Source organism: Kitasatospora sp. NPDC127035, from assembly GCF_042726075.1.
GTDB lineage: Bacteria > Actinomycetota > Actinomycetes > Streptomycetales > Streptomycetaceae > Kitasatospora.
Window position 1 is genome coordinate 1 of sequence record NZ_JBHXDN010000067.1, and the last position, 52,590, is coordinate 52,590.

52 protein-coding genes, 2 tRNA genes and 1 other RNA gene are annotated in these 52,590 nt (G+C 73.5%); 31 read left to right on the forward strand and 24 right to left on the reverse strand.

Annotated features, from left to right (window positions below; genetic code table 11):
• Nucleotides 1–173: 173 nt before the first annotated feature.
• Complete coding sequence (locus ACFWIC_RS32795) at nt 174–629, reverse strand: GatB/YqeY domain-containing protein (protein ID WP_329874570.1); 456 nt, start codon at nt 627–629, stop codon at nt 174–176.
• Nucleotides 630–821: 192 nt separating this feature from the next.
• Here ACFWIC_RS32795 and ACFWIC_RS32800 point away from each other — a divergent pair, with 192 nt between their 5' ends.
• The 3 genes from ACFWIC_RS32800 to ACFWIC_RS32810 all read left to right on the forward strand — a co-directional run bounded on the left by ACFWIC_RS32800 (nt 822) and on the right by ACFWIC_RS32810 (nt 2,784).
• On the forward strand, nt 822–1,469 hold the full coding sequence (locus ACFWIC_RS32800) for a CGNR zinc finger domain-containing protein (protein ID WP_329948059.1): 648 nt from the start codon (nt 822–824) through the stop codon (nt 1,467–1,469).
• A 197-nt stretch (nt 1,470–1,666) separates the two neighbouring features.
• A complete protein-coding gene (locus ACFWIC_RS32805) occupies nt 1,667–2,611 on the forward strand; it encodes a metallophosphoesterase (RefSeq protein ID WP_329874573.1) in 945 nt (314 codons plus the stop codon).
• A gap of 99 nt (nt 2,612–2,710) precedes the next feature.
• Nucleotides 2,711–2,784, forward strand: a tRNA-Pro gene (locus ACFWIC_RS32810).
• Nucleotides 2,785–2,953: 169 nt separating this feature from the next.
• Here ACFWIC_RS32810 and ACFWIC_RS32815 read toward each other — a convergent pair.
• A complete protein-coding gene (locus ACFWIC_RS32815; protein WP_380520693.1) occupies nt 2,954–3,955 on the reverse strand; it encodes a nuclease-related domain-containing protein in 1,002 nt (333 codons plus the stop codon).
• A gap of 395 nt (nt 3,956–4,350) precedes the next feature.
• On the opposite strand from ACFWIC_RS32815, the gene ACFWIC_RS32820 reads away from it, so the two are divergent.
• On the forward strand, nt 4,351–4,929 hold the full coding sequence (locus ACFWIC_RS32820; RefSeq protein ID WP_329948061.1) for a DUF5994 family protein: 579 nt from the start codon (nt 4,351–4,353) through the stop codon (nt 4,927–4,929).
• A gap of 34 nt (nt 4,930–4,963) precedes the next feature.
• On the opposite strand, the gene ACFWIC_RS32825 is transcribed toward ACFWIC_RS32820, so the two are convergent.
• From ACFWIC_RS32825 to ACFWIC_RS32840, 4 genes are all read right to left on the reverse strand, one after another.
• Nucleotides 4,964–5,245: a hypothetical protein gene (locus ACFWIC_RS32825; RefSeq protein WP_380360563.1), complete on the reverse strand. Its 282-nt coding sequence runs from the start codon at nt 5,243–5,245 to the stop codon at nt 4,964–4,966.
• A gap of 94 nt (nt 5,246–5,339) precedes the next feature.
• Nucleotides 5,340–5,831: a DUF5994 family protein gene (locus ACFWIC_RS32830; protein WP_329883868.1), complete on the reverse strand. Its 492-nt coding sequence runs from the start codon at nt 5,829–5,831 to the stop codon at nt 5,340–5,342.
• 129 nt (nt 5,832–5,960) lie between these two features.
• The gene (locus ACFWIC_RS32835; protein ID WP_329948063.1) at nt 5,961–7,166 is read right to left on the reverse strand and encodes a PP2C family protein-serine/threonine phosphatase; all 1,206 of its coding nucleotides are present in this window, start codon (nt 7,164–7,166) and stop codon (nt 5,961–5,963) included.
• Nucleotides 7,167–7,595: 429 nt separating this feature from the next.
• Complete coding sequence (locus ACFWIC_RS32840) at nt 7,596–8,636, reverse strand: AfsA-related hotdog domain-containing protein (RefSeq protein WP_380520694.1); 1,041 nt, start codon at nt 8,634–8,636, stop codon at nt 7,596–7,598.
• A 150-nt stretch (nt 8,637–8,786) separates the two neighbouring features.
• Between ACFWIC_RS32840 and ACFWIC_RS32845 the strand changes: the two genes are divergently transcribed.
• The 10 genes from ACFWIC_RS32845 to ACFWIC_RS32890 all read left to right on the forward strand — a co-directional run bounded on the left by ACFWIC_RS32845 (nt 8,787) and on the right by ACFWIC_RS32890 (nt 19,828).
• Entirely contained in the window at nt 8,787–9,413 is a 627-nt protein-coding gene (locus ACFWIC_RS32845; protein WP_329883865.1) for a ScbR family autoregulator-binding transcription factor, read from the forward strand.
• Entirely contained in the window at nt 9,410–10,537 is a 1,128-nt protein-coding gene (locus ACFWIC_RS32850) for an NAD-dependent epimerase/dehydratase family protein (protein ID WP_380520695.1), read from the forward strand. Before ACFWIC_RS32845 ends, ACFWIC_RS32850 begins: the two co-directional genes overlap by 4 nt.
• A gap of 193 nt (nt 10,538–10,730) precedes the next feature.
• A complete protein-coding gene (locus ACFWIC_RS32855) occupies nt 10,731–11,441 on the forward strand; it encodes a TetR family transcriptional regulator (RefSeq protein ID WP_380520696.1) in 711 nt (236 codons plus the stop codon).
• Between the two features lie 249 nt (nt 11,442–11,690).
• On the forward strand, nt 11,691–13,046 hold the full coding sequence (locus tag ACFWIC_RS32860) for a transposase (protein WP_380520697.1): 1,356 nt from the start codon (nt 11,691–11,693) through the stop codon (nt 13,044–13,046).
• A 152-nt stretch (nt 13,047–13,198) separates the two neighbouring features.
• Entirely contained in the window at nt 13,199–14,311 is a 1,113-nt protein-coding gene (locus ACFWIC_RS32865; RefSeq protein ID WP_380360575.1) for a transposase, read from the forward strand.
• 118 nt (nt 14,312–14,429) lie between these two features.
• Entirely contained in the window at nt 14,430–15,629 is a 1,200-nt protein-coding gene (locus ACFWIC_RS32870) for a sedoheptulose 7-phosphate cyclase (protein WP_329948069.1), read from the forward strand.
• Nucleotides 15,622–16,524, forward strand: a complete 903-nt coding sequence (locus tag ACFWIC_RS32875; protein ID WP_380520698.1) for a cupin domain-containing protein — start codon at nt 15,622–15,624, stop codon at nt 16,522–16,524. The genes ACFWIC_RS32870 and ACFWIC_RS32875 overlap by 8 nt, the downstream gene beginning before the upstream one ends.
• Complete coding sequence (locus ACFWIC_RS32880; protein ID WP_329948071.1) at nt 16,521–16,907, forward strand: hypothetical protein; 387 nt, start codon at nt 16,521–16,523, stop codon at nt 16,905–16,907. Before ACFWIC_RS32875 ends, ACFWIC_RS32880 begins: the two co-directional genes overlap by 4 nt.
• A 36-nt stretch (nt 16,908–16,943) precedes the next feature.
• Complete coding sequence (locus tag ACFWIC_RS32885) at nt 16,944–18,590, forward strand: FAD-binding oxidoreductase (RefSeq protein WP_329948072.1); 1,647 nt, start codon at nt 16,944–16,946, stop codon at nt 18,588–18,590.
• Nucleotides 18,587–19,828 carry an acyltransferase family protein gene (locus ACFWIC_RS32890; protein WP_380520699.1) on the forward strand — a complete coding sequence of 414 codons (1,242 nt, stop codon included), beginning with the start codon at nt 18,587–18,589 and terminating at the stop codon, nt 19,826–19,828. The genes ACFWIC_RS32885 and ACFWIC_RS32890 overlap by 4 nt, the downstream gene beginning before the upstream one ends.
• 19 nt (nt 19,829–19,847) lie before the next feature.
• On the opposite strand, the gene ACFWIC_RS32895 is transcribed toward ACFWIC_RS32890, so the two are convergent.
• A complete protein-coding gene (locus ACFWIC_RS32895) occupies nt 19,848–20,213 on the reverse strand; it encodes a MerR family transcriptional regulator (RefSeq protein ID WP_329883855.1) in 366 nt (121 codons plus the stop codon).
• Between the two features lie 50 nt (nt 20,214–20,263).
• Between ACFWIC_RS32895 and ACFWIC_RS32900 the strand changes: the two genes are divergently transcribed.
• Entirely contained in the window at nt 20,264–21,223 is a 960-nt protein-coding gene (locus ACFWIC_RS32900; RefSeq protein WP_380360584.1) for an aldo/keto reductase, read from the forward strand.
• Nucleotides 21,224–21,522: 299 nt separating this feature from the next.
• Here ACFWIC_RS32900 and ACFWIC_RS32905 read toward each other — a convergent pair whose 3' ends face one another.
• Nucleotides 21,523–22,731 (reverse strand): serine hydrolase domain-containing protein, encoded by a 1,209-nt coding sequence (locus ACFWIC_RS32905; protein WP_355401065.1) that lies wholly within the window; start codon nt 22,729–22,731, stop codon nt 21,523–21,525.
• Between the two features lie 247 nt (nt 22,732–22,978).
• On the opposite strand from ACFWIC_RS32905, the gene ACFWIC_RS32910 reads away from it, so the two are divergent.
• From ACFWIC_RS32910 to ACFWIC_RS32925, 4 genes are all read left to right on the forward strand, one after another.
• Nucleotides 22,979–23,518, forward strand: coding sequence for a VOC family protein (locus ACFWIC_RS32910; RefSeq protein WP_329883852.1), 540 nt, complete (start codon nt 22,979–22,981; stop codon nt 23,516–23,518).
• Nucleotides 23,519–23,646: 128 nt separating this feature from the next.
• The gene (locus ACFWIC_RS32915; RefSeq protein WP_380520700.1) at nt 23,647–24,903 is read left to right on the forward strand and encodes an MFS transporter; all 1,257 of its coding nucleotides are present in this window, start codon (nt 23,647–23,649) and stop codon (nt 24,901–24,903) included.
• Entirely contained in the window at nt 24,900–25,877 is a 978-nt protein-coding gene (locus ACFWIC_RS32920) for a transaldolase family protein (protein ID WP_380360588.1), read from the forward strand. The genes ACFWIC_RS32915 and ACFWIC_RS32920 overlap by 4 nt, the downstream gene beginning before the upstream one ends.
• 77 nt (nt 25,878–25,954) lie before the next feature.
• Nucleotides 25,955–27,259, forward strand: coding sequence for an MFS transporter (locus tag ACFWIC_RS32925; protein ID WP_380520701.1), 1,305 nt, complete (start codon nt 25,955–25,957; stop codon nt 27,257–27,259).
• Between the two features lie 156 nt (nt 27,260–27,415).
• Here the strand turns inward: ACFWIC_RS32925 and ACFWIC_RS32930 are convergent, their stop codons facing one another.
• The 3 genes from ACFWIC_RS32930 to ACFWIC_RS32940 form a co-directional block, all read right to left on the reverse strand.
• Complete coding sequence (locus ACFWIC_RS32930) at nt 27,416–27,625, reverse strand: DUF397 domain-containing protein (RefSeq protein ID WP_380520702.1); 210 nt, start codon at nt 27,623–27,625, stop codon at nt 27,416–27,418.
• Between the two features lie 139 nt (nt 27,626–27,764).
• Nucleotides 27,765–27,974, reverse strand: a complete 210-nt coding sequence (locus tag ACFWIC_RS32935; RefSeq protein WP_380360594.1) for a DUF397 domain-containing protein — start codon at nt 27,972–27,974, stop codon at nt 27,765–27,767.
• On the reverse strand, nt 27,938–28,804 hold the full coding sequence (locus tag ACFWIC_RS32940; protein WP_380520703.1) for a helix-turn-helix domain-containing protein: 867 nt from the start codon (nt 28,802–28,804) through the stop codon (nt 27,938–27,940). Before ACFWIC_RS32940 ends, ACFWIC_RS32935 begins: the two co-directional genes overlap by 37 nt.
• A 123-nt stretch (nt 28,805–28,927) precedes the next feature.
• On the opposite strand from ACFWIC_RS32940, the gene ACFWIC_RS32945 reads away from it, so the two are divergent.
• The 3 genes from ACFWIC_RS32945 to ACFWIC_RS32955 all read left to right on the forward strand — a co-directional run bounded on the left by ACFWIC_RS32945 (nt 28,928) and on the right by ACFWIC_RS32955 (nt 30,021).
• A complete protein-coding gene (locus ACFWIC_RS32945; RefSeq protein WP_355399921.1) occupies nt 28,928–29,182 on the forward strand; it encodes a hypothetical protein in 255 nt (84 codons plus the stop codon).
• Nucleotides 29,179–29,415 (forward strand): hypothetical protein, encoded by a 237-nt coding sequence (locus tag ACFWIC_RS32950; protein ID WP_380520704.1) that lies wholly within the window; start codon nt 29,179–29,181, stop codon nt 29,413–29,415. Before ACFWIC_RS32945 ends, ACFWIC_RS32950 begins: the two co-directional genes overlap by 4 nt.
• A 117-nt stretch (nt 29,416–29,532) precedes the next feature.
• Complete coding sequence (locus ACFWIC_RS32955; protein WP_380520705.1) at nt 29,533–30,021, forward strand: NUDIX domain-containing protein; 489 nt, start codon at nt 29,533–29,535, stop codon at nt 30,019–30,021.
• Between the two features lie 84 nt (nt 30,022–30,105).
• Here the strand turns inward: ACFWIC_RS32955 and ACFWIC_RS32960 are convergent, their stop codons facing one another.
• Complete coding sequence (locus ACFWIC_RS32960; protein ID WP_380520706.1) at nt 30,106–31,281, reverse strand: serine hydrolase domain-containing protein; 1,176 nt, start codon at nt 31,279–31,281, stop codon at nt 30,106–30,108.
• Between the two features lie 214 nt (nt 31,282–31,495).
• Here ACFWIC_RS32960 and ACFWIC_RS32965 point away from each other — a divergent pair, with 214 nt between their 5' ends.
• Nucleotides 31,496–31,663, forward strand: coding sequence for a hypothetical protein (locus tag ACFWIC_RS32965; protein WP_329949061.1), 168 nt, complete (start codon nt 31,496–31,498; stop codon nt 31,661–31,663).
• On the opposite strand, the gene ACFWIC_RS32970 is transcribed toward ACFWIC_RS32965, so the two are convergent.
• Nucleotides 31,612–34,338: an AAA family ATPase gene (locus ACFWIC_RS32970; protein ID WP_380520707.1), complete on the reverse strand. Its 2,727-nt coding sequence runs from the start codon at nt 34,336–34,338 to the stop codon at nt 31,612–31,614. The genes ACFWIC_RS32965 and ACFWIC_RS32970 overlap by 52 nt on opposite strands.
• Before the next feature lie 146 nt (nt 34,339–34,484).
• On the opposite strand from ACFWIC_RS32970, the gene ACFWIC_RS32975 reads away from it, so the two are divergent.
• The 4 genes from ACFWIC_RS32975 (at nt 34,485) to ACFWIC_RS32990 (ending at nt 39,296) form a co-directional block, all read left to right on the forward strand.
• Nucleotides 34,485–34,862: a nuclear transport factor 2 family protein gene (locus ACFWIC_RS32975; RefSeq protein ID WP_380520708.1), complete on the forward strand. Its 378-nt coding sequence runs from the start codon at nt 34,485–34,487 to the stop codon at nt 34,860–34,862.
• 176 nt (nt 34,863–35,038) lie between these two features.
• Nucleotides 35,039–36,487 (forward strand): MFS transporter, encoded by a 1,449-nt coding sequence (locus ACFWIC_RS32980; RefSeq protein ID WP_380520709.1) that lies wholly within the window; start codon nt 35,039–35,041, stop codon nt 36,485–36,487.
• A gap of 179 nt (nt 36,488–36,666) precedes the next feature.
• Nucleotides 36,667–38,562, forward strand: coding sequence for a S9 family peptidase (locus ACFWIC_RS32985; protein ID WP_380520710.1), 1,896 nt, complete (start codon nt 36,667–36,669; stop codon nt 38,560–38,562).
• Between the two features lie 29 nt (nt 38,563–38,591).
• Entirely contained in the window at nt 38,592–39,296 is a 705-nt protein-coding gene (locus ACFWIC_RS32990; RefSeq protein WP_380520711.1) for a hypothetical protein, read from the forward strand.
• A gap of 13 nt (nt 39,297–39,309) precedes the next feature.
• Here ACFWIC_RS32990 and ACFWIC_RS32995 read toward each other — a convergent pair whose 3' ends face one another.
• From ACFWIC_RS32995 to ffs, 10 genes are all read right to left on the reverse strand, one after another.
• Nucleotides 39,310–40,158, reverse strand: coding sequence for an SURF1 family protein (locus ACFWIC_RS32995; protein ID WP_380520712.1), 849 nt, complete (start codon nt 40,156–40,158; stop codon nt 39,310–39,312).
• Nucleotides 40,159–40,411: 253 nt separating this feature from the next.
• The gene (locus ACFWIC_RS33000; protein WP_380520713.1) at nt 40,412–41,734 is read right to left on the reverse strand and encodes a hypothetical protein; all 1,323 of its coding nucleotides are present in this window, start codon (nt 41,732–41,734) and stop codon (nt 40,412–40,414) included.
• 331 nt (nt 41,735–42,065) lie between these two features.
• Entirely contained in the window at nt 42,066–42,611 is a 546-nt protein-coding gene (locus tag ACFWIC_RS33005) for a SigE family RNA polymerase sigma factor (protein WP_329883836.1), read from the reverse strand.
• A 346-nt stretch (nt 42,612–42,957) separates the two neighbouring features.
• Nucleotides 42,958–44,010, reverse strand: coding sequence for an aspartate-semialdehyde dehydrogenase (locus ACFWIC_RS33010; RefSeq protein ID WP_355401100.1), 1,053 nt, complete (start codon nt 44,008–44,010; stop codon nt 42,958–42,960).
• Entirely contained in the window at nt 44,007–45,287 is a 1,281-nt protein-coding gene (locus ACFWIC_RS33015; protein ID WP_329883834.1) for an aspartate kinase, read from the reverse strand. The genes ACFWIC_RS33010 and ACFWIC_RS33015 overlap by 4 nt, the downstream gene beginning before the upstream one ends.
• Before the next feature lie 412 nt (nt 45,288–45,699).
• Nucleotides 45,700–46,410, reverse strand: a complete 711-nt coding sequence (locus tag ACFWIC_RS33020; protein WP_329883832.1) for a DUF5063 domain-containing protein — start codon at nt 46,408–46,410, stop codon at nt 45,700–45,702.
• Entirely contained in the window at nt 46,403–47,002 is a 600-nt protein-coding gene (gene recR / locus ACFWIC_RS33025; RefSeq protein WP_329883870.1) for a recombination mediator RecR, read from the reverse strand. Before recR ends, ACFWIC_RS33020 begins: the two co-directional genes overlap by 8 nt.
• A 388-nt stretch (nt 47,003–47,390) precedes the next feature.
• A complete protein-coding gene (locus tag ACFWIC_RS33030) occupies nt 47,391–47,732 on the reverse strand; it encodes a YbaB/EbfC family nucleoid-associated protein (protein ID WP_329883831.1) in 342 nt (113 codons plus the stop codon).
• Between the two features lie 72 nt (nt 47,733–47,804).
• Nucleotides 47,805–50,057 (reverse strand): DNA polymerase III subunit gamma and tau, encoded by a 2,253-nt coding sequence (locus tag ACFWIC_RS33035; protein ID WP_380520714.1) that lies wholly within the window; start codon nt 50,055–50,057, stop codon nt 47,805–47,807.
• Nucleotides 50,058–50,145: 88 nt separating this feature from the next.
• Nucleotides 50,146–50,242, reverse strand: an RNA gene (gene ffs, locus ACFWIC_RS33040) — signal recognition particle sRNA small type.
• Between the two features lie 130 nt (nt 50,243–50,372).
• On the opposite strand from ffs, the gene ACFWIC_RS33045 reads away from it, so the two are divergent.
• From ACFWIC_RS33045 to ACFWIC_RS33060, 4 genes are all read left to right on the forward strand, one after another.
• Nucleotides 50,373–50,457, forward strand: a tRNA-Ser gene (locus ACFWIC_RS33045).
• Nucleotides 50,458–50,601: 144 nt separating this feature from the next.
• Nucleotides 50,602–50,724, forward strand: coding sequence for a hypothetical protein (locus ACFWIC_RS33050; protein ID WP_329949072.1), 123 nt, complete (start codon nt 50,602–50,604; stop codon nt 50,722–50,724).
• Between the two features lie 237 nt (nt 50,725–50,961).
• The gene (locus tag ACFWIC_RS33055) at nt 50,962–51,423 is read left to right on the forward strand and encodes a prevent-host-death family protein (RefSeq protein WP_329883828.1); all 462 of its coding nucleotides are present in this window, start codon (nt 50,962–50,964) and stop codon (nt 51,421–51,423) included.
• Nucleotides 51,424–51,584: 161 nt separating this feature from the next.
• Nucleotides 51,585–51,776: a hypothetical protein gene (locus tag ACFWIC_RS33060; RefSeq protein WP_329883827.1), complete on the forward strand. Its 192-nt coding sequence runs from the start codon at nt 51,585–51,587 to the stop codon at nt 51,774–51,776.
• Between the two features lie 287 nt (nt 51,777–52,063).
• On the opposite strand, the gene ACFWIC_RS33065 is transcribed toward ACFWIC_RS33060, so the two are convergent.
• Nucleotides 52,064–52,590: IS30 family transposase (locus ACFWIC_RS33065; RefSeq protein WP_380520715.1), on the reverse strand; the 527-nt coding region annotated here is incomplete at its 5' end.

Genomic DNA, 52,590 nt, shown 5'->3' on the forward strand with positions numbered 1-52,590 from the left:
GTAACGCCAACCGGCGGGGCCCCGTTTTTCCCCACCGGCTTCCCGTTCCCCGTTCCTGGGCCCCCCCCCGAGCCAGTGGCTCGGGGGGCGCCCCCGTCTTCTCCCGCTGCGCGGCCGGCCTGCCGTCCTACTGCCCCGCCGACCCTCTGCGCTGTTGCCCTGCCGACCTGTCGTCAGCCGGTCAGCGCGGCCTTCACCGCGGCGGCGACCCGGCCGCCCTCGGCCAGACCGTCGACCTTCGGCTTCACCAGCTTCATCACGGCGCCCATGCCCTGCGGCCCGGTCGCACCGCTCTCGGCGACGGCGGCGGTCACGATCGCCGCCAGCTCGTCGTCGGAGAGCTGCTTGGGCAGGTAGTCGGCCAGCACCTCGCCCTCGGCCCGCTCCCGGGTGGCCTGCTCGGTCCGGCCCGCGGTGTCGAACGCCTCGGCGGCCTCCCGGCGCTTCTTCGCCTCCCGACCGATCACCTTCAGCACCTCGGCGTCCGAGAGCTCCCGCTTCGTCTTACCCGCCACCTCCTCGCTGGTGACCGCGGAAAGCGTGAGCCGGATGGTGGACGAGCGGAGCTCGTCCCGGACCCTGATGGCAGCCGTGAGGTCCTCCTGCAGCTGCGCCTTGAGCGTCGTCATGGCCCGAGTCTTTCACCTGCGGCGTTCAGCTGCCCGGCATTAAGCCGTGGGCCTCCGAACGAAGCCGACCCCCTCGGCCCGCCCGCCCGCCGTCCTTCCGGTCCCCTTCCCCTCGGCCCCCATCCGCTCCCTTCCTCTCCGTCCCCCTCCGCTCCCTTCCCATCGCGCAGAGTAACCCTTTAAGGTGGTTACATGACCGATGAGCGAGCCCCGGGGCTGGTCCTGCACCCTCCTGGTGGAGGAACCGCCTTCCACTTCGACCCCGGCGCGCTCTGCCTGGAACTGCTCGCCACCGGCGCGCCGGCGCCGTACACGCGCTACGAGACGCTGCACCGCCCGGCGGACCTCGCCGGGTGGCTCCCGCAGTCCCGGCTGGGCCTGCCGTACGAGGCCGTCCGGATCAGCGACGAGCAGCTCGCGGGCATCCGCACCCTGCGGGACGCCCTCTGGAGGCTCGCCGCGACCCGTGCGGGCGGCGGCGCACCCGGGCTGCTCGACAGCGGCAGGAGCGCCGGGGCCGGCGGGACGGCCGACGACTACGCCGTGCTCAACCGGGCCGCCGCGCTGCCGCCGCTCGCCCCCCAGATCGCCCCGGACGGCACGCCCGCCCCGCCCCTGCCCGGCGACGGCGCCCAACTCGCCTCGACCGTCGCCCGCGACGCGATCGCACTGTTCACCGGCCCGTACGCGGAACGGGTCCGCGAGTGCGGCGCCCACAACTGCCACCTGCTCTTCGTCGACACCTCGCGGCCCGGGCGGCGGCGCTGGTGCTCGATGGAACGGTGCGGCAACCGGCACAAGGTCCGGGCACTGCGGGCCCGGCGCGAACAGGCCGAGTAGCCCCAGGAACGCCGGCCACCCGCGAACCCCGTCGGCGCTCCCGGCGCGTCCGGCACGTCCGAGTCCACCGGTGACACACCCGGTCGGCCCAGCCGTCGCACCGGCCGACGACTGGGCCGACCGAACGCACCACCGGTCGGCCCCCGCACGCCCACCGGCAGTTCACCCGCTGATCCGCCGTCTGAGACCATGGACCGATGCGACCGCTGTACTCCGTCCCCCTCGGAATCGCCGCCACCGGCGCCGCCTGCCTCGCCTACTCCGTTGGGTACGAGGTCCGTTCCTTCCGCCTCCGCCGGGTCGAGATTCCGGTCCTCCCCCGAGGCGCCCGCCCCATCCGGGTACTGCAGGTCTCCGACATCCACATGGTGAGCGGGCAGGGCAGGAAGCAGCGCTGGCTGCAGAGCCTCGCCGGACTCCGGCCCGACCTGGTGGTGAACACCGGCGACAACCTCTCCGACCCGCTCGGCGTCCCCGCCACCCTGGACGCGCTCGGGCCGCTGATGGAGTTCCCGGGCGTCTACGTCTTCGGGTCCAACGACTACTACGGCCCGGCCCGCAAGAACCCGGCCCGCTACCTCCAGGCCCTGCGCAGCGGCGTCCACGGCATGAACAACCCCGACGGCACGGCCGGGCGCGGCGTCAACGGCGCCGTCCACAACCCCTGGGAGAAGCTGCGCGACGGCTTCGACGCCGCCGGCTGGCTCGACCTCACCAACGCCCGGGGCCGGCTCACCGTCGGCGGACTCGACCTGGAGTTCACCGGCCTCGACGACCCGCACATCCGGCGCGACCGCTACAGCGCGGTCACCGGCGGCCCGTCGCCCGACGCCGACCTCTCGCTCGCCGTCGTCCACGCCCCCTACCTGCGTGTCCTCGACGCCTTCACCGCCGACCGCTACCCGCTGATCCTGGCCGGCCACACCCACGGCGGCCAGCTCTGCATCCCCTTCTACGGCGCCCTGGTCACCAACTGCGACCTCGACGCCAAGCGGGTCAAGGGCCTCTCCACCCACCAGGCCGGCGGCCGCCGCTCCTATCTGCACGTCTCGGCCGGCTGCGGCACCAACCGCTACACCCCCGTCCGCTTCGCCTGCCCCCCCGAAGCCACCCTCCTCACCCTCACCCCGGCCGCCCGCTGACCCGCCCGGACGCTCGCCGAGAATCGGATTTCGTCTCTCGGCAAGCGTCCGGTAGAGTTCTACTCGTCGCGAAGGAGACGGAGCGACAAACAGCAGGACCGGGGTGTGGCGCAGCTTGGTAGCGCGCTTCGTTCGGGACGAAGAGGCCGTGGGTTCAAATCCCGCCACCCCGACCCAGCAGTACCAGTCAGGCCCCATCGGAGAGATCCGACGGGGCCTGACTGGTTTCTGTGTGACTGGGCCTCAGGGGCCTGCTGGAACAGGTCGTGCATGACCGTCACGCCCGACCGGGCCGGACTTGCGGCTCCTGGCGTCGCACCGGGCCGCCCCGTGCGTGACGGCTCAACCGTGCCAGGTACGACTGTCGCGGGCCACGGCGAAGATCCGGTCCACCTGGTCGCTCCGAAGCCGGGGCGACCACCTGGACAGTTGCCGGTCCACGTGCGCTCCGTCCAACAGCAGAACCGGGGACTGCGCTGATCCGATCGTGATCGAGGCCGCCCCCACCACGGCGACCACCGGCTGGACCGGCACCGGGAACCCCGAGCGCGCCGAGAGCACTCGCGCGACCTTCGCCGATTCGCTCTGGCTCGCGGGCGCGTAGCGTGTGGCCGCACGGTTGACGGTGATCGCCCGGTCCCCCTGCCAGACGGTGGCGCCCCGGTGGTGCTTCGTGTTGATCGTGAAGACGCCCGGCGGGCCGATGACCAGATGGTCGATGTCGGTTCCGCTGGAGAACTGCACCGAGTGGAGCACCTTCCACCCGTCGGGAAGCCGGTCCAGCCGGCGGCCGACCAGACGCTCACCCCGCAGGCCGACTGCCCACGGGTGAGCCTGCGTCTGCTCCGAACTGAGCCAGTAGGCAAGGCGTCGTTTGATCCAGCTCGGCTCGACCTCGTCGATCTTTCGGCGGATGGAGTCACCAGGAGCGTTCAGCGACAGGTCGAAGCCGGGTGCCGCGGGAGGCGCGACCGGAGGTGCGGACGGCACGGACGGCGGCGGGGGCGGCGGCACGGACGGCGGCACGGGCACGGACGGCGGCGGGGGCGGCGGCACGGACGGCGGCACGGGCACGGACGGCGGCGGGGGCGGCGGCACGGACGGCGGCACGGGCGGGGGCGGCGGCGGGGGCGGCTGAACCGGCGTCGGTTCGGGCCCGCCGGGTGCCGTCGCCAGGTGAGCAGCCAACACGGTCTCGACAACGGCCCGTTGGCGCTCGTCCCGCACCACGGTCTCGCCGGTCTTGAAGTCGTACCAGCCGAGGGCCTTCTCGGCACCGCGCCGGTTCACGTACAACCTGTCGTGGCCGTGACGGCGCCAGCGTCCGACGGTGAACTCGTCCATCCCCACCCCCGAGACAGCGATCGTTCGACGATCCACCTCAGCACGGGGAAGGACGGCTGCCAAGAGGGCGTCGGGGACTGCCGGGTCGGTATTGCGCGGGCGGGGAGCCCCGCCCGGTACGGTCCTCGCCGAGCGTCGGCTCAGGCTCGCTGCGGCGGGCCGGACCTGACAGAAAGTCGGGCCGGCGGCCGACGGGTGGCGGAACCGCAGGCTGACGTTCTCCTACGGCACGGCAGATCGGTTGTCGCGACCGTGCCAGGATCGGGCCGGACGGGGAGTAGCCTGGGCATCACCGAAGGCACTTCGCATGCCGGCACCGGATACTGGCGTCGTCTCCGGCGAACGGCCATGCCGGACTCGGCCTCCGGGTCGAGCCCGGAGACGGGTCCTTGATCATGACTGCGACCCTCGATCGCGCGACGACGTCCGCCGCCCCGGAACCCACCGCCCGGATCTCCCTCGCGCCCGTCGGCGCGCGGGCCGGCCGGTTGGACGGTGCCTGGTGGCCCCGCTCGCGTGATCTTCTTCGCGAACTCCCCTCCCTGGCCGCCGAGATCGACGAACGGTGGGGCCGGGTCACCCGGATCACCGTGAACCCGGCGCAGTGGCCCGTCGTCCCCCGGCGCATCCCGGTCGTCGGGCACACCGTGCACGCGGGTTGGTTCGGGCCCGAGCAGGACGAACACACGATCGCGGTGTGCTCGTACGCCCCACGTCGGCTGAACCTGCTGGTCGTCCCGCCGTCGACGGATGCCGCCGTCGCCGCGCGGCTGATGTCCGAGGCGGCCGGCCCCGCCCGTATGCGGACCGCGAGCGAGCTGCTCGCCGCCGAGGCGGACGGCGCTGCGGACGGGCCGGACGTCCGTTCCGACTTCCTGCCGTCGGCCGCCGCGCCGGGCGACGGCCCCGGCGAGGCCGGACGGCGTGCGGGCGTCGCCCGGAGCCGTGCCGCAGCCTGGCCGGCGACCGCCTAGCCCGCGGTCCCCCGACCGGCCGGGGCCGGGTGCGTCACTCGCGTGACCACTCGGTCTCGGCCCGGGGTTCGGCGGCGGGAACGGACCCGGGCTCGGCGTCGAGGTCGGGATCGAGCGCGTCCCAGAGGCGGACCCTGATCGCCCGGGGGCCGGGAGCGGGCCGGGAGAGCGTACGCACCAGCACGTCGCGCAGGTGGTTGGCGGCCCGCTGCGGCGGTCCGTCGTACTCCAGGGGGTTCGGCAGGGGGGCCTCGTCGTGCCGGGCCCAGCGGCCTTCGTCGTCCTGGGTGTCGAGCACCCACCGGTAGCGCGGCATCCTGGCCTCCTGTGACGACCGACCTGTTCCAGGACAGACCGTAAGCGCCGGACCGGGTGTCGGCGACCGGTGGGCCCTGCGGGGGGATGTCCGCTCAGAGGACTTCGCCCGGAGGGACGGACCCGATGCCGGCGGCGATCAGGATCTGCTGCGCCGAGTCGGTACCGCCCGCCAGGACGGCTTGTGCCATCGCGGCGTGGGCCGCCTCCAGGCTCGCCTGCGGGGGAACGACGAGCAGGCTGAAGTGATCGCGGTCGCCCCGGGTGATGATCACCGTGTCGTCGCCCACCGGGTGGCGGTCGATGTGCACCGACCGGCCGTCGACGACCAGCCGGGCCGGGACGTCGTCCCACGCGTCCGTGTCGAGACCGACGCTCGCCACGGGCCCGAGGTGCTCGGTCAGCGCGGCGACCAGTCCGGGCAGCTCGGCGCCGATGTCCCGCGAGCGGGGCCACCACGCGCCGTCGAGAGCCCCCTCGCGCGACCGGGTGGTCTCCAGCCGGAGCAGAACCGTCCCCGGCCTCGCCGACCGGTGGAACCCGTCCGGCAGCAGACCCGCGTACGGGGCACCGGGTTCGTCCGACATGGCTCGCCACCGATCTGCAGGGACAGGGCCCCTGGTGCTGTGGAGGGCGGTCCTTCGGTTGTGGCGGTTCGGACCGTCCCGCTGCTCCCACGGTACTCCGCGTCCCGTCGGGTGCCCGGCGGTCAGACCTCAGCGCCACTCGATCAGGAACAGGGTGGCGTCGTCGCTGGTCCGCCCGCCCCGCTTCTCCTTCAGGACGTGGGAAAGGGCGCGCACGACCGCGCGCACGCCGCCCGCCGACCGCTCCACCCGCTCGACCCAGTCGATGAGCTGCTCCTCCCCGAACTGCTCACCGCCCACCTCGCGCTCCTCGACCAGGCCGTCGGTGAAGCACAGGACCCGGTCACCGTGCCGGAGCACCCGCTCGCTGATCACCGGCTCCTCGCCGCCGAACCCGACCGGCAGCGTGGTCGCGCTCTCCAGCCGCTCCACGACGACGTGGCCGCGGATCAGCAGCGGGGCGGGGTGGCCCGCGTTGACCCACTGCAGCTGGCCGGTCGCGGTGTTCAGGCGCATCATCTGCGCGGTGACGAAGTGGTCGGGCCCGAACTGCTCGGCGATGGCCCGGTCCATGAACGCGTAGATCTCGGCCAGCCCGATGTCGGCGCGTCGGGCGTGCCGGTACGCGCCGATGGCGACGGTCGCCATCGTGGCGGCGTCCAGTCCGTGGCCCATCGCGTCGATCGTGGCCACGTGCAGGATGTCGTCGTTGAGCGCGTAGTCGAAGCTGTCGCCGGCCACCTGGTAGGCGGGTTCGAGGATGCCGGCCACGGCGACCTGCGGAACGGTCATCGCCAACGGGGGCAGCAGGGACCACTGGATCTCGGCGGCCACGCTCATCGGTTCGAGGCGCCGGGCCTGGAAGATCCGGTCGGTGTAGCCGCTCTTGGCGATCAGCAGGTCCGCGGCCAGGCCGGCGAACCGGCGCAGGAGCCGCCGGTCGTCGTCGTCGACGGTGTCCAGGGTGAGGGCGAGGACCCCGACCTCGTCACCGCCGTCCAGCAGCGGCAGGTAGATCCTCACGCCGTCGGCCTGCGGCACCTCGACCGGCGCACCGCGCACGAAGGCCGTCCCCGCGTCGGACCCGACGATCGGCTCGCGCTCCCCGGTGACCAGGCCCCGGCCCGGCAGCGGCACGAGCACGAGCTGGCCGTAGTCCTGGAGGAGGACCGCCACGTCCCGGCCCCCGAAGCCGTGCAGTTCGTCGGCGATCAGCGGAGCGATCAGCCCGGGCGGCAGCTCACGGGCCAGGTCGAGCAGCCTTCCGAGCAAGCGCTCGCCGAACCCCTCCGACCGGTCCGGTCCCGCCGCGCCGGACTGCCGCTCACCGCTCATCTCCGATCATCTCCGCTCACCGCCGCTTCCCTCCCGGTCGCGTGGGCACCCGGCCGCGTCGCATCCGGCACGGTGCTTCGGCCGGCCCCGGCAGGGTGTGGTCATCGGACCGGTCCCTCCATTACGCCTGACGGCGGCGTCCTGCGCTCCCGGTCGCTCCCGGTCGTGTCCGGTCGCGTCCGGTCGCGTCCGGTCGTCTGCTCGTCTCCCGCCGGGCCGGAACGCGGGCCTCCGGGGTGGCGGAGGCGGGCGTCCCGCGGCACGGGGCGGTGCGGCGTGCCGGGACCGGGGCGCCGGGGCGCCGGGGCGGGATTCGAGGGCCCGTCGGCCGGAGCCGGCGGGCCCTCGAAGGCGCGCGGCGGGTGCCGGAGCCGATGCGCTGCGGGGCGGGGGGGCGACGGGGTCGGCCGGGACGGGACGGGACGTCGGTCAGTCGGTCGGGAGCGGGGCCACCGTGACGATGACCGAGCACGACGGCGTGCCGGTGCCCTGCTGCAGGATCACGCCCACGCGGTCCCGGCGGGCCGGGTCGCGCGGCAGCTGGGTCACCTCCACCATGCACGGCTCGTCCAGCTCGACGTAGCGCGTGAAGTCGCACTCCATCGCGACGGCCACCACCGGCGCCGGGTGGCTGAGCGCCTGGGCGGCCTGGCGGGCGGCGTCCAGCAGCAGGGAGCCGGGCGCGTGGTCGACCGGGTGGTCGAAGTGGACCGGGTGGTTGGTGTCGACCCGCAGCTGCCAGCGCCGGGCGCGGTCGGTCGCGGAGAGGGCCACCTCGCGCGGGAGGGCGCGGCCGGCCCGGGCGACCGGGATCGGCGGGGCCAGCCGGACGGCACGCGCCATCATCTCCCCGGCGTCGCCCCGACCGGCCCGCAGGCGCCGGTAGATCGCCGGGGTCTGGACGGTGAAGCGGGTCTGCGCGGTCGCGATCGGCTCGCCGTCCCGGGTGACCACGTAGGCCAGGGTGAGGGCGACGACCCGGTTGCCGCGGCGGACGAGGTCCTGGCAGACGGCGTCCACCTGGACCTCGTCGTATCCGCGGCCCTGGCGGGCGGCGCGCTCGCTGCCGCGCTGCGCCGGTACCGCGTCGCGCGCGCCGGTCCGCAGGCCGCCGGGGATCAGCGCGTAGCTGAAGTGGTCCCAGATCAGGTGGTGTCCCAACGGGACCTCGAAGGCCGCGTGCGAGAGCAGCGGGAAGGTCTGCCGGACCGTCTCCACCAGGAGCATCGGGTCGTGGTGGCCGTGGCGGGCGGCGTAGGCCCGGTGGTCGCGCGGCCACCGGGCGGAGAGGCGGTAGGAGTCCTCCGCGACCCGCTCCCACCCGGTCAGCAGCACCTCGTCGGCGGCCCGCTTGTGGACGTGCTCCTTGGGGACGTGCTCGTTGCGGACGGCGGTCGGGCCGGACCCGGGTGCGACGGGCTCCGCCGCGGGCGCGCCGCCGGTGACGGCGGCGGCTTCGGTGCTGGTCATGGTGGTGCTGTGGTCTGTGCGAAACATGGATGCACTCCCCCAGAGTGGCCACAGGCAGGTGAAAGTGGGCGCTCCGGTGTGTACGCCGAGCCCCCTGGCGAATAACATAGAGGTCGTTCTTTTTGTTTGTCGAGGAGTTTGGAGTTACTCGTGGCAAGAGCCAAGCAGGACCGAGCCGTACGCACCCGGGACACGATCCTGCGCGCCGCTGCCCAGATCTTCGACGAGTACGGCTTCAGCGGGTCCAGCGTCAGCAAGATCATCAACCAGGCGGGCACCACCCAGGGCGCGATGTACTTCCACTTCAAGTCCAAGGAGGACCTGGCCAAGGCGGTCATCGACGAGCAGGCGTCCGACCTCGACCTGCCCGGCCGGCCGGCCGGCCTGCGCCAGCTCATCGGACTCAACCTCTACCTCGCCGACGAGTTGCAGGAGAACGTGCTGCTGCGCGCCGGCGTCACCCTCGCCGTCGAGCAGGGGCAGCTCGGGCTGCGCGACTTCAGCCCGTACGAGATGTGGGCCGAGCAGTTCCGCGCCGAGCTGGAGGCCGCCCGGCGGACCGGCGAGCTGCTCGACGAGGTCGACGTCGAGGAGCTCGCCCAGGTGCTGGTCGCGGCGTACACCGGGTCGCAGGTCATGTCGCACCTGCGCACCGGCCGCGCCGACCTGCCGGAGCGGATCGTCCAGCTCTGGTGGTACCTGCTGCCGGGCATGGCGCCCGCGCCGGTGGTCGCGGAGCTGCGGGCGTACCTCACGGAGCACGGGCAGCGGGCATGAGACGGGCGTCGGGCCCGGGCACAGAAGCCGACAGCGACACTGACACCGGCACCGGCACCGGCACCGGGCCGACCGTCCTGCTGACCGGGGCCGGCGGGTTCATCGGCTCCGCCGTGCTCGCGGCGCTGCGCGCGCTGCCGGGCCTCGGTGGGATCCGAGCGCTGACCCGGTCCGCCGCACCGGCCGGGACGGTCCGGGTCGCGGGGGACCTCGCCGACCCGGCGACGCTGCGCGGCGCGGCCGACGGCGCCGACGTCCTGGTCCACCTCGCCTCGCTGGTCGGCGGCTCCGAGGACGCCTGCACCGCCGTCAACGTGCACGGCACCCGGGCGCTGCTCGCGGAGGCCGGGCGGGCGGGCGTCGGCCGGATCGTCCACCTCTCCACCTCGGCGGTGTACGGCACCGGACCGCACCGGGGCATCGGCGTGGACGAAGTGGCGCCCGCCCCCGTCTCGGCCGCCAGCCGGACCAGGCTGACCGGGGAGCGGGCCGCGCTGGACGCGGGGGCCGTGGTGCTGCGCGCGCCCCTGGTCCTGGGCGCCGGCGACCGCTGGGTGGTGCCCTGCCTCGCCGACCTGCTGCGGCGGGTGCCCGCGCGCTGGGACGGCGGCGGGGCGCTGCTCTCGCTGGTCGCGGTGACCGACCTGGCCCGGCTGGTGGCCGCGCTGGCGCTCGCGCCGGAGCCGCTCCCGGTCCGGGCGCCCGGGGTCCACCACGCCGGACATCCCCGACCGGTCGGCATCGGGACGCTGTTGGCGGCGCTCGCCGACCACGGGGTGCTCCCGCCGGTACCCGCCGACGACTGGCCGTGGGACCGCTGCACGGCCGAACTCGGTCGGGTGCCGGGGGCGTTCGGTGAGCGCCAGTTCGAGCTGATGGCCCGCCACCACTGGTACCGCAGCGAGGACGTCTGGCGGCTGGCCGCCGTCGATCCCGGGCCGGGACCGCTGGAACGGCTCGCCGCCGCCGCTCCCTGGTACCGCGCACACCTCGCGGCGCAGCCGCCCGCGGCTCCCGCCCCGGCTCGGCCGTCGACGGCTCCAACCGGTCCGGTACCGCAGGGATTTGCGAAGGAGATGCCAAAGCTGCGGGGGGATGCGGCGGAATCCGCGCGTATGCGGTGATCCGGGGCGTAGCGTCGAAACGTCAGCGGACCGGCACACACCGGTCACCCCGGTAACCCCGGCCGCCCCCGACCGCCCCGAAGGAGCCACGCCCACCCATGTGGTTCGTCAACCCTCACCCTCAGGCCGCTACCGCGGCGCCGGCCGGACCGGACACACGCCTCGGCCCCATCACCCGGGCGGGCGGTGGGCGATGAAGCAGGAACGGGCCCATCAGACCCACCGGGCACTGCTCCGGGCCGCCGCCGCGGAGTTCGACGAACACGGTTACGCGGGCACGTCGTTGGCCCGGGTCAGTCAGGCCGCCGGCGTCACCATGGGGGCGCTGACCTTCCACTTCCCGTCCAAGGCCGCCCTGGCGGACGCGGTCCGGGCCGACGCCGCCGCGCTCACCCGGGCCGCGGTGGACCCCGACCCGGGGCGGACCCCGCCGCGCGAGGAGGGCGTGGCGGAGCTGACCGACACGCTGACCCGGCTGCTCCAGGAGGAGCCGAGCGTCCGTGCCGCGGCCCGGTTGACCTGGGAGCAGCCCGAGTCGGCGGGCAACTGGCACGCTGGCTGGAGCCCCGACCTGCGCGACCGGCTGGCCCGGGAGCGGGCCGGCGCCGCTCGGCCGGCCGCGACGCAACCGACCACGACGCAACCGACCGCAGCGCAACCGGCCACGACGCAACCGGCCGCAACACAACCGGCCGCAGCGGAGAGCGGAGACCTCGACGCGCTCGACTCCCTCGACCTGGAGACGCTGGCGCACTGTCTGGTCGTCGGCTCGGAGGCGCTGCGCCGCGGCGTCATCACCCTGGGCGGCGGGGCACCGGTCTCCGAGGAGGAGACCCGCCGACGGCTGCGACGGCTGTGGCGGCGTGCGCTGGCCGGGCCGCCGGCACCCGGCGGTCCCGCCTGACGCGTTTTCGACGGTGCACCCGGCGACGGCCGCGTGCCCGACCGTGCCCGACCCCCCGCCCGTACCGGCTTCCTGACGCCGGTACGGGCGGTTCTGCGTGGGCGGGCACAACCGAGTCCGGGGGCCCGGGAGGGGCGCGGACTTGCCAAAACCGGACCACGGCCCGCCCGGGACTCAAAAACAAAGAGATCGTTCGCTATTCTTTTGGGGACGGCACCTCACGGCACCTCACGATCACGGGGAGCTCACATGGACGCGCAACCCCTCTCACCAGCCGGCGAAGCCGCGGTCTCCCGGTTCGCCGAGCAGGTCTTCGCCCACCTCGCCCGGATAGACCAGCGCCGCTGGGCCCGGGCCTACCTGCACGGACTGCTGGCCGCACCCGGCCGCAAGACGCTGTCGAACATGGCCGCGAGCCTGTCGACCGGGTCCACGGCGGCCACCGCCTCGCTCTCGCTCCAGCAGTTCATCAACGGCAGCCCCTGGGACTGGCGGCCGGCACGGCGCGTACTCGCCGGCCTCGCCACCGGGGACCGGCCGGTCCGCGCCTGGACCGCCACCCTGGCGGTCATCCCCAAGCGCGGCGACCAGGCGGTGGGCGTCCACCGCCGGTTCGTCCCCGAGGCCGGACGCACCATCAAGTGCCAGGCCGCACCCGGACTCTTCGTCGCCACCGACCGGGACGCCGTCCCGGTGGACTGGTCACTGCTGCTCGACTCGAACTGGACGGCCGACCCCGAGCGGCGCACCCGCGCCCGGATCCCGGAGACCGCCGCCCCGCGCCCCACCGGCGAACTGCTGGTCGAGATGGTCGACCGGCTCACCGCCCGACGGCCGCCGGCCCCGCTCGTCGCCGACCTCACCGTGGTCGACGACCCCGTCCGGCTGGCCGCCGCGCTCGCCCACCGCTCCGTCCCGTACGTGCTGGAGGTCCGGCCCAACCAGGCCGTCCGACCGGTCCTCCAGGCCACCACCGGGCACCACGGGCGGGTGCAGCAGAGCACCATGCCGGCCGAGGCGCTGTTCCCCCGCAGGCGGGCACGGACGCCGGGAGCCCCGCAGCCGGTGCTGCGCGGTGCCCCCGTCCTGCTGCCCGGGCTGCCCCCCGGCCTGCCGGGCGGGCGCGGCGGACCGGTGCACCGGCTCTGGGCGCACGGCGGCGGATCCGGCGGGCCACGGCGGTACTGGCTCACCGACCTGGCCGAGGACGCCCCGGCGGTGCTCGCCCTGCTCGACACCGTGACGGTCACCCGGACCACCGTGGACCGGCTCGGGGCCGACTTCGGCCTGCTGGACTTCTCCGGCCGCTCCTACAGCGGCTGGCACCACCACATGACGCTGGTCTCGGCCGCGTACTCGCTCGGCCGCGACCTGGCGGCGTCGGCCGGGGAGACCGACGACCGCACCGACGACCGCACCGACGACCGCACCGGTGACGCGACCCTCGACCTGGTCGGCGCCCCCGTCGGCCGGCGGACGGGCGAGCGGCCCGGCACCCGGCTCGGCGAGCGGTCCGGCGGTCGGCCCGGCACCCGGATCGGCGAGCGGCTCGGCGCCCGGACCGGCGGCCCGGCCGTCGACGAGAACCTGCGGAATTCCGCGTAGCGGACCGCCCGGCACGACTTGCCGAACACGTTCGAACAGGATTGACCGGAATCGGCGGCACCGCCGAGAATTCAGTGACCGGCCGCCGGGAAATCACCCGGGAAACACCGGGGCCCATCGGCCGGAATTACGAAGGAAGGAGGTGAGACACCATGGGTGCAGCAGCGACCGGAACCCCGCTCGAAGGAGTTCCGAATATCCTGGGCGACCACATCTTCTCGTCGTTCGACCGCGCCGACTACCGGATCAAGGCCGAGGAATACCTCCACGGCCTCCTCGGAACGGCCGGCCGGAAATCCATCAGCAACATCGCCCGGACGCTCGGCGACCCGGGGGCGGTCCAGCGGCTGCACCACTTCATCCGCAACTCCCCCTGGGCCTGGGCCCCCGTCCGGGAAGCGCTGGCGGCCCGGCTGGTCGAGGCGTGCGCCCCCCGCGCCTGGCTGGTCCGGTCGATGTTCATCCCGAAGTCCGGTACCCGCTCGGTCGGTGTCGGCCGGCGCTTCGTCCCCGAGCTGGGTCAGCTCGCCGGCGTCCAGCAGGCCGTCGGCCTCTGGTACCTGGCCCCGCGGCTCAACGCGCCGGTCGACTGGCAGCTCCAGCTGACGGACCCGCCCCACCGGGCCGTCACGCCGGGCGCCGAAACCCCGGCCGGGGACTCGCTGGAGCGGCAGGCCGCCCTGCTGGGGCCGCTCGCGGACCGCCTGCCGGCCACCGCCTCGGCCACCCTGATCTGGGACGGCTGCCCGGCCGAGCCGGGCGGGCTGTTCGCGACCGGCCGGGCGCTCGGCCTGCGGGTGGCCGTCCGGGTCGACCCGACGACCCGGCTCACCCCGGTCACGGCCCCCACCCGTGACCGCGGCCGGCCGCTCCCCGCGTACCAGCTGTTCGCCTCCGCCGGAGCCCGCAGGCTGGCCGGCACCTCGGGCCCGCCCGGGGTCGAGGCGCACGTCGTCCGGGTGGCCCTGCCGCCCACGGGGCCGGAGCTGCTGCTCTACGCGGAGTCCGGGGCGCGTCCCACCGCGTTCTCCGGATTCTGGCTGACCGATTCCGAACCGGACCGGGCTGCCGAATTCCCCCGCCTCTTCCGGCTCGCCGGCGACGTCGAGGAGGACCGCACGACCATCGGCGAACGCGTCGGCCTCCGCGATTTCGAAGGGCGCTCCTTCGAGGGCTGGCACCGGCACATGACGCTCGCCTCGGCGGCCTATGCCGCCGTCGCGCTCGGCCGCCGGCCCGAACACGCGGACCGTTCCTCCGAATAACCGGCCGTCCGGCCGCACAGGCCCCCGCACGTTCCGCCGGACGAATTCCGCAACCTCCCTCCCCTGCACCCGCACCGCAGCTCGTGAATTCACCCACGCCTTCACAAGGGAAAAGGACATGCTTGTCTTCGACAATTACCCGAGCGGCCTCACCTACAGCCAGTCCTCGAAGTCCTGGCGCGTTCGGGCGGTCAAGCCGGTCGAGTACGAGGTGCGCGTCTGCGACGACGTCTTCGACCCGGCGAGCACCGCCCTGGTCGAGAAGTCCGCCGGAGCCACGGGCGGCAACCGCCGGTTCGTGGTGATCGACGCGGAGGTCGACCGCCTGCACGGCGACCGCGTCCGCAGCTACTTCGAGCACCACGGCGTCGACTACTTCATGCAGGTGGTCCGCGCCGACGAGACCCTCAAGGAGTTCGAGACCGCCTCGGACATCGTGGTCGCGCTGGACTCCTTCGGCCTGGACCGCCGGCGCGAGCCGATCATCGTGATCGGCGGCGGCGTCCTGATGGACATCGTCTGCCTGGTGGCCAACCTCTACCGCCGGGGCACCCCGGTGGTGCGTGTCCCCACCACGCTGATCGGCCTGGTCGACGCGGGTGTCGGGGTCAAGACCGGGGTCAACTTCAACGGCCACAAGAACCGCCTCGGCACCTACTTCGCCCCCGTGCTCACCCTGCTCGACCGCTCCTTCCTCGCCACCGTCGACCGCCGCCACATCGCCAACGGCATGGGCGAGATCCTCAAGATGGCGCTGATCAAGGACGCCCGGCTGTTCGAGCTGCTGGAGCAGCACGGCCCGTGGCTGGTCGAGCAGAAGTTCCAGGACGACGCCCGCCCCGGCGACCCGGCCGGTCAGGTGATCCGCCGCGCCATCCACGGCATGCTGGAGGAGCTCCAGCCCAACCTGTGGGAAGCCGAGCTGGAGCGGATCGTCGACTACGGCCACACCTTCTCCCCCACCCTGGAGATGCGGGCCCTGCCGGCCCTGCTGCACGGCGAGGCGGTCTCCGTCGACATGGCGCTCACCACCGTGCTCGCCTGGCGCCGCGGCCTGGTCGACCTGGAGCAGCGCGACCGGATCCTCGACGTCATGCGCTCGGTGGGGCTGCCCAGCTGGAACGACCTGCTCGACGCCGAGCTGCTCGACGTCGCGCTCCAGGACACCGTCCGGCACCGCGACGGCCAGCAGCGGCTCCCGCTGCCGGTCGGCATCGGTGACGCGATCTTCGTCAACGACGTGACCCGTGAGGAGCTCGCCACCGCGGTCGAGGACCTGCGCGAGCTCAACGCCCTCCGGGAGCTCAGCCGTGTCTGACGCAGCGGCGGCGGGATCGGCGGCGGGATCGGCCACGGCCACGGCGACCAGGGCTAGGGCTAGGGCTACGGCCACGGCCACGGCCACGGCCACGGCCACGGCAGCAACGCCCGCGCCCGGCCTGATCGTCGCGGACACCCGGGACGCCTCCGAGATCTACGGCGTGCACGGCGCCCCCGGCCTCACCTACTGGAAGGCCCTCGCCGGCCCGCAGCACCTGGAGGCCGAGGTCGAGGCGATCGAGGTCGCCCGGATCCCGCCCGGCGGGCTGAGCGGCGAACACCGCCACACCCGCACCGAGGAGATCTACTTCATCCTCCGCGGCCACGGCGAGTTCCTGGTCGACGGCGAACCGCGGCCGGCCCGCCCCGGGTCCCTGCTGCTCACCGGGATCGGCACCGTGCACGGCCTGCGCAACACCGGCGCCCCCGCGGGCGTCACCGACCCCGGCTACGGCAGCGCCCCCGAGGGGCACCTGGAGTGGCTGGTCATCGAGATGCCGTCCCCGGCCACGTCCGCGGTCCTGCACGGGCCTGCGCCCGACCCCACGACCACCCGTCCGAGCGAAAGGAAGACCGAGACCATGCGGCTGCACGACCTGCGGGAGGAGCGCGCGGTCGACCCGGCCGGCGTCTTCACCGGCCCGCTGCGCCTGGTGGAGATCCGGGAGCTGGCGGCCGGCGACTCCGCCGCGTACAGCTCGCACGCCGGCGAGCACACCGTCTTCGTGCTGACCGGCTCCGGCACCGCCACGGCCGGCTCCACGGAGGTGGAGATCGCGGCGGGCACGGCGGTGACCCTGCCGTTCGGGGTGGACGCGGTGATCACGGCCCACGAGGGAGGCCTGGAGTTCTTCCACGCCGAGCTCGCGGTACCGGGGCGGGCCGCGCGATGATCGTCAGCCGCGCGCTGCGCCCGGTGGACTGCGCTCCGGCCGCGACCGGGTCGCGGGAACGGACCTGGTCCTGCCTGGCCCGCCGGGGCATGCTGCACAGCGAGACCGAGACGGTCGACCTGTGGCGGCTGCCGCCCGGCGACACCCTGCTCCACGAGCCGCACGACGGGGTCGAGGAAGCCCTGTTCGTCGTCGCCGGCACCGGCACCGCCACCCACGGCCTCGACGAACTCCCCGTCACCGAAGGCACGTTGCTGCTCGCCCGGCACGAATCCGAGATCACCGTGACGGCCGGCCCGGACGGACTGCGGCTGCTGAGCACCCGCGTCCTGCCGCAGCGGCTCAGCGCCGCGCTGCCGCCCCGGATCCCCCAACTCGACTGAACCGCGCCATCACTGACAGGAAGTGGGAAGAGTTCCATGCGAAATCTCAGTCGCCGCACGTTCGTGGCCGGTGCCGGGGCGACCGTCGGCACCGCCACGGCCGGCGGGCTGCTCGTCCCGGCCGCCGGGGCGGCCGCGGAGGACACCGGTCGGGCGTCCAGAGCGGTACGGAACGGGGACCTGATCAGCGTCACCCCCGAGAACCCGCGCTACGTCGACCTGATATCCGGCTTCAACCCGCGCTGGGAGGCCAAGCCGAAGGGCGTCCGGCTGCCGCGCACCACCGCCCAGGTGGTGCAGGCGGTGCAGGACGCGGCCGACAAGCGGCAGCGGCTCACCGTCCGGGGCGGCGGGCACTGCTACGAGGACTTCGTCTACAACCCCGAGGTCGAGATCGTCGTCGACATGAACCTCATGGACGCGGTCGGCTACGACCCCGGCCGCCGGGCGTTCGAGGTCGAGGCGGGCGCCACCCTGCTGAAGGTCTACCAGACCCTGTACGAGGGCTGGGGGGTCACCGTTCCGGGCGGCGTCTGCTACGCGGTCGGTGTCGGCGGGCACGTCCAGGGCGGCGGCTACGGCAACCTGTCCCGCAAGCACGGCCTGGTGGTCGACCACCTGTACGCGATCGAGGTCGTCACCCTCGACGCCAACGGCCGGGCCCGGGCGGTCGTCGCGACCCGCGAGCCGAACGACCCGCACCGCGACCTCTGGTGGGCCCACACCGGCGGTGGCGGCGGCAACTTCGGCGTGGTCACCCGGTACTGGTTCCGCTCGCCGGGTGCCACCGGCACCAACCCGTCGGACCTGCTGCCCAAGCCGCCGGCCGAGGTGCTGATCGCCATCCCGAGCTGGTCCTGGGAGAACATCACCCAGCGCGGCTTCACCGAGATGGTGCGCCACTACGGCACCTGGTTCGAGCAGAACAGCGCCCCCGACTCGGTGTACAACGGCCTGACCAGCTGGCTCTTCCTCAACCACAAGGTCTCCGGCAGCCTGGTCCTGCTGCTCCAGGTCAACGGCGACGTGCCGCAGGCCGAGCAGCGCGCCGACGACTTCGTCCAGGGCCTGAGCACCGCCCTCGGTGTGCCCCACCAGGGCGACGTGGTCCGGCTGCCGTGGCTGAAGGCGGTCAAGTACATCGGCACCATGGACGCGACCCAGACCAACCCGCAGCTGCGGGCCGGCCACAAGTCGGCGTACATGCGGCGCGGCTTCCCCGAGAACCAGATCGCGGCCGTCTGGAAGCACCTGACCCGCACCGACTACACCAACCCGCGCGGCGGCGTCGCCGTGATCTCCTTCGGCGGCCGGATCAACAGCGTCGCCTCCGGCGCCACCGCGCTGCCGCAGCGGGACGCGATCTTCAAGCTGCTGTACCAGACCTACTGGACGGCGCCGGCCGACGACGCCCCCAACATGGCCTGGCTGCAGGAGTTCTACCGCGAGGTGTACGGCGACACCGGCGGCGTCCCGGTCTCCAACCGGGTCACCGACGGCTGCTACGTCAACTACGCGGACCGCGACCTGAGCGACCCGGAGCAGAACACCTCGAACGTCCCGTGGAGCGCGCTCTACTACAAGGACAACTACCCGAGGCTGCAGCGGATCAAGCAGCAGTACGACCCGAAGGACTTCTTCCGCCACCGCCAGTCGATCCGGCTCCCCGGGAGCACCCGGTGAGCGCGCCCACCAGGGAGGCACTCTCCCGCCTGCCGTCGCTGACCGGCATGCGGTGGATCGCCGCACTGCTGGTCTTCCTGACCCACGTGTCGGTCGCCAAGCCGTTCGACCGGCCCGGCCTGAACGACTTCATGTCGACGTACCTCAGCCGGGCGGGCTTCCTCGGCGTCGGGTTCTTCTTCGTCCTGAGCGGCTTCGTGCTCACCTGGTCGGCCCGGGACGGCGACCGCCCCGCCGCCTTCTACCGCCGCCGGCTCTTCAAGCTGTACCCCAACCACGCCGTCACCTGGCTGGTCGGGCTGCTGCTGATGGCCCGGGCCGGCGCCGAGCTGACCACCGCCGGGACGGTCCCCTCGCTGCTGCTGCTGCAGAGCTGGATCCCCTCCCTGGAGGTGATCGGCGGGACGAACGGCCCGAGCTGGTCGCTCGCCTGCGAGGTGCTGTTCTACCTGAGCTTCCCGGTGATCCTGCCGCTGGTGAAGCGCATCCGGCCGGAGCGGCTCTGGCTCTGGGTGGGCCTGGTGACGGCGGCGCTGTTCGCCCTGCCGCTGCTCGCCCAGCTGCTCCCGGGGAGCCCGAACTCGCCCTGGCAGCCGCTCTCCTTCTGGCGGTACTGGTTCGTCTACTTCCTCCCGGCCTCCCGGCTGCCGGAGTTCGTGCTCGGCATCCTGCTGGCACGGATCGTCCGGACCGGGCGGTGGGTGGCGATCGGCTGGCCGGTGACGGTCCTGCTCGTCGCCGCCGGCTACGCACTGATGATCACGCTGCCGGACGCCTGGGGCATGGCCGCCCCGACCGCCCTGCCGGTCGCGCTGCTGATCGCCGCGGTCGCCGTCAAGGACGCCGCGGGGCTCGGGACACCGTTCGCCGGCCGGACCATGGTCTGGCTCGGCGAGGTCTCCTTCGCCTTCTACATGGTCCACTTCCTGGTCATCCAGTACGGACCGCTGGGCCTCGCTGCGACCGGATCGGCCGGCGCGAACACCTGGGACACCCCCGGTGCCCTGGGGGTCATGGGGATCACCCTGGCGCTGAGCATCGTCTTCGGCTGGGCGCTGTACCGCCTGGTCGAGGTGCCGGTGATGCGTCGATGGGGTCGGTCCGGGCCCGCTACCCGGCCCGATACCCGGCCGGTTCCTCCGTCGGCTCCCCGGGCGGCGGCCACTGCGGCCACCGCGCCCGCCGTACCCGCCGGAACCGCCGGAACCGCACCGGCCGCCACCGCGGCGGCCGAGTAACGGGCACCGGGGCGGGGCGCTACACCGGTACCGGTTCCGCCGCCTCCCGCCGGGCCGCCGCGACGATCCCCGCCAACGCGGCCCGGCTCGCCCCGAGCGACAGCATCTGCCGGTCCAGCAGGTCCAGCCGGTGCTCCAGCACCTCCAGCATGCAGGGCGCCACCGAGCCGTCGCCGCTCACGCAGGGCAGCACGTCCCGGATGGCCCCGGTGGAGAGCCCCGCCCCCAGCAGGGCCCGGATGTTCCGGACCACCGCCGGCGCCTCCTCCCCGTACCGGCGGTGGCCGCCCTCGCGGCGGTGGGTCTCCAGCAGGCCCTGCTCCTCGTAGTACCGCAACAGGCGGACGCTGACCCCGGTCAGCGCCGCCAGCTCACCGATCCGCATGTGACACCCCTCACAACCACTTGAATCTCACACGAATGGGAGATTGTACCGTGACCAGCGTGACGAACACCGAGATCACCACCCAGATCGACCGCCAGTCCTTCGCCGTCGGAGGCGACCTGACGGTCCGCCGGATCGGCTACGGCACCATGCGCCTCGCCGACACCCCGGACATCAAGCCGACCGAGGCGATCGTCTGGCACGGCCCGACCCCGCGCGCCGCCGCCCTCGGTGTGCTGCGCGCCGCCGTCGAGCACGGCGTCCAGCTGATCGACACCGCCGACTCCTACGCCCTCGGCGCCGGCGAGGAGCTGGTCGCCGAGGCCCTGCACCCGTACGCCCAGGACGTCGTGGTCGCCACCAAGGTCGGCATGACCCGCCCGAGCCCCTCCGAGTGGGTCCCGGTCGGCCACCCGGCCTACCTCCGCCAGCAGGCCGAGCTGAGCCTGCGCCGGCTCCAGGTCGAGCGGATCGACCTGCTCCAGCTGCACCGGATCGACCCCGAGGTGCCGCTGGCCGACCAGATCGGCGCGCTCAAGCAGCTCCAGGACGAGGGCAAGGTCCGGCACATCGGGCTCTCCGAGGTCACCGTCGACGAGCTGGAGCAGGCCCTGGAGATCGCCCCGATCGCCTCCGTGCAGAACTGGTACAACCTGGCCACCCGCCAGCACGACGCGGTGGTCGACTTCACCGCCGAGCGCGGCATCGCGTTCCTGCCGTTCTTCCCGATCGCCATCGGCGGCCACGCGGGCGAGGACAGCCCGGTCTCCGAGGTCGCCCGCGAGATCGGCGCCACCCCGGCCCAGACGGCGCTCGCCTGGCTGCTGCACCGCTCGCCCAACATCCTGCCCATCCCGGGCACCACCTCCGAGAAGCACCTCGCGGAGAACCTGGGCGCGCTGGCCGTCGAGCTGACCCCCGAGCAGTACGCCCGCCTGGACGGCATCGCCGCCGCGGAGGCGGCCAAGGCCGCCGAGGCTGCCGAGGCGGAGGCCGCGTCCGCGGCGTGACGTCCGCGGCGTGACGTCCGCGGCGTGACGTCCGCGGCGTGACGTCCGCGGCGTGACGTCCGCGGCGTGACGTCCGCGGCGTGACCGCGGTGTGGTGACCGCGGTGTGGTGACCGCAGTGCGATGACCGGCCCACCCGGCGGCGTGCTCCGCCGGGTGGGCCACCCGACCGGCAAGGGCCCCCGACCCCCGTGGGGGCCCTTGCCGTTTCCGCCTGTCCGGCCGGGCCCGCCCGTCCGGGCCCGCTGCTGTCAGCAACGTCGCCGCCGTCACTGCCGTCGACGGCTTCCCCTGCGGGTCTCAGGACCGGCCCTCGGGCATCAGCCCCAGGTCGGTCACGTCCGCCGCCAGCGCCTTGAGCAGCGAGCCGGCCCGCTTGTCGTCCGGCCCCAGCGCGATCAACCGGTTCATCACGTACGAGACCCCCAGCCCGACCCGGGGCCACGCCTGGTTCGCCGAACCGCCGCCGCCGTCATGGCCGAAGGTCTCCCCGTCCGGGCCGGGCCGCTCGGCCGTCCGCAGCCGGTACCCGCCGCCGCCGTACGCCATCACCACGTCGATCAGCCGGTCCGTCTTGCGGGCGTACACGCCGCGCGCCTCGTCCATGGTCGTCCGGGAGAGCAGCAGCGGGGCGTCGTCCCGCGGGCGGACGGCGTCCTCGGCCAGGATCCCGTACAGCGTCGAGAACGCCCGGGCGGTGCCGCTCACGTTGATCGCCGGTATCAGCGCGGACCGGCGCTCCGGACGGCCCCAGACGCCTTCGTCGTCCGGGAACGGCTGCGGGTTCTGCCAGATCCGCCGGGTCAGCGGGTCGTCGCTGTGGAAGAAGCCGGTGAACTGGGGCAGGAAGTTGGTCCCGTAGGTGGTGCGGGCCAGCCGGGGCCAGTCGGCCGGGCCGGTGCCGTAGTGGATGTCGAGCCCCAGCGGCCCGGCGATCTCCTCGCGGAAGAACCGGTCCAGCGGGCGGCCGTCCACCCGGCGGATCAGCTCGCCGACGATCCAGCCGGCCGACAGCGGCCCGTACAGGATGCCGTCGGCGCGCGGGTCGCTCTCCAGCTCCTGGGCGGCGATCAGCTTCGCCATCAGGACCGGGTCGTTGGCGTCGTCCTGGCTGACCGGGGCCCACATGCCGGGCAGCCGACCGGTGAAGGTGACCACCTCCCGGACGGTCACCGCGGCCTTGCCGGCCGCCGCGAACTCGGGCCAGTAGTGGGAGACCGGGCGGTCCAGCTCGATCGCACCGCGGTCCACCAGCTTCAGCAGCGCGGTGACGGTGATGCCCTTGCTCCCGGAGAAGATCGTCTGGAGCGTGTCCCGCTCCCAGCGGGCGCCGGTCCGCGCGTCCGCCGTCCCGCCCCAGAGGTCCACCAGCGTCTCCCGGCCCAGGTGGACCGAGAACGCGGCGCCCAGATCGTCCCGTTCGAGCAGGTTGCGCTCGAACTCGGCACGGACCCGCTCGAATCCCGGGGCCACCCGGCCGGCGACGTGAACCTCGGACGTGATCGTCATGTGAACCAGCTCCGCTCGAATACGTGGGAGAAATTCCCGATCGGCCCAACAGCAGAACACAGTCGGCCGGAATCGTGAACGCCCGGAGCGCCGGTTTGGCACCTTGACAAAGTCCGCCGGAGCTCGTTGCCCCCACCGCCGGTCGGCCCCATTCTCGAATCAGCCGGCTGCGGACAGCCGGCCGGGAAATCCCGCCGGGCCCACCGGCGGGATCCCTCGGAACGGGATCGAACGAAAGAGGATTCCCATGGCCAAGATTCCGGGCGCCCGGGCGGTCCACCACATCGCCTACACCGTGCCCGACCTCCGGCAGGCCGTCGACTTCTTCGTCGACGTCATCGGCGCCGAACTCGCCTACCGCCTCGGCCCGGTCGAGGACCCGGAGACCGACTGGATGGCCCGCAAGCTGAACGTCGACCCGCGGGCCTCCGCGAACATCGCCATGCTCCGCCTCGGCCCCAACGCCAACCTGGAGCTCTTCGAGTACACCGCCCCCGAGCAGGACCGCGAGCAGCCGCGCAACAGCGACATCGGCGGCCACCACTTCGCGATCTACGTCGACGACGTCGACAAGGCCGCCGACTACCTGCGCAAGCACCCCGGCGTCACCATCCTCGGCGAGCCCGAGACCATCGAGGACGGTCCGATCAAGGGCGACCGCTGGGTCTACTTCACCACCCCCTGGGGCATGAGCATGGAACTCATCAACATGCCCTCCGGAATGCCGTACGAACAGGCCACCGAAACCCGCCTCTACCTCCCCTCCGAATACTGGCCGGAGAGCTGACGGCCATGCCGGACAGCAGGGAGACCAGAACGGCCGACGGCCCGCAGAATTTCCCGGAAAGTCCTTCGGCGGCTTTTCCGAAGGACTTTCCGGAAAAGGATCGGGTCGCGCGGCAGGTGAATCACCCGGTGAATCACCCGGCGAAGCGCCCGGCGTTCCTCGCCCTGGCGCTCACCGCCTTCGTCGTCGGCACGTCGGAGTTCGTCGTCGTCGGAATCCTCGGCCCGATCGCCGACGGTTTGGGGACCGGACTGGGCACGGTCGGCCTGCTGGTCACCGGCTACGCCCTGGGCATCTCCCTCGGCGGGCCGGCCCTCACCGCACTGACCCTCCGGCTGCCGCGCCGCACCCTGTTGCTCGGCGCGCTCGCCGCCTACGTGGCGGCGAGCGCCGGCGGGGCCGCCGCCGGGAACGTCGCCGTCCTGCTGGCCGCCCGCTGCGCGGCCGGGCTCGCCCACGGGGTGATCGTCGGCGCCGCCACCAGCGTGGCCGTCGCCCTGGCCGGCCCCGGCCGCCAGGGGCGGGCCATCTCGCTGGTCTTCGGCGGCATCTCGGTCGCCACCGTGCTCGGCGTGCCGCTCGGCACGCTGGCCGGGCAGTGGCTCGGCTGGCGCGCCGCACTCGCCGCCGTCACCGTGCTCGGGGTGCTCGCCCTGCTGGCCGTCCGGCGGACCGTCCCGCCGACCGCGGCCATGGGGGCGGCCAGCCTGGCCGGACAGCTCCGGGGCGCGCTGTCCGGCCCGGTCCTCGCCGTGCTGGGCATCGCCGTGGTGCTGTTCACCGGCCAGTTCACCGCGTACACGTACCTGGCCGGCTACCTGGAGGGCGTCACCGGCGTCACCGGCGGGCTGGTCGGCGCGTACCTGCTCGCCTTCGGGGCGGCCAGCGCCGTCGGGACCTTCGCCGGCGGCCGGCTGGCCGACCGCCGGGCCGCCGGCACGCTCACCCTGGGCTGCGCCGGACTCGCCGCCGCACTGCTCGCGCTGCACCTGTTCGGCCGGTCCGGGGCCGCCGCCGCGGTGATCGTCGCGTGCTGGGGCCTGGTCGGCTTCGGTCTGGTCCCGGCCCTGCAGTCCCGGATCGTCGAACTCGCCGGCTCCGGCGGTGACTTCGCGGCCACTCTGGGTGTCTCGGCGGCCAACGCCGGAATCGCCGCAGGGGCCGCGCTCGGCGGCCGGACGGTCACCGCGCACGGGGTCGGGCCGGTGGTCCCGCTCGCCGCCGCGATCTGCCTGGCCGCCCTGGTCGCGGTGGCGGCCAGCGCGCGGCTGCGGCCCGCCGACCCCGCCGGTCGCCCCGCCCCCTCCCCTCCACCCGCTCCCGGAACCGTGCCCCCCACTCCGCACCCCCACCCCCTCGACCCGGAAAGGACCGTCCCCGCATGATCGGCACCCTGGAGCGCCCCCCGGTACGCACCGCCACCGGCCTCGGCGTCTGGTACCAGCACACCCCGTCCGGCGCCGCCGGCCACGACCGGATCCGCCGCCTCGCCGAAGCCGGCCGGATCACCTCCGTCGCCCTCACCGGACCGGTCCCGGAGAATGAACTCCGCCTGCTGTGCGACGTGTTGCTCCCCGCGTACAAGCGCAGCGAAGGACGCGACGGACTGGTCTCCGTACCGGTCGCCGCCCGCACCCGCGCCGCCACCGCCCAACTGCACGCCGCCCGCCGGCTGGCCGCCACCGTCGCGCGGCCCAACCTGCTGGCCGCCCTGCCGGCCTCCGACGCGGGCGTCGCCGCCCTGACCCCGCTGCTCGGCGAGGGCATCGGCGTCCGGCTCGGCCCGGTGCACTCCGTCACCCGCTACCGGCAGGCCGTCCGGGCCCACCTCGACGGGCTCGAACTCGCCCGCTGGCGCGGCCTCGACCTCACCACCCTCGGCTCCGTCGCGGCCTTCGGCGTCGGCGGCATCGACGTCGAGATCGACGCCCTGCTCGACCGGGCCGGCAGTCACGAGGCCAAGGCCCTGCGCGGGATGGCCGGAACCGCCACCGCCCGGCTGGCCCGCCGGATCCACGCCGACGCCCACGACCCCGACGCCTCCGCCCGCTGGCGCGCCCTCACCGCGGCCGGCGCCCGACCGCAACAACTGGTCTGGACGCAGCTCTACCACGGCGTCCCCGGCCACCGGACCGCCGACTACCTGGACGGGCTCGCCGCGCCCGGCGACACGGTCGAACTGTGCACCCCGGCCCTGGAGTCGATCGACGGGCCGCTCCCCGCGCGGGCCCCGCAGAGCCGGCGCGAGGAGGCGGAGGCGCACGCCTTCACCGAGCGGCTGGTCGCCTACCTGCGGTGGTTCGACATCCGGCACGAGTCCGTCCTGCACGAGCTCGACGCCTCCCACGCCCACCACTAGCCGGTCGGTCACGTCCGGCCCCACTGCCCCGGCCCCACCGCCCCCGGCCCGACCCGCCCCAGGAGGGGAACCCGCTCATGGCACCGCAGCTCCACCTGGACGTCGCACCGCCCGCCGCGCCCGACGTCGCGCCACCACCCGTGCCCCGTATGGCCCTCGCCACCGGCGTGGTGGCGCTCGGCGGCCTGCTGTTCGGCTTCGACACCGGCGTCATCTCCGGTGCGCTGCTGTTCCTCAAGGACCAGCTCGCGCTGAACGCGTTCCAGGAGGGCGCGGTCATCTCCGCGCTGCTGCTCGGCGCGGCGGTCGGTGCGCTGGCCGGCGCCCGGCCGGCCGACCGCTTCGGCCGCAGGAAGGTGCTGATCGGCGTCGCCGCCACGTTCACCGTCGGGCTGCTGCTCGCCACCCTGGCCCCCGACTTCTGGACCCTGCTGGCCGCCCGGGCCGTCCTCGGCCTCGCGGTCGGCAGCGCTTCGACGGTCGTGCCGCTCTACCTGGCGGAGATCGCACCGCCGAGGCTGCGGGGGCGGATGATCACGGTCAACCAGATCCTGCTGACCGTGGGGATCCTGGTGTCGTACCTGGTCAACCTGGCCTTCGCGGACGCCGCCGACTGGCGGGCCATGTTCGCGGTCGGGCTGGTGCCGTCCGCGGCGATGCTGATCGGGACGCTGTTCATCCCGGAGACGCCCGCCTGGCTGGACGGCCGCACCCGGACGGCGCGGACCGAGCCGCCGCGCGCCCTGCTCACCACCCAGGGGGCGCGGGCCGCGCTGGTCATCGGGGTGACGCTGGCGGCGGTGCAGCAGTTCGGCGGAATCAACTCGATCATCTACTACGCGCCGAGCATCATGGCCCGGGCCGGGCTTCCGGCCACCGACTCGATCGGCTACTCGGTGGCGATCGGCACGGTGAACGTGGTGCTCACGATCGCCGCGATCCCGCTGATCGACCGCGTCGGGCGACGCCCGCTGCTGCTCTGGTCGCTGGGCGGCATGGCGGTCTCGCTGGTGGCGCTGGGCGTGGCCCTCGGGCCGCAGCAGCCGGGGCCGGTCGCCGACGCGGTCGCCCTGGTCGCGATGACGTCGTACGTGGGGGCGTTCGCGATCGGGCTGGGGCCGGTGTTCTGGATCCTGGCGGCCGAGATCTTCCCGCCCGAGTCGCGGGCGCGGGGGACGGGCCTGTGCGCACTGGTCAACTGGGCCGCCAACTTCGTGGTCGGCCAGGCCTTCCTGCCGACGGCCGATGCGATCGGTGAGCGCTGGGTGTTCTGGTTCTTCGCGGCGGTGTCGCTCGGGGCGGTGCTGTTCGTGGCACGGAAGGTGCCGGAGACCAAGAACCGGTCGCTGGCGGACATCCAGCACGCGCTGGCCGCCCGGTGAGCGCCCCCGAGGAGGAGCGGCCCGGGCCGCTCGCGGAGGGCGCGACCGCCCTGGCCCGCTGGCGCGCGGGCATGCCGCCCCCGCCGGAGGAGGAGAAGTAGGAGGCCCTGCTCCGCCCGGTCCGGGCGGAGCAGGGCCTCCCGGGTTCTGGGTCGGTCAGCCCTCACCGAACTCGCCGGCCTGGACAGCGGCGACGAAGGCCGCGAAGGCATCGGCAGACAGGAGGAGTACCGGACCCTGGGGGTCCTTGGAGTCACGGACAGGGACGAGGCCGCGGAAGCCGGGGGCGATCTCGACGCAGTTGCCGCCATTGCCGCTGTACGTGCTCCTGTACCACCAGGCAGTCGTGAGGCCGACACGCGTCATCCGAGAGCCCTTCCACACGGGAGTTGGTACCAGCACCGCTCACGGTACGCGCGCCGAACGACCAGGTGAATCCCAGAACCGGCCGATGAACGACGATGGCCCTGACCTGCGAACGGTCAGGGCCATCGGGCAATGGCGATCAACCCTCACCAAATTCGCCAGCCTGGAGGGCAGTGACGAAGGAGCGCCACCCCTCGTCAGGGAAAACGAGGGCAGGGCCGGATGGGTCCTTGGAGTCACGGACGGGGACGATACCGGACGAACCGAGCTCCACCTCAACGCAGTTGCCGCCCTGTTGGCTGTAGCTGGACTTCACCCACGCGGCACGGGCCAAGTTGATCTCGGACATGCTTTTCCCTCCCGAGCAGCGCGAAACCAATCGGAAGTCACTGTCTCGGCCAGCGCTCCCACTTGCAATCGATCGTAGTGTCTCCTCCAAGCACCCAGCATGGCGGAATCGTGTTCAAGATGGCTCCGCCCTTCCGACTCCGAATACCCGAGCAAGGATCGGTCGGGAAGCGTAAGCAGCACCATCGGTAGAGCAAACGGCCTGTGTTCGCCCATGGCAAATGGGGCGATCTGGAGGATGACGTGGCTCGACTCGAACTGCGCTTCCAGCAAGGCGAACTGCTCCTCCATGATCGCTACTCCACCGACCTGGCGACGCAGGCAGCTTTCGTCCAGAACCGCATGGATGAGTGGCGGCTGGGCTCGATTCAGCAGTTGCTGACGTGCAAGTAGGAACGTCACTCGCTCCTCGGCCTGTTGGCTCGTGATAGTGCCGCGGCGGACATCGGCGAGTGCGATGGACCTCGCGTATGCCTCGGTCTGGAAGAGCCCGGGCACGACGCCTGATTCGAAGATCCGTATCTCAGCCGCCTTCGCCTCATGCCTCGCGAAGACGGGGAATCCCTCCAGCAAACCGGAGTTCTTGTTCTGCAGCCACATCAGCAGCAGGGTGCCACCGGTCTCCAGGACCTCGTCCGCCCTGCGCGCGAACTTCTCGCTCGGCGGCTCGCGCGATGCAAGTTCGGCGTAGGAGACGTAGGAGGGATCGAATCCGACCAGCTTCGCCAGGCGCGCCTGCGTGAGCTTCTTCACCTCACGCGACCTGCGAAGTTGCAATCCGAACGGGGCCCACGGACCGGACGTCGGATCAAGTTCCTTGCGGTTGACCATGCCCCACCAACTTGTGGATCAAGGAATCAAGTTGCGCTCTCGGGGCTGAGTGTGCGCCCATCCAGGCCATCATAAACACGGAACGTAATGACCAAGCAGCTCAGTGCGACCAGTGGAGCCCCCATGCCCAGTTGCCCCCGCATGCCCGTGTACACCCCCGTCGTCGGGGAGGTGGTCCGTGACTTCGGGTGCCGTGTCCCCGCCGGTGGGGTGCTCGAAGGCGTCTACATGGACACCCTCGGCGGCCTCGCCTACCTCCGCCGCGAGGGCGGCGGCTGCGAGTGGACCACCAGGCCCGAACTCGTCCGACCCCTGCCCGAACCCCGCTACCTCAGCGTCCAGCAGCCCAGCAGGCCGCGCGCCGACGACCCGGCGTGAACCGGGCCCCCGCGCTCGTCGCCACCGCACTCGGCGTCCCCGCCCTCAGCACCCTCACCGCCGCCCTCGTCTGCCGGCCGATCCACGACGGACCGCTCGGACCCCGCCTCCTGATCTTCGGCCTCGTCCTCGCCACCGGCATCAGCGCCGGCCTGCCCGCCTGCTTCACCTGGCTCTCGCCCGACACCCAGCACGACCCCGACCCCGGTCCCGATTCCGACCCCACCCCCTGAACCCCCGCGTGCCGGTGTGGTGCGCCACGCGGGAACCCCCGGCCCGGCCCACGCCCCCAGCACCAGCCGGGCCGGGGACCACCCCTGCCCCGTCAACTCCCCACCGAGGAGACCCCCGTGCTCAACAACCTCCCCACGATCCTGACCCGCCCGCCCCGCCGCCGCCTCGGCCACCAGGCCCTCGTCCTCAACCGCGACGGCGCGATCCTCCTCGTCGCCACCACCTACCGCTCCGGCCTCATGCTCCCCGGCGGCAGCGCCGAAGCCGACGAACTCCCCCACCTCGCCGCCCGCCGCCACACCGAAACCGAAACCGGCCTCGTCCTGCCCCTGCGCTCCGTCCTCGCCACCGACTACGTCGACGCCCGACGCCTCCCCGAAGCCGTCAACTTCGTCTACTGGGGCGGCCGACTCACCCCCGCCCAGGAATCCACCGTCGCCCGCCACCGCCCGCCCCACACCATCACCGCCGTCCACTGGCTCCACCGCGCCCAACTCACCGACGCCATGACCCCCGACCAACACCACCGCACCACCCAGGCCCTCGACGCCCTCGCCCGAGGCGCCCACCTCCCCTTCCTCCTCCGCGGCATCCCCGCCGAGTAGCCCGCGCCACCGGCGGGCGACCCACCCGGACACCCGGCTACCGGCGGGCGGTCGGCCCGGGCGAGTCTGCGGAGGGCGACCGCCTCAGCCGCACAGGGCCGCCGTCTGCACCTGCGCCGCACCCGGGCCCAGCGGGACGGGCACCTCGTCCTTCAAGTCCGCGCCGAGGTCGTAGACGTTGAGGGCGAGGACCAACTGCCGCTCACCGTCGACGGTGCTGAACGACAGGCTCATGAAGCCGGGGCCGCCGCCGTCGGTCGCCCAGGTGCTGACCTGTTTGGCGTCCGGACCCGTGCCGCAGGTCACCTCCCTGCGCTGCACGCCCAGTCCGTACGCCGGCCCGCCCGTGAACTTCACCGTGGTCAACAGCTCACGCTGCTGGGCCGGGCGCAGCAGCTTGCCGCCGAACAGGGCCCGGTGGAACCGGGCCAGGTCGTCGACGGTGGAGATCATTGCGCCGGCGGTCCAGTCGTACGACGGGCTGAACCGGGTCACGTCGCGGCCCGCGAGGTCGTACCCGTGCAGGTGGGGGCCGCGGATGTCCGGGTCGGTCACGGGGAAGGAGGTGTTCCTGAGGCCGAGCGGGACGAGGATCCGCCGGTGGATCTCGGAGGGCGCGCTGTGGTGCGTGACCGCCTCGATCACCAGCCCGGCGAGCAGGTAGTTGGTGTTGGAGTACGCCCAGCCGCTCCCGGGCGGCGTGAACGACGGCGCGTGCCGGACTGCGCGGGCGATCACCTCCCGCGGGGTGTAGACGTAGCCCCACTCGTGGCGCTCCAGGTAGGGGGCGAAGAACTCCGGCTCGTCGGTGGGGTCGTAGATGCCCGAGGTGTGGTTGAGCAGCTGCCGGACGATGATGGCGTTGCCGTCGTTGCCGTTCCCGCCGACCACGCCGGGCAGCCACTTCTCCACGCTGTCGTCGAGCGAGAGCCGCCCCTCGCCCTCCAGTTGCAGGAGCACCGTCGAGACGAACGACTTGGTGTTGCTGGCGATCCGGAACCGCTGGTCCGGTCGGGCCCGCTCGCCGGTCGCCGTGTCGGCGAGCCCGGCCGCCGTCCGTGACTCCCGCTCCCCCTGCCTGGCGTACGCGACGGCGGCCGGGAATCCGTCCGCGACCGTCTGTTCGACGGCCGCCCTGAGACCGGCGGGGGGCGCGGCCGACGCCCGTTCCCCCGCAGCGGCGGCAGTCGGGAAGAACCCCGAGACCGCCATCGCGCACGTCCCCGCCAACAGTGCTGCGGCCCCCGCACGTGCCTTCACCGATCACTCCCTTGTCGCTGTCGCCCTGGGTCGTTCGCGCTCCAGCCTGCCGCGCGGCCGCACCGCCGCCCATCCTGCTGACGCCATGATCGACACGGGGGCTGCCCCCACCCCCTGCGGGACGCGAAGGCCAGCTCCCGCTTCACCCGGAAGGTGGCGCTCACCGGCAGGAACGGTGCCGTGGACCTGCCGTTCTCCGATCCCGGGGAGGGCAGTGCCCAAGATCGGAAGCGGGACGGCCGCCGGAGGCGAGAGCCTGCTCACCGCCACCTCCGAGTACAGCGACGACGTCTTCGGGGCGAGTCGCCGCGACGGCGACGGCGCGTTCCCTCAGAACAGCGCGGCCAGCTCCGTCCGCGCGGCGATCCCCAGCTTCGGGTAGGCCTTGTAGAGGTGGTGTCCCACGGTCCGGGGGCTCAGGAACAGCTGCGCCGCGATGTCCCGGTTGGTCAGCCCCGCGGCGGCCAGCCGGGCGATCTGCAGCTCCTGCGGGGTGAGCACGGTGAGCACGCCCGGCGGCGCCCCGGCCGCCGCCGGGGCCGCCCCGCCGGTGGCGGTCAGCTCGCCGCGGGCCCGGTCCGCCCACGGCCCGGCACCGAGCCGTTCGAAGGTCTCCAGCGCCACGCCCAGGTGCGGCCTCGCATCCGTTCGGCGCCGTTCCCGGCGCAGCCACTCCCCGTACAGCAGGGCCGTCCTGGCCTGTTCGAACGGCCGGTCGGTCCCCTCGTGCAGCGCGAGCGCGGCCAGGTACGCGGACTCGGCCGACTGGTGCGGCCCGAGCAGCGCCCGGCAGCGCAGCCGGAGCGCCTCCGCCCAGGGCGTCCCCGCCGCCCCCGCCCAGTGGGCGAACCGTTCGTACGGCTCGGCCGCCCGCTCCGGGGCCCCCAGCCGCACGACGGCCTCGACCAGGTCGGGCACCGCCCGGGTGGCGCTGACGTGGTGCCGGTACGGCCCGGTGGTGAGCGTGTGCAGCCGGTCGGCGGCGGCCCCCGCCCGCCCCCTCCCGAGGTCCAGCAGGGCGATCCCCCACTGCGCCCAGGGCGCGCCGGCGGCGGGCGCCGGAGAACCGGAGTCGAGCGCTTCGTCGGCCAGCTCCGTGCACCGCTCGTCCGCGCCGCCGAGCGCGGCGACACAGGACAGCAGGGCCGCCAGCTGGCTGGTCCACTGGCGCTGTCCGGTGTCCCGGGCCAGGGTGAGCGCCTCGGTGGCAGTGACCTCGGCATCGCGGTGGCGGCCGTGGAACAGCTCCGCCTCGGCGAGGAAGAACTGGAGCGTGGGCAGGACCCCGACGGTCCCCTTGGCCCGGGCCTCCGCCACCAGCTCGGCGGCCAGTTCGAGGGTCTCGGCGTCCCGGCCGAGGATCAGGGTCGCACCGCAGAGCTGGACCAGGTCGCTCGGGCTCTCCGCACCGGCCTTGCGGGCGGCCTCGACGGTCTCTCGGAGCACCGGCACCGGATCCGCCGGGCGGTCCAGAACGGGCAGGACGGCGGCGGGCAGGTGGCGGGCCAGCGGCGCGAGCGGCTCCTCCGGCGCGAGCGGCAGCGCCGCCAGCCGGTCGAGCACCGTGGCGACCGCCTCCTCGCCCACGTACCAGGCGGGATGGAACGCCTGGAGCAGCATCCGGGCGGCGTGGGCCGGCTCGATGTCGGTGGCCGCGGCGTCGAGCAGCAGCCGGTAGGCGGCCGGGTAGGACCCGCGCCAGAAGTGTGCGACCGCCCGGACCTGGTCCAGCAGAGCGTGCGCGAAGACGCTGTCGGTCCGCGCCCGGGCCCGGTCGGCCAGTTCCTCGGCCTGCGCCAACTTGCCTTCCTCGGTGGCCGCTTCGGCGGCCAGCACGAGCCGCCGGGTGGCTCCGTCGCGGTCCGGGGTGAGCCGGGCCGCGCGCTCGTACGCGGCGGCGGCGCCACCGTGGGCACCCCGGGACTCGGCCCGGACGGCGGCCCGTTCCAGCGCGTCCGCGAGATCGGCGTCGGGACCGGTGGCGGCGAGGACCAGGTGCCAGGTGCGGCGGTCGCCGTCCTCCAGCGCCTCGCCGATCATCCGATGGGCCGTCAGGCGCTGTTGCAGGGGTGCACGTTGGAGGACGGCGGTACGCAGGAGCGGATGCCGGAAGGAGAGCCGGCGGTCGGCGCCGACCGTGACCAGTCCGGCCTGCTCGGCGGGCGCCATCGTGTCGGCGCCGGCCCCGAGGGCGGCGGCGGCCGACAGGACGACGTCGAGGTCGCCGTTCTCCTCCGCGGCGGCGACCAGCAGCAGCGTCTGGGTGGCCGGCGGCAGCCCGGTGACCTGGCCGTGGAAGGCGATCTGCAGCCGACTGGTGAGCGCCAGCCCTCCGGCGTCCGACTCGGCTTCGGTGAAGGAGAGTTCGACGAGGGCGAGCGGGTTCCCGGCGGCCTCGGCGAGCAACCGGCGGCGGACCGGATCGGTGATCCCTCCGGCGGCCCGGGCGTCCAGCAGCCGTTCGGCGTCCGGCCCGGCGAGTCCGGCCAGGCGCAGTTCGGGGAGCCCGGCGAGCGGCAGGGCGTCCGCGCCGCCTGCGGTCGGGAGGGTGTCCCGGGCAGCGAGCAGCAGGGCGACGCCCTCCGCCTGGAGACGGCGGGCGGCGAGCAGCAGCGCGTCCAGCGAGGCGCGGTCCAGCCACTGCACGTCGTCGACGACGCACAACAGAGGCTTGTCGGAGGCGATTTCGGCGAGCAGTCCGAGGGTCGCCAGTCCGGTGAGCAGCCGGTCGGTGGGCGCACCGCCGCCTTCCCCCAGTCCGAACGCACCCTCCAGGGAGCGTCGTTGCGGAGCGGGAAGGGCGTCCAGCCGGTCCAGCCCCGGCCCGAGCAGCAGGCTCAGTCCGGCGAAGGGGAGTTCGGCCTCGTACTCGACCCCGGTCGCGCGGACCACCCGGAACTCCCGGCCCGCCGTCGCGACCGCGTACTCCAGCAACGCGGTCTTGCCGATGCCCGGTTCACCACGGAGCACCAGCACCCCGCTGCGGCCGTCCCCCGCCCCGTCGAGCAGCGCGTCGACCGCGGCCTGCTCCCGTTCCCGCCCGTACAGCGTCCCCATGCCCCCGACCCTACTGGCGCGGCCTACGTAGGCCCCTACCTATCCGTGACGGATTCGCCCGCCGTCCGCCGTCCGTACCTTCGTGAACAGCGGGAACGACCCGCCCCACCGGGGCCGATCGGCCCACCGGACAAGGGAGAAGAACCATGAACGCCATCCAGCCGACCGACCTCCAGCAGCTCGCCGAGCGTTACCTCGCCGTCTGGAACGAGACCGACCCGGCCGCCCGCCGGAAGCTGATCGACGAGGTGTGGGCCGAGGACTGCCGGTACACCGACCCGCTGGCCGCGGTCACCGGCCGCGAGGGCGTCGACGCGCTGATCGGCGCCGCCCAGGGGCAGTTCCCCGGCCTGGTGTTCACCCTCGGCCCGGTCGACGCGCACCACGACATCGCCCGGTTCACCTGGAACCTGGGGCCGGCCGGCGCGGAGCCGCTGGTGATCGGCTTCGACGTGCTGGTGGCCGACCCGGAGGGCCGGATCGCCTCCGTGCACGGCTTCCTGGACCGCGTCCCGGGCGCCTGAGCCGCCGTCGTGCCGCCTGCGGGGGCGGCCACACACCCGGTCCGCCCCCGCCACCGCCCCGCCGTCGGCGACCGCTCCTCCCGCGAGCCCCACCTCCACCGCCCCCACCTCCACCGCCCCCGCCAGCGCCTCCCCCCTCCGACGACGCCCCCTCCCGCCCCTGAGGAGCACCTGCCGTGAGCACCGCCCTGCGCACCGTCCTTCGCACCGCCCCCCGCCCCCGCCCGGGCGGCCCGGACAGCCCGGCCGACGGCGCGGCCCCCGCGCCCCGGGGCCTGCTGCCCGTCGTCCTCACCGCCACCTTCATGACCGCCCTCGACGTCTTCGTGGTCAACGTCGCCATACCCTCCGTCCAGGCCGATCTGAGAGCCGGACCCGCTGCCGTCCAGTGGGTGGTGGCCGGCTTCGGCCTGGCCCTCGCCGCCGGCCTGATCACCGCCGGGCGGCTCGGCGACCGCTACGGGCGCCGCCGGGTGTTCGGCCTCGGCCTGGCCCTGTTCACCCTCGCCTCCGTGGCCTGCGGCCTCGCCCCGACGGCGGGTGCCCTGGTCGGCGCCCGGGTCGCGCAGGGACTGTCGGCGGCCCTGATGGGCCCGCAGGTGCTGGCGATCCTGCGCACCGCGTTCAGCGGGGCCGCCCAGGCCCGGGCGTTCGCGATGTACGGGCTGACCATGGGGCTCGGCGCGGTGTTCGGGCAGCTGATCGGCGGGGTGCTGATCCGCGCCGACCTGTTCGGTCTGGACTGGCGCAGCTGCTTCCTGATCAACCTGCCGGTCGGCCTGGCCGCCCTGGCCCTGGTCCGCCGCTGCCTGCCGGAGTCGCGTGCCCCGCAGCGGCCCGGGTTGGACCCGGTGGGCGTGCTGCTGGTCACGACCGGGCTGACCGGCCTGGTGCTGCCGCTGATCCAGGGCCGCGAGGCGGGCTGGCCGCTCTGGACGTGGCTCTGCCTGGCCGGCTCGGCCGCCGTGCTCGCCGTCTTCGGGGTCCACCAGCACCGGACGGGCCGGTCCGGCTCGCCGCTGGTCGACACCCGGCTCTTCCGCACCCGCGCCTTCACCGCCGGGCTGCTCGCCCAACTGGCCTTCTGGCTCGGCCAGGCGTCCTTCTTCCTCGTGCTCGCCCTCTACCTGCAGCCGGGCCGCGGTCTGGACGCGCTCGGGGCCGGACTGGTGTTCACCGCGATCGGTGCCGGCTACCTGCTCACCTCGACCACCGTGCACCGTTTCGTGGCCCGGCTCGGCCGGCAGGCGATCGCACTGGGCGGGCTGCTGATGGCCGCCGGACTGGGACTGCTCGGCCTCGCCGTGTACGCGGCCGGGGACACCGGCAGCGTCTGGTGGCTTGCGCCCGGACTGTTCGTGGACGGCCTCGGGATGGGTCTGGTGATCGCCCCGGTGACCTCGACGGTGCTGGCCTGCGTCGAGCCGCGGCTGGCCGGTTCGGCGGCGGGTGTGGTGGCCACCGTCCAGCAGGTGGCCGGGGCGCTCGGCATCGCGCTGATCGGCATCCTCTACTACGGGGCGGCGGACCCGGCCACCGCGTTCGGCGTCAGCGTCGGCGCGCTGGCGGTGCTGGAGCTGCTGCTGGTGGGCCTGGTGCAGCTGCTGCCCCGCCGAACGGCCTGAGCGGACAGCGCGGCCGGGGCCCGGGGCGGGAACCCGATCGGGAAACGGAACACGAACAGGTACGGAAGCGGAAGCGAGGACGTGGCGGAGGAGGGACGGGCGGGCGCGGGGGCGGGAAGGGTCCGCTCCCGCGCCCGCCCCCGTTCCGTTCCCGCCCCCCGATCGGGTTGGATGGGTGGATGAGCGAGGAGAAGAGCGCCGTTCCGGCGTGGGAGCAGCGGTTCAGGGCGGCACGGGTCTCCCTGCCGGACTGGGCGGAGGACGCCCCCGACCGGGCGCTGTACGTGTCCAACGCCAGCGGCACCTACGAGATCTACGCCTGGGACCGCGCCACCGACACCCACCGGCGCGTCACCGACCGGCCGAACGGCACGACCGACGCCGAACTGTCCCCCGACGGCGCGTGGATCTGGTGGTTCGACGACAGCGACGGTGACGAGTTCGGCATCTGGCGCCGCCGGCCCTTCGAGGGCCGCCCCGAAGGCGCGACCGGCCCCGACGAGGAGGCCGTCCCCGGCCTCGACCCGTCCTACGACGCGGGCCTGGCCCTCGGCCGGGACGGCACCGTCGTGGTCGGCCGGTCCACCGACGAGCACGGCACCACCCTGCACCTGCGACGGCCCGGGGCGACCGAACCGGTCGAGATCTACCGGCACGCGGAGTACGGCGGCGTCGGCGACCTCAGTCACGACAGCACCCTGCTGGCCATCGACCACACCGAGCACGGCGACGCGATGCACGGGGCGATCCGGGTGGTCCGCCTCTCCGACGGCGCGACCGTCGCCGAGCTGGACGAGGTCACCGGGCACGCGGAACCGCGCGGTGTGGCCTGCATGGGCTTCGCCCCGGTCGACGGTGACACCCGGCTGCTGGTCGCCCAGCAGCGCACCGGCCGCTGGGAACCGATGATCTGGGACGTCGCGACCGGTGTCGAGACCGCGCTGCCGCTCCGCGACGAACAGGGCCGCGAACTGCCCGGCGACGTCTCCGCCCAGTGGCGGCCCGGCGCCCGGTCCCTGCTGATCGAGCACGAGTACGAGGCGCGCAGCGAGCTGTTCTCGTACGAGCTCGACGGCCCGGACGGCCCGGACGGCCCGGGGAGCGCCAAGGGCGTGCTGACCCGGCTCGACACCCCGCGCGGCACGGTCAGCGGCGCGACCGCCCGGCCGGACGGCACCGTGGAGTTCCTCTGGTCCTCCGCCGCCGAGCCGTCCGCGGTCCGTTCCACCGCCGGCGGCGTGGTGCTGCGCGCGCCCGGCGCGGTGCCGCCCGCCTCCGTCCCGGTCGAGGACGTCTGGGTGGACGGCCCCGGCGGCCGGGTGCACGCGCTCGTCCAGCGACCGTCCGGGGCCGGTCCGGCGGACGGCCCGTTCCCGACCGTCTTCGAGGTGCACGGCGGCCCGACCCACCACGACAGCGACTCCTTCGCCGCCGGCCCGGCCGCCTGGCTGGACCACGGCTTCGCGGTGGTCCGGGTCAACTACCGCGGCTCCACCGGCTACGGCCAGGCCTGGACGGACGCGCTGCGCGAGCGGGTCGGCCTGATCGAGCTGGAGGACATCGCGGCCGTCCGGGAGTGGGCGGTGGCGAGCGGCCTGGCCGACCCGGACCGGCTGGTGCTGTCCGGCGGTTCCTGGGGCGGCTACCTCACCCTGCTCGGCCTCGGCGTGCAGCCGGAGCTCTGGAGCCTCGGCGTCGCCGCCGTCCCCGTCGCGGACTACCTGACCGCGTACGACGACGAGATGGAGGCGCTGAAGGCGATCGACCGCACGCTCTTCGGCGGAACGCCGGAGGAGGTGCCCGAGCGCTGGACCGCCTCCTCCCCGCTGACCTACGTGGAGCGGGTGCGGGTCCCGGTCTACATCAGCGCCGGGGTGAACGACCCGCGCTGCCCGATCCGGCAGATCGACAACTACGTCGAGCGGCTGGAGCAGCTGGGCAAGGTGCACGAGGTGTACCGGTACGACGCCGGGCACGGTTCGCTCGTCGTCGACGAGCGGATCAAGCAGCTGCGGCTGGAGATCGACTTCGTCGGTCGGCACCTCGGCACGGGCGGCGTCGGAGAGAATCGGTAGAAGACGGAGGAGAGGGACGGGGGGAACGTGTGAGACGCCTGCTGGCGATCATGGGGGTGGGGGTGGCCGGGGCCCTGGTGCTCACCGGCTGCTCGGGTCAGGACGGCGACGACGGGAGCGGGGGCGGGGGGTCGGCCTGCCCGCCGCCCGCCTCCTCACCGTCCTCCTCACCGACGACCACGAGTTCGCCGACGGCCCCGTCCAAGGCCACGGCGACCGTGGCCGCCGCCGCGGCCGTCGTGGTGCGGGCGGCCTTCCGCACGGCCGAGCTCGGCGCAGCCGAACGCGGCCCGGAGGGCGCTGCGGGGTCCGTGGCGACTTCAGTGGCAGGGTCCGTGGCGCCGTCCGTGGCGTCGACCGTGGCGGAGGGCGCGCCGCACGGCGGCACGGTGCTGCTGGCCAAGTCGGGCTCCTCCGGCTCCAAGAGCTCGTCGGGTTCCAAGAGCTCGTCCGGCTCGAAGGGCTCCAAGAGCGGCCGCAAGGCCCGCCACCACACCGACACCTACGACTCGGACGACGACAACGCCGGCGGGAACGGCAGTGGCAGCAGCCGGCGGTGCGACAACCCGCCGCCGACCGTTTCGCCGTCCCCGTCGGCCATGTCGTCAGGCCCGTCGGCTCCGCCCGCTCCGCCCGCTCCGTCCGGGGCGCCGACCCCGTCCGCACCGGTGGTGCCGAGCGCACCCGCAGCTCCGTCCAAGCCCGTCGTGCCGCCGGTGAAGCCCACGCGCTGAGCCGGCCGTCCGGTCAGTCGAGGACCGGGTCCAGTCCCAGGGCCCGGTCCTGCTCGGCCTCGGCCTCGCGGCGCAGCAGGCGGAACCACATGAACACCACGAAGCCGCCGAAGACGAACCACTCCAGCGTGTAGCCCAGGTTCTGGAACGCCCGCAGGCTCAGTCCGTTGCCGCCCTGCGGCTGCACCGTCGGCACCGGGGTCAGCCCGGCCGGCGCGTCGTCGGCGGACACCCAGCCGTCGTACCAGCCCTCGTAGGAGAGCTTGTTGACCAGGGCGGCCCGGTTGATCGTGCCGAGCTGTCCCTCCGGGAGCCCGCCGGCCACCGCACCGCCGCTGCCGCTGGTCTCGCCGGCCTGCAGCCGGCCGGTCACCGTCACCTCGCCGGCGGGCGCGGCACCGGCGGCCGTGGTCGTGGTCGTGGAATCCGCGACCGTGGAGGCGCCGGCGGGCATTCCGGTGGCGGGCACCGCGGCAGCCGGTGTCCCGGCCGCCCAGCCGCGGACCACCGCGACGGTCCGCCCGTCCGGCGTGCGCAGCGGGGTCAGCACGTAGTAGCCCTGCTTGCCGTCCAACACCCGGTTGGGCACGAGCAGTTGGTGTTCCAGGTCGAAGGTGCCGGTCACCGTCACGGCCTGGCCGACGGTGTCCGTGGTGACCTGCGGCCGGTCGGCGCCGAGCACCTCACCGAGCGGCCGGGAAGCACCCGCGTCGTTCACCGACCGGCTGATCTCCTCCTGCGAGGCGACCTTGTCCTCGAACCGACCGAGCTGCCAGGAGCCGAGCCAGACGCACACCGCGACGGCCGCGACGGCCAACGCGGTGCCGCTCAGCCAGCGCGGGGTGAGGAGGAACCGGTACACACCCCCACGGTAACCACTCCTCACACGCCGCCCGACCCCAGGCCCCCCGCCCGGCCCGGACACCACCCCCCGGAGCGGAAAGTCGGACCGGCCGACGCCCCCCGCCGCGAGGCCCCGCCGGTCCGTGCCGCAGCCGCCCAGGACGCCGTCGTGCGCCCCCTCGCCGGTCCCCTACTCCCCTACTCCTGATGCTTCCTCTCACCACTGCCCGGCGCCCGGCCCCGCGTGCGGCGCCCCGGGACCGCCCCCGCACTCACCCCGACGAGGGCGAGGCGCTCGGAGCCGGGAGCGCCGACGGAAGCGGGTCGGGCGCGGTGCGGTAGACCGTGCCCGCGCAGACGCCCGGGAGGACGGCGACGGACGCGGGCGGGTTGCCCGGCGCCGGGGTGTAGGCCAGCGTGACGCTCGTCAACGGCTTGCCGGGCCCGGCCGTCGAGGTGGCCGACGGACTCGGCGCACCGGTCGACGGGAGTGTCGTCGCAGCGCTCGGCGGCGGCTCCGCGCCCGTCCCCGCGGTGAAGCCGGCCTCCGGGGCCGACCCGGTGGACAGGCGCGGCCCGCTCGTCGATCCGGTCGGGCCGGCGCTCAGCAGGCCGGGACCCGTCCCGCCGCTCGCACCCGCGCCCGCGTCCGTTCCCGCACCGCCGCTCGCGCCGCCGGCCGATCCCGGCGCCGCAGCGGTGCCCGCGCCCGGCCCAGGAGCGGCGCCGCCACCCGCCGTACCGCCGGCCGTCGCGCTGCCGGTGCTGCCGCCGGTGGCTCCGCCCGTCGTGCTCTGCCCGGGGCCGGCGGAGGCGCTCGGCGAGGTCGTCCCGCCGGGCGTCGGGCAGCCGACGGCGTCCGGCACCCACCCGAAGTCCACCCGGTACCCGGCCCGGGGCGCGAGCACGAGACCGTCGGTGCCGCCGCCCGTCCCCGCCGCGGGATCCGTCGAGCGCGCGGGCAGCCCGGTCGCCGGACCGCCCGCCGTGTGATCGGCGATCCGGATCCGCCCGGACTCCGTCCCGACGGTGCCGGTGACCGTGACCGAACCGGGCCCGCCGAGCCGGCAGCTGTGCGCGGACGTGTTGGTCACCGTGAAGTACCCGTAGATCCGGCCGTCGGGGTCGGCCGTACCGACCTGGGCGGTGCCCTGCCCGAGATCGCCTCGGGTGCAGAGCGGCATCGGCCCGCTCTCGCCGCCGGTGCCGGTGGCGGCGGCCGGGGCCGAGGTCCCGGCCGCCGGCCGGGTGGTGCTCGCGCCGGCACTCGGCGAGGTCCCGGCGGTGCCGGACGGGCTGCCCGGCGAGGTGGGCGTGCTCACGTCGGGGGCCGGCGGCAGGCTCGGCCACACGATGCCTCCACCGGGTGCGGTCCCCGAGGAGGTCGACGAGGCGGTGCCGCCGTGTGCGTTGGGCGAGCCGGGGCCGCCGGAGAGACCGAGGTGTTCGTCGTCGTGCAGGGTCGGCAGCAGGACGGAGACGACGGCGGCCAGCGCGGCGGCGCCGGTCCAGGCGCCCCGGCGCGCGGCCCGTCTGCGCGGCACCGCCCGGCGGATGTGCTGCAGGCCGCCGGGCGCGGGCTGGACCTCGGCCACGGCCCGTTGCATCAGCGCCCGGACGAGTCGTTCCTCCGAGCCGAGCGGATCGACCTCGCCGTCGTCGGCTCCGGCTCCGGTCTCGGCCCCGGCTCCGGCCCCGGCCCCGGTTAGGGCTCCGGCTCCGGTTAGGGCCCCGGCCCCGGCTCCGGTTAGGGCTCCGGCTCCGGCTCCTGCCCCTGCGAACCCCCGGAACCCGCCCGGGGCGCCGAATACTCCCGCGCTCCCAGGCCCTGCCGTACCTCCCGGACCTCGGTCTCTGCCGCCCGGTCCTCTCCCCGCCCCCGGACCACCGTCGGAGGGGGCCCGTTCACCGGACACCCGATCGTCCTCAGCCATGCCCGGCCTCCATCTGGACCCGCAGCGCGGCGATCCCGCGTGAGCCGTACGCCTTCACCGACCCCAGCGAGATGCCCAGGGTCTCGGCGACCTGCGCCTCCGTCATGTCCACGAAGTAGCGCAGCACCAGTACCTCCCGCTGACGGCGTTGCAGACCCCGTAACGCGGCCTTCAACTGGTCGCGTTCCAGCGCATCGTAGGCCCCTTCTTCTGCACTGGCCATGTCAGGCATGGGCTTCTGAAGCAGCCTCAGTCCGAGAATCCTGCGCCGCAGCGTCGAGCGGGACAGGTTGACCACCGTCTGCCGCAGGTAGGCGAGGGTCTTCTCGGGCTCACGCACCCGCCGCCGGGCCGCGTGCACCCGGATGAACGCCTCCTGCACCACGTCCTCACAGGTGGAGAGGTCGTCGAGGAGCAGCGCGGCCAGCCGCAGCAGGGAGCGGTAGTGCGCCTGGTAGGTCTCGGTGAGCAGGTCCTCGCTGGTCCCCGCGGTGGTGCCCGCGCCGGAGTCAGCGGCGCCGGATGCGACTACCGTCATCTGGCTTTCTACCGGCCTATCCGCCGGCCACTGGGCGCGCGGCGGGAACGTCACCGCGGCCGTTGCCGAGATGCCCGCCCCTGCCCCCACCATCACGTTCGCCACGCCCGTTGGACACTCGATCCCCTGTCATGGTTGCCCAGCCCGGCGGACATTCTTCCGCATCGGGCGGAGCCCCCTCCAGGGGATTCGGCGAGGATTCCTCAAGCGGTCCGCGAACAAACTGCGTAGACGCCGGCTGAGGAGCGGCAGCCCCGGCCGTCGCGAGAGGCCCCGGACGCGGTCCCGGGTGCGGTCCCGGACGCGGTCCCGGCGGGCCGTCGGACGACGGGACCGCCGACCCGGCTCACAGGCCGAGTTCCCCCGCGACCAGTTCGGCGATCTGCAGCGCGTTCAGCGCCGAGCCCTTGCGCAGGTTGTCCCCGCAGAGGAAGAGGTCCAGCGCGGTCGGGTCGTCCAGCGCCCGGCGTACCCGGCCCACCCACACCGGGTCGGTGCCGACGACGTCGTTCGGCGTAGGGAACTCGCCCGCCGCCGGATCGTCGTAGAGCACCACGCCGGGGGCGTCCCGGAGGATCTCCTGGGCGTGCTCCTGGGTGACCTCCCGCTCGAACACCGCGTGCACGGCGACCGCGTGGGTGCGCACCACCGGGATGCGGACGCAGGTGGCGGAGACCCTGAGCGCGGACAGGCCGAGGATCTTGCGGGACTCGTCCCGCACCGTGCGCTCCTCGGAGGACCAGCCGCCGTCGGTCAGCGTGCCGGCCCACGGCACCGCGTTGAGCGCGAGCGGGGCGGCGAACGGGCCGTGGTCGGCGATCACGGCCCGCAGGTCGCCGGTCTGTTCGCCGACCTCGGTACCGGCCACCTGCGCGAGCTGCCCGCGCAGCGCGTCGGCGCCGGCCCGGCCCACGCCGGAGGCGGCCTGGTAGGAGGAGACGACCAGCGCGGCGAGCCCGTACTCGGCGTGCAGCGCACCGACCGCCGCGATCATCGTCAGCGTGGTGGAGTCGGGGCTGGCCACGATGCCGCGCGTACGCAGTCGCACCGCCGCCGCGTTGACCTCGGGCACGACCAGCGGAACGTCCTCGTCCAGGCGGAAGGCCCCGGAGTTGTCGACGACCACGACGCCCTTGGCGGCCGCGATCGGCGCCCACCGGGCGGAGACGTCCGCGGGCACGTCGAACACCGCGACGTCGATCCCGTCGAAGCACTCCTCGGTGAGCGGGAGCACCTCCGCGAGCTCCCCGCGCACGGTCTGCTTGCGGCCGGCCGAGCGCGGGGAGGCGACGAGACGGATCTCGCCCCAGATGTCCTGACGGAGGGAGAGCAGGCCGAGGAGCACCTCACCGACCGCGCCGGTGGACCCGACGACGGCGAGGTTCGGCCGCCGGGTCATCGCCCGGTGCCTCCGTAGACGACGGCCTCGTCCGTGTCGCTGTCCAGCCCGAAGGCGCTGTGGACGGCGCGCACGGCCGCGTTGACGTCCTCGGCGCGGGTGACCACCGAGATGCGGATCTCCGAGGTGGAGATCAGCTCGATGTTGACCCCGGCGGCGGAGAGCGCCTCGAAGAAGGTCGCGGTGACGCCCGGGTTGGAGCGCATGCCCGCACCGACGAGCGAGATCTTGCCGATCGCGTCGTCGTAGCGGAGCGACTCGTAGCCGATGCCTTCCTTGACCCGGTCGAGCGCGTCGATGGCCTTCTGGCCCTCGGCCTTCGGCAGGGTGAACGAGATGTCGGTCAGACCGGTCGACGCGGCGGAGACGTTCTGCACCACCATGTCGATGTTGACCTCTGCGTCGGCGATCGCGCGGAAGATGCGCGCCGCCTCGCCCGGCTTGTCGGGCACGCCTACGACCGTGACCTTGGCCTCGGACGTGTCGTGGGCGACTCCGGAGATGATGGCCTGCTCCATCTCGCCCCCTTCGGGCTGGTGCGGGTTGTCGTTGCTGACGATCGTCCCGGGAAGGCCCGAGAAGGACGAGCGTACGTGAATCGGGATGTTGTAGCGGCGCGCGTACTCCACACAGCGGTCGAGCAGCACCTTGGAGCCGGACGAGGCCAGCTCCAGCATGTCCTCGTACGCCAGCCAGTCGATCTTGCGGGCCTTCTTCACCACGCGCGGGTCGGCGGTGAACACGCCGTCCACGTCGGTGTAGATCTCGCAGACCTCGGCCCTGAGGGCCGCGGCGAGGGCGACGGCCGTGGTGTCGGAGCCGCCGCGGCCGAGCGTGGTGATGTCCTTGCTCGACTGCGAGACACCCTGGAAGCCGGCCACGATCGCGATGTTGCCCTCGTCCAGGGCGGTGCGGATGCGGCCCGGCGTCACGTCGATGATGCGCGCCTTGTTGTGGACGGAGTCGGTGATGACACCGGCCTGGCTGCCTGTGAAGGACTGGGCCTCGTGACCCAGGGATTTGATCGCCATGGCCAGCAGAGCCATGGAGATGCGCTCTCCAGCGGTCAGCAGCATGTCGAACTCGCGGCCGGCGGGGAGAGGTGACACCTGCTCCGCGAGTTCGATGAGCTCGTCCGTCGTGTCGCCCATCGCGGACACCACGACGACGACCTCATGGCCGGCCTTCTTGGCGTCAACGATTCGACGGGCCACGCGCTTGATGCCCTCGGCATCCGCAACGGATGAGCCGCCGTACTTCTGCACGACAAGGCCCACGTGCGCTCCTCGACTTGTGTCGTTTCCGGGGGCGCTCGGCCCCCGCACCCCCGGGTGGCGGGGGTGGTGCGGTCCGCGCCAGTCTACCGAGCAGGGGTGCGACACCTGCCGGTTTCCATATGATGAGACACACGTTTCAGCAGGTGAGCGGCGGTTCGGGCGGGGCCACGGGCAGGTCTGCGGGGTATCCCGCACCGCCCCGCAGAATCGGCGGGCAAACGGTCGGCAGCCCCGGGGTTTTCTCTTCGACGGAAAACCCTGAGGTCTGCGTCACAGTGCGTGCCGACCCCCGCCGACCCCTGCCGGAACGTTCCCCGGACACGTTCCAGGGACCCCGACCCGTCCCGGAGCCCCGCCGGGGCCCGCTCCCGGGGCTCCCGGCGGGGGCCCCTGGCGGGGACTCCTGGCGGGTTCAGCGCCCGATCCCCAGCTCGGCCGCCATGAGGTCGCCGGCCTGCTGTTCGAGCTGCTCGTCGGTGAGCCCGTCGTTGTCGGTGTCCGCACCGTCCGGCGCCGCCCCGATCGGGCTGTCCAGCCGGACGTGCGCGATCAGCGACTGCAGCGCCCGCAGCACCGCCGTGCAGGTCGTGCCCCAGTTGGACAGGTAGGAGAACTGCCACCACCAGAGCGCCTCGCTGACCCGCCCCTCGCGGTAGTGGGTGAGCCCGTGCTGGAGCTCGCTCACCACCCCGGCGAGGTCGTCCGAGATCCGGAACGCGCTCGGCTTCTCCGGCGGCCCGTACGGGTCGAAGACCTCGTGGTAGACGTCGATCGGCGCAAGCAGGGCGGCCAGCCGCTCCCGCAGCTGCTCGCCGTCCGGCTCCGGCCCCGTGTCGGGCTCGAACCGGTCCTCCGGCACGACGTCCTCGATCGCGCCCAGCCGGCCGCCGGCCAGCAGCAGCTGCGAGACCTCCAACAGGAGGAGGGAGACCGCGCTGCCGGGCTCGTCGCCCTTGGCCACCTCGGTGACGGCGAGCACGAAGCTCTCCACCGAGTCCGCGATCTGCACCGCGAAGTCGTCCGGCTCCGAGCCGTGCGCGTGCGTGTGCCAGCTGTGCCGGTCCTGCTCCGGTCCGGCCTGGTGGGGCGTGTGGGGCTGCTGGTTGATGGTCCGGTCAGACATCGAGCAGTCGTCTCCCTTCGAAGGCGCGACCGAGTGTGACCTCGTCCGCGTACTCCAGATCCCCGCCGACGGGCAGGCCGCTCGCCAGCCGGGTCACCCTCAGACCCATCGGCTTGCAGAGCCGGGCCAGATAGGTGGCGGTCGCCTCCCCCTCCAGGTTGGGGTCGGTGGCCAGGATCAGCTCGGTGACCGTGCCGTCCGCGAGCCGCGCCAGCAGCTCCCGGATCCGCAGGTCGTCCGGGCCGACGCCCTCGATCGGGCTGATCGCGCCGCCCAGTACGTGGTAGCGGCCACGGAACTCACGGGTGCGCTCGATGGCGACCACGTCCTTGGACTCCTCGACCACGCAGATGACGGCGAGGTCGCGCCGCGGGTCGAGACAGACCCGGCACCGCTCGGCCTCCGCGACGTTGCCGCAGACGGCGCAGAACCGGACCTTGTCCTTGACCTCCAGCAGCGCGTGCGCCAGCCGGCGCACGTCGACGGGGTCGGCCTGCAGGACGTGGAAGGCGATCCGCTGGGCGCTCTTGGGCCCGACGCCGGGCAGCCTGCCCAGTTCGTCGATCAGGTCCTGAACCACGCCCTCGTACAACGTCGCGCCTTCCCTCAGGTGGAACGGTGGCACCCGCGCGGGGTGCTCCGGTGCCATCATCCAACGAATCGGGCGTCGGGCACACCGCCCGACGCCCGTCTCCCGCATAAATCACACAGGTCCGTTGTCTGAACTACAGATCTCCGGGGCCCCGAGAACCGTCCCGAAGCCCTCCTACCGGCCGGTCGAGAGCCCTCCGCCGGCCGCCGGGGAGCTCCCTCGTACCGACACGTACCGATTCGTCCCGACCGCCCGGCACTGCCCGAACGGCCCGGCCGTCCGGGCGGAACCGGGCCGGGGCTTGCCGGCCCTGGCCCTGTCCCTGTGCGTGTGCGTGTATCTGTCCCTCTGCCTGTGTCTGTCCCGCTGCCTGTCCCTGAACCGACGATCAGAACGGCAGGCCGGGGATGCCGCCGCCGCCGAGGCCCTGGGTCAGCGGGCCCATCCGCTCGGCCTGCATCTTCTGCGCCGACTGGTTCGCGTCACGGACCGCGGCCAGGACCAGGTCGGCCAGGGTCTCGGTGTCCTCCGGGTCCACGGCGGCCGGGGCGATGGTCAGCGCCACCAGCTCACCGGCACCGGTCACCGTCGCCTCGACCAGGCCGCCGCCCGCCGAACCGGTCACCTTCGCCTCGGCCAGCTCCTGCTGGGCCTGGGCGAGATCCTGCTGCATCTTCTGCGCCTGCTTGAGCAGCGCCTGCATGTTGGGCTGGCCACCACCGGGGAACACGGCTCACTCCTTGCGTTCGGTCCTGCGTTCTGTGTGCGTCCTCGCCCCGAGCCTACGTGCTGCCCGGTCGGCTCAGCCGCCGCTGTGCCGGATCTCCTCCAGCACCGTCGCACCCAGCTCCCGGACGATCAGATCCTGGCCGGAGAAGGCCTCCTCGTTGAGGTCCGGGTCGTCCTCCTCCGGGATGTCGTCCTCCGGGGCCACCGCCTGCACCGGACGCGCCGGGGCGGCCTGGGGCGGAGGTGCCTGGACCGGTGACGGCCTCGGCGTGACCGGCATCGCCTGGGGCGCGGCCACCGGCGCAGGCGCCGGTACGGGAGCGGCCACGGGCGCCGGCGCGACGGGCGCCGCAGGGGGCGCGGACGCCGCCGGACGCGCCGGTGCAGCTCCCCAGCCACCACCACCGCCGGCACCACCGCCCGCACCACCGCCAGCACCGCCACCGAAGCCGCCCGAGGGACCACCACCGGGGGTCCCTCCGACTCCGCCCGAGGGGTCGACGATGCACTCGACCCGCCAGTCCACCCCGAGCGCGTCCGCCAGCGCCTGGCGCAGCACGTCGTCGCTGTTGCTGCTGACGAAGCTGTCCCGCGCGCCGGCGTTGATGAACGAGACCTGGAGCACGCTGCCGTCGAACCCGGCGACCTGGCCGTTCTGGCTCAGCAGGATCCAGGTGAACCGGCGCCGGTTCTTCACCGCCTCCAGGATCTGCGGCCAGAGCTGCCGGACCTGCCCGGCGCCCTGCTGCGCCGCCGCCGACGGCTGCCCACCGGCCGCCGCAGGTGCGGGCGCCGGGGCGGGCTGCTGCGGCTGCTGCGCGGGGGCAGCGGGCGCGGGGGCAGCGGCCGGGGCGGGAGCGGACGCCTCACCGGCCGGCGAGAAGCTCCGCTTGATCGGCCACGCCCCGGGCGCGGAAGCGGCCGGAGCCGCCGGCGCCGCAGGTGCGGCGGGCGCGGCGGGCGCGGGTACCGGAGCGGGCGCCTGCGGCACGTACTCCACCGCCGGGGCCGCCACCTGCTGGACCTCGGGCACCGCCGCCACCGGAGGAGCCGTCCCGCCGGCCGCGATCCCGCCGCCCTCACCGACGCCGATCGCCCCGAGAGCTCCGAGGCCGGCGACACCGGGACCACCCAAACCACCCGGACCACCGCCGGCGAACCCGCCGGCCGCCGCCCGGCGCTCCAGCTTGTCCAGCCGCGCCTGCAACGACAGCTCGTCGCTGTACGCGCCCGGCAGCATCACCCGGGCACAGATCAGCTCCAGCTGGAGCCGGGGCGCCGCGTTCCCGCGCATCTCCGTCAGTCCGGTGTTGACGATGTCCGCCGCCCGGCTCAGCTCGGCCGCGCCGAACGAGTCCGCCTGCGCCTGCATCACCGCCACCCGGTCCGCCGGGGCGTCGAGCAGACCCTTCTCCCCCGCGTCCGGCACCGTGGCGAGGATCACGAGATCCCGCAGCCGCTCCAGCAGGTCCGTGACGAAGCGACGCGGATCGTTCCCGCCCTCGACCACCCGGTCGACGGCCTGGAACACCGTCGCCCCGTCGTGCGCGGCAATGGCGTCGACCACCTCGTCCAACAGCGCCGAGTCGGTGTACCCGAGCAGCGCGGTGGCCATCCGGTACGTCACACCGCCCTCGGTGGCACCGGCCAGCAGCTGGTCCATCACCGACATCGAGTCACGCACCGACCCGGCGCCGGCCCGTACGACCAGCGGGAACACCGAGTCCTCGACCTGGATCTCCTCCCGGCCGCACACCTCCGCCAGGTAGTCGCGCAGCGTGCCGGGCGGCACCAGCCGGAACGGGTAGTGGTGCGTCCGGGACCGGATCGTCCCGATCACCTTCTCCGGCTCCGTGGTCGCGAAGATGAACTTGAGGTGCTCCGGCGGCTCCTCCACCACCTTCAGCAGCGCGTTGAAGCCGGCCGGGGTCACCATGTGTGCCTCGTCCAGGATGAAGATCTTGTACCGGCTGTGCACCGGGGCGAAGAACGCCCGCTCCCGCAGCTCGCGCGCGTCGTCCACACCACCGTGCGAGGCCGCGTCGATCTCGATCACGTCGATCGACCCGGGCCCGCCCGTGGCGAGGTCCCGGCAGGACTGGCACTCACCGCACGGCGTCGGCGTCGGGCCCTGCTCACAGTTGAGGCAGCGGGCCAGGATGCGCGCGCTGGTCGTCTTCCCGCAGCCGCGCGGGCCGCTGAACAGGTAGGCGTGGTTGACCCTGTTGTTGCGCAGGGCCTGCTGGAGCGGAGCGGTCACGTGCTCCTGACCGATGACCTCCGCGAAGGTCTCGGGGCGATAGCGGCGGTACAGGGCTAGGGACACACCACCGACGATATCGGGACGGACGGACAAACGCGTCGCCCCTCGACCCGCCCCGGCCCCGCCCGTGCCCACCGGACTCCCCCGGGAACGCAAAGACCCCCCGTGCACCCGTCAGAGCCCTCTTACCCTTGCTGCCTTCCGGCCCTGGGGGGGTTCAGAGAGATAACGCCACACGAGGGGCTGCCCCCAACACTACCGGATCCCGGGCCCACCCCTCCACCACCACCCCCTCCCCTCATCCGCAGGCCACCCCTCGCCCCCACCTACGAGATACGTGGTCGCGACCACCCCTGAACATGTACTAAGCTCTCCCACGGAGGATTCGCCTAGTGGCCTAGGGCGCACGCTTGGAAAGCGTGTTGGGGGCAACCCCTCACGAGTTCGAATCTCGTATCCTCCGCCGGCAGAAGGCCCGGACCGCTCAGCGGTCCGGGCCTTCGTCGTTCCCGGCTCCGGGTGCCGCGCCGGAGGCACGGGCAGAATCACGAGGGCAACAGCCGCCCCGAGCCCAGACGAGGCGGACGGCGAGCATTCGGGCGACAGCATGCCGAAGATCCCAAAGGCCGACGCGTGGGCCAGCGCCGCCGTGAACGCGGTGCGCGCACTCCCCATGGAGCACGATCACGTCGTCCAGACGCCGGTCATCGACCGGGCGAAGGCCCGGTGACTGCTCCGACCGGGCCGGCAACAGCGGTTCGATCCGGGCTCATAGCTCGTCGTCCACGATCCACGGCTTGCTGCTCACACCATCATGAACGGACGAATCGTCACACCGGCAACGCCCACCGGCAACAATTCACAAGATCGTGTTACAAGTCCATGCAGGCACCCCCGAGGGGCGAACGGCGATTTCGACATCTGCAATCAGTTGACTTCGGAACGTATTCCGAAGTAACATCACGACATGTCCACTCTCACCGTGTCGTTCTCCGACCTGTCGAAGAACTCCAAGCGCGTCGCGGACAGTGTCGAACAGGCACAGCGCATTCACGTCACACGCCGCGACGGCGAGGACCTGTACCTGACCACGGAGCGCCACGACCGTCAGCGCGAAGAGACCGCCGACGTCACCGCACGACTGTTCGCAGCGCTGATCACCAGCAGCGAGGGCGCTCGCGCCGTCCTCCTCGCGCTCCCCGAGGTCTTCCCGTGGACCCGCCACCTGTCGGCCGAAGAGGTCCGGGAGTTTATCGTCGACCTCGTGAACGCCACTCGCGACGTGGTGGAGCTGGACGTCCACGCCAATCTGCACAGAGTGATCGTCGAGTGGCGCGCCACAGCCCGAATCCTGGCGGATCCGGAACTGGCTGCGCAGCTCACCGAACTGCTTCCCGGTGACGACCACGGCGAGGTTCCCAACCCATGAGCCCCAAACGCGGCGACGACGTCCCACCACCGCCGATCGGCAGCGAATGGCGGCTACGGTTCGCCACCAATGAGGCGGCCAAGGGGTGGGGCGATCTCTGCTCCGAAGCTCCCGGGAATACACGACGCTGCTTCGAAGCCCTTCGCACCGACCCCATGTCCATGGGCGACCCTGATCGGCAGCACCGGCTTCGGGGGCGTCTGGCGGCTCGCACCCTCGGAGGGAGCGAGCTGCCGCAGTGGGAGTACGAGGTGACCGCCGGCGGGCGCGTGCGCTACCTCGTCGACGAGCCAGGGCGGACCGTACATCTCGTCTACGCCTCGCCCCGGCACCCCAAAGACACGGACAGCTGACCAAGCACGAGGTGGACGATCCAGCTGCAGGTGCCAGGTAGCGTGGTCTCAGTTCTGGTCTCATTCATCGCCGTCCGGCTGGTTCGACCGCCACCCGACGGTTCGCTCCGGCGCAGGTCAGAACAGGTCTGAACCCCGGCAGACGGCGTTCGGGAGAATTGGAAAGCGTGTTGGGGGCAACCCCTCACGAGTCCGAATCTCGTGTCCTCCGCCTCTGCCGGCCATGGCAGCACGAAGGCCCCGACCGCCCAGCTTGGGTTCTGGGGGTCGTCGCAACACCACGTGGTTTAGGTGGTGAGTAGATCACGTAGACGCTCGGCTGGGGTATTCCAGCCGAGCGTCTTGCGTGGGCGGCCGTTGAGTTCCTGGGCGACGTGTTCGAGGTCTTCGGGGCTGTGCGGGCTCAGGTCGGTTCCCTTCGGGAAGTACTGCCGCAGGAGCCCGTTGGTGTTCTCGTTCGAGCCGCGTTGCCAGGGTGAGGCGGGGTCGCAGAAGTAGACGGGCATTCCGGTGGCCATGGTGAACTGCCTGTGGCGTGCCATCTCGCTGCCCTGGTCCCAGGTGAGGGAGCCGCGCAGGTGGGCCGGCAGGGTCCGGACGGTGCGGACGAGGCCGTCGCGAACGGTCTCGGCGTCGTGGGCTCCGCCCGGCAGGCGGACCAGCATCGTGTAACGGGTGCTTCGTTCGACCAGGGTGGCGATGGCGGAACGCCCGCCCGCGCCGATGATCAGTCGGGTAGCGGGGACGCATTGCTGCGTCCCCGCCCCCTCAGAACCGTGCAAGCAGCTGTTCACCGCACACGGCTCAAGCAAGC

Excerpts from the sequence above, each read along its gene's own strand:
- ACFWIC_RS32795 (WP_329874570.1), bottom strand. The coding sequence starts at position 629 with ATGACGACGCTCAAGGCGCAGCTGCAGGAGGACCTCACGGCTGCCATC.
- ACFWIC_RS32800 (WP_329948059.1), top strand. The coding sequence starts at position 822 with ATGACCGATGAGCGAGCCCCGGGGCTGGTCCTGCACCCTCCTGGTGGA.
- ACFWIC_RS32805 (WP_329874573.1), top strand. The coding sequence starts at position 1,667 with ATGCGACCGCTGTACTCCGTCCCCCTCGGAATCGCCGCCACCGGCGCC.
- ACFWIC_RS32815 (WP_380520693.1), bottom strand. The coding sequence starts at position 3,955 with ATGGACGAGTTCACCGTCGGACGCTGGCGCCGTCACGGCCACGACAGG.
- ACFWIC_RS32820 (WP_329948061.1), top strand. The coding sequence starts at position 4,351 with ATGACTGCGACCCTCGATCGCGCGACGACGTCCGCCGCCCCGGAACCC.
- ACFWIC_RS32825 (WP_380360563.1), bottom strand. The coding sequence starts at position 5,245 with ATGCCGCGCTACCGGTGGGTGCTCGACACCCAGGACGACGAAGGCCGC.
- ACFWIC_RS32830 (WP_329883868.1), bottom strand. The coding sequence starts at position 5,831 with ATGTCGGACGAACCCGGTGCCCCGTACGCGGGTCTGCTGCCGGACGGG.
- ACFWIC_RS32835 (WP_329948063.1), bottom strand. The coding sequence starts at position 7,166 with ATGAGCGGTGAGCGGCAGTCCGGCGCGGCGGGACCGGACCGGTCGGAG.
- ACFWIC_RS32840 (WP_380520694.1), bottom strand. The coding sequence starts at position 8,636 with ATGACCAGCACCGAAGCCGCCGCCGTCACCGGCGGCGCGCCCGCGGCG.
- ACFWIC_RS32850 (WP_380520695.1), top strand. The coding sequence starts at position 9,410 with ATGAGACGGGCGTCGGGCCCGGGCACAGAAGCCGACAGCGACACTGAC.
- ACFWIC_RS32855 (WP_380520696.1), top strand. The coding sequence starts at position 10,731 with ATGAAGCAGGAACGGGCCCATCAGACCCACCGGGCACTGCTCCGGGCC.
- ACFWIC_RS32860 (WP_380520697.1), top strand. The coding sequence starts at position 11,691 with ATGGACGCGCAACCCCTCTCACCAGCCGGCGAAGCCGCGGTCTCCCGG.
- ACFWIC_RS32865 (WP_380360575.1), top strand. The coding sequence starts at position 13,199 with ATGGGTGCAGCAGCGACCGGAACCCCGCTCGAAGGAGTTCCGAATATC.
- ACFWIC_RS32870 (WP_329948069.1), top strand. The coding sequence starts at position 14,430 with ATGCTTGTCTTCGACAATTACCCGAGCGGCCTCACCTACAGCCAGTCC.
- ACFWIC_RS32880 (WP_329948071.1), top strand. The coding sequence starts at position 16,521 with ATGATCGTCAGCCGCGCGCTGCGCCCGGTGGACTGCGCTCCGGCCGCG.
- ACFWIC_RS32885 (WP_329948072.1), top strand. The coding sequence starts at position 16,944 with ATGCGAAATCTCAGTCGCCGCACGTTCGTGGCCGGTGCCGGGGCGACC.
- ACFWIC_RS32895 (WP_329883855.1), bottom strand. The coding sequence starts at position 20,213 with ATGCGGATCGGTGAGCTGGCGGCGCTGACCGGGGTCAGCGTCCGCCTG.
- ACFWIC_RS32905 (WP_355401065.1), bottom strand. The coding sequence starts at position 22,731 with ATGACGATCACGTCCGAGGTTCACGTCGCCGGCCGGGTGGCCCCGGGA.
- ACFWIC_RS32910 (WP_329883852.1), top strand. The coding sequence starts at position 22,979 with ATGGCCAAGATTCCGGGCGCCCGGGCGGTCCACCACATCGCCTACACC.
- ACFWIC_RS32920 (WP_380360588.1), top strand. The coding sequence starts at position 24,900 with ATGATCGGCACCCTGGAGCGCCCCCCGGTACGCACCGCCACCGGCCTC.
- ACFWIC_RS32925 (WP_380520701.1), top strand. The coding sequence starts at position 25,955 with ATGGCACCGCAGCTCCACCTGGACGTCGCACCGCCCGCCGCGCCCGAC.
- ACFWIC_RS32930 (WP_380520702.1), bottom strand. The coding sequence starts at position 27,625 with ATGACGCGTGTCGGCCTCACGACTGCCTGGTGGTACAGGAGCACGTAC.
- ACFWIC_RS32935 (WP_380360594.1), bottom strand. The coding sequence starts at position 27,974 with ATGTCCGAGATCAACTTGGCCCGTGCCGCGTGGGTGAAGTCCAGCTAC.
- ACFWIC_RS32940 (WP_380520703.1), bottom strand. The coding sequence starts at position 28,804 with ATGGTCAACCGCAAGGAACTTGATCCGACGTCCGGTCCGTGGGCCCCG.
- ACFWIC_RS32945 (WP_355399921.1), top strand. The coding sequence starts at position 28,928 with ATGCCCAGTTGCCCCCGCATGCCCGTGTACACCCCCGTCGTCGGGGAG.
- ACFWIC_RS32970 (WP_380520707.1), bottom strand. The coding sequence starts at position 34,338 with ATGGGGACGCTGTACGGGCGGGAACGGGAGCAGGCCGCGGTCGACGCG.
- ACFWIC_RS32975 (WP_380520708.1), top strand. The coding sequence starts at position 34,485 with ATGAACGCCATCCAGCCGACCGACCTCCAGCAGCTCGCCGAGCGTTAC.
- ACFWIC_RS32985 (WP_380520710.1), top strand. The coding sequence starts at position 36,667 with ATGAGCGAGGAGAAGAGCGCCGTTCCGGCGTGGGAGCAGCGGTTCAGG.
- ACFWIC_RS33005 (WP_329883836.1), bottom strand. The coding sequence starts at position 42,611 with ATGACGGTAGTCGCATCCGGCGCCGCTGACTCCGGCGCGGGCACCACC.
- ACFWIC_RS33010 (WP_355401100.1), bottom strand. The coding sequence starts at position 44,010 with ATGACCCGGCGGCCGAACCTCGCCGTCGTCGGGTCCACCGGCGCGGTC.
- ACFWIC_RS33020 (WP_329883832.1), bottom strand. The coding sequence starts at position 46,410 with ATGTCTGACCGGACCATCAACCAGCAGCCCCACACGCCCCACCAGGCC.
- ACFWIC_RS33050 (WP_329949072.1), top strand. The coding sequence starts at position 50,602 with ATGCCGAAGATCCCAAAGGCCGACGCGTGGGCCAGCGCCGCCGTGAAC.
- ACFWIC_RS33055 (WP_329883828.1), top strand. The coding sequence starts at position 50,962 with ATGTCCACTCTCACCGTGTCGTTCTCCGACCTGTCGAAGAACTCCAAG.
- ACFWIC_RS33060 (WP_329883827.1), top strand. The coding sequence starts at position 51,585 with ATGGGCGACCCTGATCGGCAGCACCGGCTTCGGGGGCGTCTGGCGGCT.